The organism is Microcoleus sp. MON1_C1 (genome assembly GCF_036701945.1).
GTDB lineage: Bacteria > Cyanobacteriota > Cyanobacteriia > Cyanobacteriales > Microcoleaceae > Microcoleus.
The window spans coordinates 1-44,560 of the sequence record NZ_JAUBRO010000054.1; the positions used below are offsets into that span (position 1 = coordinate 1).

Annotated in this window: 31 protein-coding genes and 1 pseudogene; 24 read left to right on the forward strand and 8 right to left on the reverse strand. The window is 46.3% G+C overall.

Going from position 1 to position 44,560, the window contains the following annotated elements:
- The first annotated feature begins 45 nt into the window (after window positions 1–45).
- From QUA62_RS24070 to QUA62_RS24090, 5 genes are all read left to right on the forward strand, one after another.
- On the forward strand, window positions 46–5,997 hold the full coding sequence (locus QUA62_RS24070; RefSeq protein ID WP_333407302.1) for a S8 family serine peptidase: 5,952 nt from the start codon (window positions 46–48) through the stop codon (window positions 5,995–5,997).
- 90 nt (window positions 5,998–6,087) lie between these two features.
- Window positions 6,088–7,998 carry an SBBP repeat-containing protein gene (locus tag QUA62_RS24075; RefSeq protein ID WP_333407272.1) on the forward strand — a complete coding sequence of 637 codons (1,911 nt, stop codon included), beginning with the start codon at window positions 6,088–6,090 and terminating at the stop codon, window positions 7,996–7,998.
- Between the two features lie 195 nt (window positions 7,999–8,193).
- Window positions 8,194–8,907, forward strand: coding sequence for a VCBS repeat-containing protein (locus QUA62_RS24080; protein WP_333407273.1), 714 nt, complete (start codon window positions 8,194–8,196; stop codon window positions 8,905–8,907).
- A 45-nt stretch (window positions 8,908–8,952) separates the two neighbouring features.
- Complete coding sequence (locus QUA62_RS24085) at window positions 8,953–10,218, forward strand: leucine-rich repeat domain-containing protein (protein ID WP_333407274.1); 1,266 nt, start codon at window positions 8,953–8,955, stop codon at window positions 10,216–10,218.
- A gap of 125 nt (window positions 10,219–10,343) precedes the next feature.
- Window positions 10,344–11,408 carry a leucine-rich repeat domain-containing protein gene (locus tag QUA62_RS24090; protein WP_333407275.1) on the forward strand — a complete coding sequence of 355 codons (1,065 nt, stop codon included), beginning with the start codon at window positions 10,344–10,346 and terminating at the stop codon, window positions 11,406–11,408.
- A 133-nt stretch (window positions 11,409–11,541) separates the two neighbouring features.
- Here QUA62_RS24090 and QUA62_RS24095 read toward each other — a convergent pair whose 3' ends face one another.
- Entirely contained in the window at window positions 11,542–13,251 is a 1,710-nt protein-coding gene (locus tag QUA62_RS24095; protein ID WP_333407276.1) for a calcium-binding protein, read from the reverse strand.
- A gap of 239 nt (window positions 13,252–13,490) precedes the next feature.
- On the opposite strand from QUA62_RS24095, the gene QUA62_RS24100 reads away from it, so the two are divergent.
- The 3 genes from QUA62_RS24100 to QUA62_RS24110 all read left to right on the forward strand — a co-directional run bounded on the left by QUA62_RS24100 (window position 13,491) and on the right by QUA62_RS24110 (window position 17,310).
- A complete protein-coding gene (locus QUA62_RS24100) occupies window positions 13,491–14,486 on the forward strand; it encodes a leucine-rich repeat domain-containing protein (protein WP_333407277.1) in 996 nt (331 codons plus the stop codon).
- A gap of 187 nt (window positions 14,487–14,673) precedes the next feature.
- On the forward strand, window positions 14,674–15,726 hold the full coding sequence (locus QUA62_RS24105) for a leucine-rich repeat domain-containing protein (RefSeq protein WP_333407278.1): 1,053 nt from the start codon (window positions 14,674–14,676) through the stop codon (window positions 15,724–15,726).
- A gap of 813 nt (window positions 15,727–16,539) precedes the next feature.
- Window positions 16,540–17,310, forward strand: a complete 771-nt coding sequence (locus tag QUA62_RS24110) for a tRNA-dependent cyclodipeptide synthase (RefSeq protein ID WP_333407279.1) — start codon at window positions 16,540–16,542, stop codon at window positions 17,308–17,310.
- A 477-nt stretch (window positions 17,311–17,787) separates the two neighbouring features.
- Here QUA62_RS24110 and QUA62_RS24115 read toward each other — a convergent pair whose 3' ends face one another.
- Window positions 17,788–18,351 (reverse strand): hypothetical protein, encoded by a 564-nt coding sequence (locus QUA62_RS24115; RefSeq protein ID WP_333407280.1) that lies wholly within the window; start codon window positions 18,349–18,351, stop codon window positions 17,788–17,790.
- A gap of 952 nt (window positions 18,352–19,303) precedes the next feature.
- Here QUA62_RS24115 and QUA62_RS24120 point away from each other — a divergent pair.
- The 3 genes from QUA62_RS24120 to QUA62_RS24130 all read left to right on the forward strand — a co-directional run bounded on the left by QUA62_RS24120 (window position 19,304) and on the right by QUA62_RS24130 (window position 21,322).
- Window positions 19,304–19,645 carry a hypothetical protein gene (locus QUA62_RS24120; protein WP_333407281.1) on the forward strand — a complete coding sequence of 114 codons (342 nt, stop codon included), beginning with the start codon at window positions 19,304–19,306 and terminating at the stop codon, window positions 19,643–19,645.
- A gap of 345 nt (window positions 19,646–19,990) precedes the next feature.
- Complete coding sequence (locus QUA62_RS24125; protein WP_333407282.1) at window positions 19,991–20,389, forward strand: hypothetical protein; 399 nt, start codon at window positions 19,991–19,993, stop codon at window positions 20,387–20,389.
- A 132-nt stretch (window positions 20,390–20,521) separates the two neighbouring features.
- On the forward strand, window positions 20,522–21,322 hold the full coding sequence (locus tag QUA62_RS24130; RefSeq protein WP_333407283.1) for a hypothetical protein: 801 nt from the start codon (window positions 20,522–20,524) through the stop codon (window positions 21,320–21,322).
- A 236-nt stretch (window positions 21,323–21,558) separates the two neighbouring features.
- Here the strand turns inward: QUA62_RS24130 and QUA62_RS24135 are convergent, their stop codons facing one another.
- Together QUA62_RS24135 and QUA62_RS24140 are read right to left on the reverse strand one after the other, a co-directional pair.
- Window positions 21,559–22,491 carry a group II intron reverse transcriptase gene (locus QUA62_RS24135; protein ID WP_445301711.1) on the reverse strand — a complete coding sequence of 311 codons (933 nt, stop codon included), beginning with the start codon at window positions 22,489–22,491 and terminating at the stop codon, window positions 21,559–21,561.
- A gap of 109 nt (window positions 22,492–22,600) precedes the next feature.
- The gene (locus QUA62_RS24140; RefSeq protein ID WP_333407285.1) at window positions 22,601–23,137 is read right to left on the reverse strand and encodes a reverse transcriptase N-terminal domain-containing protein; all 537 of its coding nucleotides are present in this window, start codon (window positions 23,135–23,137) and stop codon (window positions 22,601–22,603) included.
- A gap of 602 nt (window positions 23,138–23,739) precedes the next feature.
- Between QUA62_RS24140 and QUA62_RS24145 the strand changes: the two genes are divergently transcribed.
- Window positions 23,740–26,679 (forward strand): CHAT domain-containing tetratricopeptide repeat protein, encoded by a 2,940-nt coding sequence (locus tag QUA62_RS24145; RefSeq protein ID WP_333407303.1) that lies wholly within the window; start codon window positions 23,740–23,742, stop codon window positions 26,677–26,679.
- Window positions 26,680–26,982: 303 nt separating this feature from the next.
- On the forward strand, window positions 26,983–28,071 hold the full coding sequence (locus tag QUA62_RS24150) for a tetratricopeptide repeat protein (RefSeq protein ID WP_333407286.1): 1,089 nt from the start codon (window positions 26,983–26,985) through the stop codon (window positions 28,069–28,071).
- A gap of 102 nt (window positions 28,072–28,173) precedes the next feature.
- Here QUA62_RS24150 and QUA62_RS24155 read toward each other — a convergent pair whose 3' ends face one another.
- Both QUA62_RS24155 and QUA62_RS24160 read right to left on the reverse strand, forming a co-directional pair.
- Window positions 28,174–29,067 carry a tyrosine-type recombinase/integrase gene (locus QUA62_RS24155; protein WP_333407287.1) on the reverse strand — a complete coding sequence of 298 codons (894 nt, stop codon included), beginning with the start codon at window positions 29,065–29,067 and terminating at the stop codon, window positions 28,174–28,176.
- Window positions 29,068–29,284: 217 nt separating this feature from the next.
- On the reverse strand, window positions 29,285–29,650 hold the full coding sequence (locus QUA62_RS24160) for a hypothetical protein (protein ID WP_333407288.1): 366 nt from the start codon (window positions 29,648–29,650) through the stop codon (window positions 29,285–29,287).
- A gap of 90 nt (window positions 29,651–29,740) precedes the next feature.
- Between QUA62_RS24160 and QUA62_RS24165 the strand changes: the two genes are divergently transcribed.
- The 4 genes from QUA62_RS24165 (at window position 29,741) to QUA62_RS24180 (ending at window position 32,477) form a co-directional block, all read left to right on the forward strand.
- Window positions 29,741–30,316, forward strand: coding sequence for a hypothetical protein (locus QUA62_RS24165; RefSeq protein ID WP_333407289.1), 576 nt, complete (start codon window positions 29,741–29,743; stop codon window positions 30,314–30,316).
- A gap of 737 nt (window positions 30,317–31,053) precedes the next feature.
- Window positions 31,054–31,788: a hypothetical protein gene (locus tag QUA62_RS24170; RefSeq protein WP_333407290.1), complete on the forward strand. Its 735-nt coding sequence runs from the start codon at window positions 31,054–31,056 to the stop codon at window positions 31,786–31,788.
- Entirely contained in the window at window positions 31,778–31,987 is a 210-nt protein-coding gene (locus QUA62_RS24175; RefSeq protein WP_333407291.1) for a hypothetical protein, read from the forward strand. The genes QUA62_RS24170 and QUA62_RS24175 overlap by 11 nt, the downstream gene beginning before the upstream one ends.
- Window positions 31,988–32,072: 85 nt before the next feature.
- A complete protein-coding gene (locus tag QUA62_RS24180; protein WP_333078797.1) occupies window positions 32,073–32,477 on the forward strand; it encodes a hypothetical protein in 405 nt (134 codons plus the stop codon).
- 34 nt (window positions 32,478–32,511) lie between these two features.
- On the opposite strand, the gene QUA62_RS24185 is transcribed toward QUA62_RS24180, so the two are convergent.
- The gene (locus tag QUA62_RS24185; RefSeq protein WP_333407292.1) at window positions 32,512–33,330 is read right to left on the reverse strand and encodes a ParM/StbA family protein; all 819 of its coding nucleotides are present in this window, start codon (window positions 33,328–33,330) and stop codon (window positions 32,512–32,514) included.
- 365 nt (window positions 33,331–33,695) lie between these two features.
- On the opposite strand from QUA62_RS24185, the gene QUA62_RS24190 reads away from it, so the two are divergent.
- Window positions 33,696–33,926 (forward strand): hypothetical protein, encoded by a 231-nt coding sequence (locus QUA62_RS24190; RefSeq protein WP_333407293.1) that lies wholly within the window; start codon window positions 33,696–33,698, stop codon window positions 33,924–33,926.
- Between the two features lie 278 nt (window positions 33,927–34,204).
- On the forward strand, window positions 34,205–37,114 hold the full coding sequence (locus QUA62_RS24195) for an AAA family ATPase (RefSeq protein ID WP_333407294.1): 2,910 nt from the start codon (window positions 34,205–34,207) through the stop codon (window positions 37,112–37,114).
- Between the two features lie 436 nt (window positions 37,115–37,550).
- Here the strand turns inward: QUA62_RS24195 and QUA62_RS24200 are convergent, their stop codons facing one another.
- The gene (locus QUA62_RS24200; RefSeq protein ID WP_333407295.1) at window positions 37,551–39,302 is read right to left on the reverse strand and encodes a site-specific integrase; all 1,752 of its coding nucleotides are present in this window, start codon (window positions 39,300–39,302) and stop codon (window positions 37,551–37,553) included.
- Between the two features lie 996 nt (window positions 39,303–40,298).
- Here QUA62_RS24200 and QUA62_RS24205 point away from each other — a divergent pair.
- The 5 genes and pseudogenes from QUA62_RS24205 (at window position 40,299) to QUA62_RS24230 (ending at window position 44,520) form a co-directional block, all read left to right on the forward strand.
- Window positions 40,299–40,799 carry a hypothetical protein gene (locus QUA62_RS24205; RefSeq protein ID WP_333407296.1) on the forward strand — a complete coding sequence of 167 codons (501 nt, stop codon included), beginning with the start codon at window positions 40,299–40,301 and terminating at the stop codon, window positions 40,797–40,799.
- 301 nt (window positions 40,800–41,100) lie between these two features.
- Window positions 41,101–41,997, forward strand: coding sequence for a helix-turn-helix transcriptional regulator (locus tag QUA62_RS24210; protein WP_333407297.1), 897 nt, complete (start codon window positions 41,101–41,103; stop codon window positions 41,995–41,997).
- Between the two features lie 419 nt (window positions 41,998–42,416).
- Window positions 42,417–42,984, forward strand: a pseudogene (locus tag QUA62_RS29510) (DUF7948 domain-containing protein).
- Between the two features lie 144 nt (window positions 42,985–43,128).
- Window positions 43,129–43,626, forward strand: a complete 498-nt coding sequence (locus tag QUA62_RS24225; protein WP_333407300.1) for a hypothetical protein — start codon at window positions 43,129–43,131, stop codon at window positions 43,624–43,626.
- A gap of 69 nt (window positions 43,627–43,695) precedes the next feature.
- Window positions 43,696–44,520, forward strand: a complete 825-nt coding sequence (locus QUA62_RS24230) for a VCBS repeat-containing protein (protein ID WP_333407301.1) — start codon at window positions 43,696–43,698, stop codon at window positions 44,518–44,520.
- The last annotated feature ends 40 nt before the right edge of the window (window positions 44,521–44,560 follow it).

Genomic DNA, 44,560 nt, shown 5'->3' on the forward strand with positions numbered 1-44,560 from the left:
TTTGCTCAACAATAGCTCAAAGCTACTATTCTGCTTTTTTTAAGCATTTATACTTATTGCAAAAGTGACACGCTCCCTAACAAGTCAGACTTAGCTGTAGCAAACAGTGGATCAAACAACGTATCGATCCTTTTGGGGACAGGCACTGGCAACTTTGGAGATCCTACTAACTTTAATGCGGGGACAAGTCCGTATTCTGTTACAGTCGGAGACTTTAACAGCGATAACAAGTCAGACTTAGCTGTAGCAAACAGCGGATCTAACAATGTATCAATCCTGTTGGGAAATGGTACGGGCAGTTTTGATGCGGCTGCCAACTTTGGGGCGGGGACAACTCCGAATTCCGTTGCTGCGGGGGACTTTAACGCTGACGGCAAGACAGACTTAGCTACGGCAAACAACCAATCTAATAACGTCTCGGTTCTACTGAATCTGGTGGCAAATTTCGGTGCAGCTAACTATAGTGCGATCGAAGGAAGCACCGATACGGTAGTTAATGTACCCGTAACTCTCAATGCTACTCCTGCTGTCGATGTTACAATCCCGATCGCACTTAACCCCAGCAGTACAGCAACCCAAAATTCAGACTACACTTTTTCACCCGCCACTCTCACATTCAGTGCAGGTACCAACACCCTGACTCAGAATGTTGCTGTCACTGTCAAAGCTGACAATATCCCAGAAAATGCCGAAACAGCGGTGTTAAACTTTGGTACGATTACTGATGGGATTGCAGGTACAACAAAAGAAACAACACTAACTATTCCGGCCAATGACGCTATAGATTACGCCATCGCTGCCGGTACTGCCAGCCTCGCCGAAGGCAACAGTGGCACTACTCCCGTTACTTTTACCGTGACTCGCAGCGGCGGGATTGATGCTGCCAGCAGTGTAAATTATGCAATTGGAGGAACTGCTACAAACAGCAGCGATTACAACAATATCGGCGGAACTTCTGGGGGAACTAGCATTACTGGTACGGTTAATTTTGCGGCGGGCGAGACATCGAAAACTATTACTTTAGATGTGTTGGGCGATGCCATAATTGAACCGGATGAAACTATTACTGTTACTCTCTCAAATCCGGTTGCGCCCGGCCCGACTCCGACTATTACCGCTGCTACCGCTACAACTATGATCGGTAATGATGACACTGCCGGAGTCACCGTCAATGCTGCCAGCGGATTAGTGACGACAGAAGCAGGCGACAGCGCTACATTTACCGTTAAACTTAACAGTCAACCCAGTGCTAATGTTAGCATTGATTTGAGCAGTTCCAATCCCGAAGAAGGAACAGTTTCTAGCAATAGTTTAACTTTCACGCCTGCCAACTGGAATGAACTGCAAACAGTAAAGTTGACTGGTGTTGACGACAGCATTACTGATGGTAGTAAAACTTACAATATTGTCACTGCTGCCACTGTCAGTAACGACACTAATTACAGCAATCTTAATCCCGATGATGTCAGCGCCAGCAACAGCGATAATGAAACTCCTGGCATTACGATTAATCCTACCAGTACGACTGCAACGGAAGGCGGTGCAAATGGAAGTTACAGCGTTCAGTTAAATACTCAACCGATCGCACCTGTTACGATTAACTTGGCTACAGGCAGTCAAATTCAGCCGATCGCTGCACTTACTTTTACCGCGAATAATTGGAATGTAGCTCAAACTGTTGCGGTTGCTGCTGTTGATGACAATGCAGTTGAAGGAAATCATGCGGGTGCGATCGACCATACTGCTACCAGTAGCGATGTTAATTATAACAGCATCACAATAGAGCCGGTTAGCGTCGCCATTACTGATAACGACTCCCCAGGCGTTTCTATTAACCCCACTACTGCGAGTGCAACGGAAGGCGGTGCAACTGGAAGTTACAGCGTTCAGTTAAATACTCAACCGATCGCACCTGTTACGATTAACTTGGCTACAGGCAGTCAAATTCAGCCGATCGCTGCACTTACTTTTACCGCGAATAATTGGAATGTTGCTCAAACTGTTGCAGTTGCTGCGGTGGACGACAATGCAGTTGAAGGAAATCATGCAAGTGCGATCGACCATACTGCTACCAGTACCGATGTTAACTATAACAGCATCACAATAGAGCCGGTTAGCGTCGCCATTACTGATAACGACAATACGCCAACACCGATAACTCCCACCCCAACACCGATAACTCCCACCCCAACCCCAACACCGATAACTCCCACCCCAACACCGATAACTCCCACCCCAACACCGATAACTCCCACCCCAACACCGATAACTCCCACCCCAACACCAATACCTCCCAGCCCAACACCAATACCTCCCACCCCAACACCGCTACCTCCCACCCCAACACCGATACCTCCCACCCCAACACCGCTACCTCCCACCCCAACACCGATACCTCCCACCCCAACACCGATACCTCCCACCCCAACCCCAACCCCAACACCGATACCTCCCACCCCAACACCGGTACCTCCAACAGTCACACCTGCTGGAATTACTGTTAATCCTGCAAGTGGATTAATCACACCAGAAGCAGGCAAAACAGCAACATTTGATGTCACACTCAACAGCCAACCTAATGCTGATGTCAAAATAGATTTAGAAAGTTCCAATACAGCAGAAGGAACAGTTTCACCTGTATCGCTGACATTCAATTCTGGTAACTGGAATTCACCGCAGACTGTAACGGTGACAGGTGTTAACGACAGTGTTGTTGACGGGGATAAAACTTACACTATTGTTACTGCCCCTGCTGTCAGTACGGATAACACATACTCTGGGTTAAATGCACCGGATCTTGCAGTTAGCAATGCCGATAATGATACTAGCAATAGCACCTTTGACGTTGACCCTGTAACTGGTCAGGAATACAAATCCGGTGAACTTTTAGTTAAGTTAAGAAGATCTAACACCAACGAAGCTACAATCGAAAGCGATTTATTTGCAGCTAATGGTGCGATCGAAGTCGAAAACCTTGTACCTCCAAATCCTCCCTCTAACGCCATTAATTCTGCATTCCAAAGTGCTACATTTTTTCCCAGTAGTGCGTTCCCATTGGGAAATTTTGCGTTTCCAAACTTACAGTTTAACTCAACACAAGAGCAATTACCACAATGGCGAGTGGTGAAAATAGCTGCCAATACAGATCTGCAACAGGTTAAAGCAAACTTAGCTCAAGATCCCAGAGTGGAAGCGGTTGAACTTAATTACACTCTATCGCTCGACCAGTTTTCCAATATATTTAACTTCAGCCAGTTACTCAACGATATATCGATTGATGAAACGCCAAGCGATCCGCGACTTAATCAACTTTGGGGTTTGAATAATACCGGACAAAGTAGCGGAACTTTCGATGCTGATATTGATGCACCAGAAGCCTGGGATCTGCAAAAAGGTAGCACAAATGTGGTAGTAGCAGTAATTGATACGGGTGTGGACTACAACCACCAAGACCTTGCTGCTAATATCTGGAGGAATACGGGGGAAATAGCGGGTGATGGCATTGACAACGACGGCAACGGTTACAAAGATGACGTGCGCGGCTACAATTTTGTAAATGATAATAACGATCCAACGGACATAGATAGTCACGGAACTCATGTTGCGGGGACTATTGGGGCAGTTGGCAATAACAACATTGGCGTTGTGGGCGTGAGTCAAAATGTTAGCATCATGCCTTTAATGGTTTTTCAAAAAAACGCTGAGGGCAAATTGGGCGTTCCAATAGGCACCCTAGCAAAAGCTATTAACTATGCGATCAAAAAGGGTGCAAAGGTGATTAACGCTAGTTTAGGAGGTAGTTCTTTCGACCAACTTACAAAAGATGCGATCGACGATGCTAATAAAAAGGGCGTTTTGTACGTGGCGTCAGCAGGTAATGATGGTAAGAACAATGATAATGAGGCACGCTACCCTTCCGGCTACGATCTCCCTAATATCATTGCGGTAGCAAACACAACTCGCAATGACGGGTTAGCTTCAAACTCCCACTATGGAAAAACTTCAGTAGACTTAGGGGCTCCAGGAAGCGATATTCTTAGTACGATTCCAGGGAATCAGTACGCTTTCTACAGTGGAACTTCAATGGCGGCTCCCCACGTAGCGGGAGCGGCAGCCCTACTTTTAGCTCAAAACCCCAACTTGAGTGTTACGCAGCTAAAAGATATCTTAATGAACACTACAGACCCGCTTACTGCTCTGAATGGAAAAACGGTTAGTGGAGGGCGTTTAAATATTCGCAGAGCTCTCAATCATCCACCAGTGCTAAACAGGGGTCAGACTACAACCCCCTGGCACTATAAATATCTAAATGTCAGCGATTCATCGACATTCAACTACACTTTTCCTTGGAACACTTTTAGCGACCCAGATCCGGGGGACACCCTTACCTATTCAGCCACCCTCAACAATAATCAACCTTTACCTTATTGGTTGAGATTCAACCCCAATACCCGCACCTTTAATGGCACAATTCCTGGGCGGCAAGATTTGGAAATTAAATTAACAGCGACGGACACAGCAGGTGCAAGTGCGAGCGATGTGATTAAGCTGACACTTAGCGAGAAAGGTGTCGTGGTTGACGGATACATTGCCGGTGCGACTTTGTTCTTCGATGCTAACAAGAACGGGGTACTGGATGGCAACGAACCCTCAACTACTACGGACTCCAACGGTGAATATCAGCTCGATATCCCCTTCGAGACTTTCGACACCAATACAAACGGAGAACTCGACCCAGAAGAAGGGCATTTAGTTGCCACTGGAGGCACTGATACCGCTACTGGATTGCCTTTAGAAACACCCGTTACCGCACCTGCTGATGCTACTGTTGTCACGCTGTTAACCAGTTTGGTAGCAGATTTAATGGATGGGGGAATTGAACTCGATCGCGCGCAATCTCTGGTTAAATCTTCTCTTGCCATTCCCACTGAAGTTGACCTGATTAACTTAGACCCCATCAAGGCTACCAACAACAACCAACCGGGCGGAGTACAAGTCTTATCAGAAATGGTGAAAGTCCAAAACTTCATCACCCAAGCTGCCGCTTTGATTGATGGTGCTTCTAGTGCCGCTACGAAGGATCTTGTCAAAGCTGTTGTCAGTGCAATTACGACTCCAATTCAATCCGGCACAGTTTTAAACCTCAGCAATGCAGCCACTTTAGAACCGATAATTCAGCAAGCTGCCGCGAAAATCCAGCAAATTGATCCCAGTTTTGACAGTCAAAAATTCACCCAAATTATCTCGCAAGCTGCGACAGTAATGGCAACAGCAAATCAACGCATTGATACTGCTGTCTCCAGCACAACAACCTCAATTCCTGAAGCAGTCGCCCGCGTCCAAACAGTAACTTTGGGCGCAACTACTCAAGACTTCAAAGCTATTGGTGCGGGAACTAAGACAATTTCTCAGGTAGTTGCTGAAAATACTGGTGCTGCTTTAGATGCCAAAATTCAAGCTGTGACATTATCTGCTGGGATTGCAACTCCTGTTATCAGCGGCGACGCAGATTTGGGCAGCAATTCCCCAGATCGAATTCTCGGTACAAGCGGCGACGATATCCTCACGGGCGACAGCGGGAATAATGTTTTGATGGGCATGAGGGGCAACGATTCGGTTGACGGAACCGGAGGTAATGACACTCTTTTCGGAGGCAAAAATAGCGATAATTTGCTAGGAAGTAGCGGTGATGATGTCTTGTTTGGTAATCGCGGTGATGATTTGTTGGATGGCGGTTTGGGAAATGATAGTTTGACGGGAGGGAATGGGGTCGATCGATTCCTGCTTGCTACCAATTCCGGGGCTGATACTATTACTGACTTTGAAGTCGGCAAAGACTTGTTAATCTTGGGTAAAGGGCTGACTTTCTCGCAATTGTCAATTACTCAAGAAAACACTTCAATATTAATCCGTTTCTCAGCAACCGGAGAAATTTTAGCTGCTCTCAATGGGGTGACGGCAAGTGCGATCGGTGCCACCAACTTTGGCTCAATCTAATGTCTGGTAATAGGTAGGATATCTAACCCGGATTGGTATTACCCATTACCCGGCTGTTGCACGGGTAAAATCCCTGAAACTACACCAACGATGACACAATCGACGCCTAACTTTGAATGGCTCAAACAATTCGGCACACCCGGTGAGGATGACCTCCAAGGCACAGGGATTGACAGTGCAGGCAATCTCTATCTGATAGGAAATGCCTACGGCTTTTTTGGTGGCACAAATCCAAGTAGCAATACCTGGATAACCAAATATGATACCGGTGGCAATCAGTTGTTGTCGGTCAAGCAGTTAACGAATCAATCTTCGAGCAAAGTGACAGTAGATAGTGCGGGCAATGTCTACCTCGCAGGAACCAATGCTACGCCTTCACCGCAGGGGTTTTTTGAGGAATACGACGCTTGGGTAGCTAAGTATGACAGCACCGGCAACCAGTTGTGGTTCGAGCAGTTCGACTTCAGTGAATATGATGAGTATCCATCCGGCATAGCAGTGGATAATGCTGGCAATGTCTACCTGACAGGAATAACAGGATCTAACGATTCATCTTTTGGTCGAGCTGGAGGTCCCCAAATACCCTGGGTAGCTAAGTATGACGGCAGTGGCAACCGATTGTGGTCGAAGGGTATCAATACCGATCCTGGCCCTAGCACTGGCGAGGCCTTCCCCTATGGCATGAAGGTTGACAGCAGTGGCAATCTCTACCTGGTGGGGAAAGATGTTAAGAATTTCGGTGGCAACTTTGTAATTGGAGCAAGTGTTAGTAACACCTGGGCAACTAAGTACGACAGCAATGGCAATCAATTGTGGCTCCAGCAATTGGGGACTATTCCTTCTCCACCTGACTACAATGTATCAACATTGCCCTCAGACTTGGCAGTGGATAGCGCTGGCAATCTCTACTTGACGGGAACAGCCAACGGCGCTTTGGGAGACAGCAATAACAAAAGTAAAGATATTTGGGTAACTAAGTATGACAGCCATGGCAATCGGTTGTGGCTGAAACAATTCGGGACTGCTGAATCTGACGAGTCCTTTGACTTAAAACTCGATCTGGCTGGCAATATCTACCTGACAGGAACAACCAAGGGTGCTTTGGGAGGCTCAAATGCCGGTAGTGAAGATATTTGGGCGGCTAAGTACGACAGCAATGGCGATCGGTTGTGGCTCCAGCAATTCGGGACTCGTGAAGATGATTCTCCCTCAAACTTAGTAGTGGATAGCGCTGGCAATCTCTACCTGACGGGAGAAACCAAAGGCGCTTTGGGAAGTCCTAATGCAGGCGATCGAGATATTTGGGCAACTAAGTACGACAGTAATGGCAATCGGTTGTGGCTCCAGCAATTCGGGGCTGCGGAATCTGATTATCCCTTAAACTTAGAACTTGATCGCGCTGGCAATGTCTATTTGACCGGAGAAACTAAGGGTGCTTTGGGAGGTCCCAATGCCGGCGGTAATGATATTTGGCTTGCTAAACTCGGCACGATCGCAGAGGCAGTTACGCCAACACCAATTATCGGTACTGATGGTGACGATTTCCTTGCAGGCGATCGCCGCAACAATACTATCAGCGGTAAACAGGGAAATGATAGCCTCAGCGGTTTTGATGGTAACGATCAGATGTACGGCAATTTAGGAAATGATTGTCTCGAAGGTAGCAAAGGGAATGACAGTCTCTATGGTGGCAAGGGTAATGATACTTTGCTTGGAGGTAATGGTGATGATTTGTTGGATGGCGGTTTGGGAAATAATAGTTTGACAGGAGGGAAGGGAGTCGATCGATTCCTGCTTGCTGCCAATTCTGGGATTGATACTATTACCGATTTTGAAGATGGCAAAGATTTGCTAAGACTCGACAGCGGTCTTACTTTCTCGCAACTTTCTTTGGTCACTAGCAGCAGTGCAATTTTAATTCGCTTGACTGCAACTGGCGAAATTTTAGCTACTCTCAATGGGGTGAGTGCTAACCAAATTAGCATCGCCGATTTCAGTTAAAAAGTCCTGACCGCACGGGTAGCCAGAAACCGGATTTTTTAGGGCAATACTTCTCACTCACCCGCAGGTTCAGTAAAAAACCCGGTTTCTTTGGTAAGTACATCCAGGACTGTTCAAGATCGAGCGACCTTTTGCATCAGTTTAACAGCTCCAAACATCAAAAATTAGTGCGGTCAATTAATAGGTAAATGAATCATGTCTACTTTCAGTACCGCAACCAACTTTCTTGTCAGCAGAATTCCCAATTCAGTTGTTGTAGGAGACTTTAACAAAGATGGCAAACCGGATATCGCCACATCCAACGGCGTATCTGCAGGCATCTCCATCCTGTTGGGGGATGGCACTGGCAGCTTTGGGACTGCCACCGACTTTTATGTCGGATTGTCCCCCTCCTCCCTTGTCTTGGGAGACTTTGACAGCGACGGCAACCAGGATATAGCTGTACCCTATGGCCAATCGGTAAAGGTGCCTAACTCTTTCCAGGTAGCGATCCTGTTGGGAAATGGCACAGGTAGGTTTGGTCCCGCCACCAGCTTTTACAAAGGGTCAAATGGTTTTTCTGCTGTTGCTGTGGGTGACTTTAACGGGGACGGAAAGACAGATATAGCTGCGACAAACGACTACTTTAGCGACGTTTCGATCCTGTTAGGGACGGGTACAGGCAGCTTTGGGGCTGCTACTAAGTTTAATACGGGGACAAAAAAAAATCCGCAGTCTGTCGTCGCGGGAGACTTTAATGCTGATGGCAAGCTAGACCTAGCTACGGCAAACATCGAGTCTAACAATATTTCAATTCTATTGGGGACAGGTACAGGCAGCTTTGGAGTCCCTACTAACTTTAGTGCGGCTACAAAGCCACAGTTTGTTACAGTTGGAGACTTTAACAGCCATAACAAATCGCACTTATAGATACCTAAACCTGCCATTGTTTATTCAGGAAATTAGGGATGCAAGATGATGAAATTTATAGGTGTACAGAAACACATGAATTTACCAAGGCTGATAATAGTTGCTTTAAATGCGATCTTACTCCTACTGGGAAATGCGCTTTACTCCGAAATTGCGACAGCGCAACAGGAAAACAATAGGCGAACATTTGCCGATTGGTGCTACCAAAAAGCTGATTTGAGTCCTGAAACTAAACATACTGTTAATCTGCTGTTAAAGGAAGCAGGGACTACTGAGTGCAAGGAGGCAGATCGGAAACTTTCGAGTCTTACGAAACTCTCCCTCAGCCACAATCAGATCAGCGACATCAAACCGCTAGCATCCTTGATTAACCTGAAGGAACTCAACCTCAATGTCAATACAATCAGTGACATCAAACCGCTAGTATCCTTGATTAACCTGAAGGAGATCCACCTCATCGAAAATGCGATCAGCGACCTCAAACCGCTAGCATCCTTGACTAACCTGACTCGGCTAGAAATCAGCGACAATGAGATCGGCGATATCAAACCACTAGCATCCTTGACTAAACTGACTCGGCTCGACCTCAGCGGCAATGGGATGGGCGATATCAAACCGCTAGCATCTTTGACTAACCTGACACAGCTCACCCTCAGCCGTAATGGGATGGGCGACATCAAACCGCTAGCATCTTTGACTAACCTGACACAGCTCACCCTCAGCCGCAATCAGATCAGCGACATTAAACCGCTAGCATCCTTGACTAACCTGACTGTGCTTTTTCTCAGCGAAAATCCGATCAGCGACATCAAACCGCTAGCATCCTTGACTAACGTGACTGTGCTTTTTCTCAGCGAAAATGGGATCAGCGACATCAAACCGCTAGCATCCTTGACTAACCTGACTTGGCTCGTCCTCAGCGAAAATGCGATCAGCGACATCAAACCGCTAGCATCCTTGACTAAACTGAATCAGCTCGACCTCAGCGAAAATATGATCGGCGATATTAAACCGCTAGCATCTTTGACTAACCTGACTGTGCTTTTTCTCAGCGAAAATGGGATCAGCGACATCAAACCGCTAGCATCCTTGACTAGCCTGACTGCGCTCCACCTCGGCGGTAATGGGATCGGCGATATCAAACCGCTAGCATCTTTGACTAACCTGACTGTGCTGGGTCTTAGCAACAATGGGATCGACGATATCAAACCGCTAGCATCCTTGACTAACCTGACTGTGCTTTTTCTCAGCGGAAATCCGATCACACCCAAAAGTTGCCCAATCAAGCCAGAGTTTATCTGTAATTGGTAAGAAGGAAAACGAGAAAGAGTAGAAAAACTTTGGGGGTCTTAAAATGTCTTACTTTTGTATTACAAACTGTCTAACACTCATACCCCAACAGTCTAGCTTTTGTCTCAGGAAATTAGGGATGCAAGATGATGAAATTTATAGGTGTACAGAAACACATGAATTTACCAAGGCTGATAATAGTTGCTTTAAATGCGATCTTACTCCTACTTGGAAATGCGCTTTACTCCGAAATTGCGACAGCGCAACAGGAAAACAGTAGACGAACATTTGCTGATTGGTGTCGCCAAGCTGATTTGACTCCTGAAGCTAAACATACTGTTGAGGTGCTGTTGGAGAAAGCTGAGACTACTGAGTGCGATGCGGCGGGTCGGAAACTTTCGAGTCTCACGGAACTCGACCTCAACTTCAATAAAATCAGCGACATCAAACCGCTAGCATCTTTGACTAACCTGACACGGCTCTTCCTCATCCACAATAAAATCAGCGACATCAAACCGTTAGCATCCTTGACTAACCTGACTTTTCTCTGGCTCATCAGCAATCAAATCAGCGACATCAAACCATTGCAATCCTTGACCAACCTGACTCATCTCTCGCTGGACAGCAATCAAATCAGCGACATCAAACCATTGCAATCCTTGACCAACCTGACTCATCTCTCGCTGAACAGCAATCAAATCAGCGACATCAAACCTTTGGAATCTTTGACTAACCTGACTCATCTCTCCCTTGACTACCATCTAGTGCTTCCCTTACAACCAGATAACTCGCCTGAGTTCGTCCCCGAAAACAATCCAAGCAGCGACATCCAACCCTTGGAATCCTTGACTAACCCAACTGAACCCGTCCTCGACAACGCCCAAATCAGCGACATCAAACCCTTACAATCTTTGACTAACCTGACTGAGCTCTCCCTCAGCGGCCGTGAAATCAGCGACATTAAACCGCTAGCATCTTTGACTAAACTGACGCTGCTCGACCTCGATAACAATCAAATCAGCGATATCAAACCGCTAGCATCTTTGACTAAACTGACTGATTTGGCACTCAGAAACAATTCTATCAGCGACATCAAACCATTGCAATCTTTGACTAATCTGACTAATCTCTACCTCAGTGGAAATCCGATCACTCCCAAAACTTGCCCGATCGAGCCAGAGTTTATCTGTAATTGGAACGAGCAAGAGTAGCAAAACTTTGGGGGGCTTAAAATGTCTTACGTTTGTATTACGAACTGTCTAACACTCATTCCCTGAGATTCTAGCTTTTGAGACAGAAGCTAGATTGTTGCACAGGGTAAGACTAAACGGGGAAACTCAAGCTCTAGACCGAGATGAAATCTTCAGAACCGATGAGATTGAGAGCAACACCTGTCAAAGAAGCTAAAACTTCACCGCCGCTGGCTAATCTAATTAATGTGCCGTCAGTTGCTGGCAAAATTGATAGCTGTCGGAAGTTCAAGCCATTGATTAATTGCAGGGTATCTTGACCGTTGGCGAAATCAGAGATTGTATCAACTCCCAATCCCGCACCTAAAACAAATACGTCGTTGCCCGCCCCGCCAACGAGAATATCGCTTCCCAAACCGCCGTTGAGGGTGTCAAAACCTTTGCCACCAGACAGGTTGTCGTTGCCACCCCCACCAGTGAAGATATCGTTGCCCCGCAAACCGTTGATGATATCGTTGCCGTTGGTGCCAGTCAGGATGTCGTTGCCGTTGGTGCCGTTGATGTTGTTATCAGGAGGATTATTGCCTGGAGTGTTGCCGATGTCAGAAACAAAGACATCGCGGGTATTGTTAGTATCCCCCGCCACGAGGTTAGAGGCATCTGATTCAAACGCTACTTTCCGCCCATCTGCTGAGATGGAGGCGTGGAAGGAGTCATTGGTTCCCTGATTGCCTGCTGCATCTATTGACACACGAGTGGTGATATTGGTGAGCGTGTCCCGCACGAAGATGTCGTTGGCATTGTTCGTATCCCCCTGCACAAGGTTGGACGCAGAAGAAAGAAACGCCACAAACCGCCCATCGGATGAAATGGAGGGATCATAGGAGTAGCTGTTCGCCTGATTGCCTGCTGAGTCAACAGAGACGCGGGTAGTTGTATTGGTGAGCGTGTCCCGCACAAAGATGTCGTTTCTATTATTCGTATCCCCCGGCACGAGGTTGGACGCATTAGAATGAAACGCCACAAACCGCCCACTGGCTGAGATGGAGGGGGAGGAAGAGCTGTCGAGAGCTTGATTGCCTTCTGAGTCAACAGAGACATGGGTAGTTGTATTGGTGAGCGTGTCCCGCACGAAGATGTCGTTTCTATTATTTGTATCCCCCGGCACAAGGTTAGTGGAATACGAATCAAACGCTACAAACCTCCCGTCGGCTGACATCGAAGGGCTTGAGGACCCGCTAGCTGAGAGGCGGCCTTGGGGGACGGAGGCATTGTTCGCCTGATTGCCTGCTGAGTCAACAGAGACGCGGACGGTGGTACTGGTGAGCGTGTCTCGCACGAAAATATCAGGGTTATCGTTAGTATCCCCCGGCACGAGGTTGGAAACATTTGACTCAAACGCCACAAACCTCCCGTCGGCTGAGATGGAGGGGGAAATGGAACGCTCGTACCGCCCATTGTCCGCCTGATTGTCTGCTGAGTCAACAGAGACGCGGGTGGTGGTACTGGTGAGCGTGTCCCGCATGAAGATCCCAGAGCTAATGTTCCTATCCCCCAACACGAGGTTGGAAATATGTGACTCAAACGCCACAAACCTCCCGTCGGTTGAGATGGAGGGGTTCAAGAAGCCTATATTCGCCTGATTGCCTGCTGAGCCAACAGAGATGCGGGTAGTTGTATTGGCTAGTGTGTCGCGCACAAAAATGTCGTTTCTATTGTTCGTATCCCCCGGCACGAGGTTGGACGCATTAGAATGAAACGCCACAAACCGCCCATTGGCTGAGATGGAAGGAGAGGCGTAGGAGATACCTCGTTGGTTGCCTTGATTGCCTGCTGAGTCAACAGAAACGCGAATAATATTCATAAGCCCTGATATTGTGAATAGTTTGGATGTTCTTATTTCGTAGTCTGAAACCCTGGTATTTTCTAGCCCAGGGCTTGAGACGCTACAGCTTCATCAGGATATTACCCTATTCTGACGTAGCCTTCGGGTGTGGCGTGTTAGGTATTTATAAAACTATATTATAAATACCTAAACCTACCATTGTTTACTCAGGAAATTAGAGAGGTAAGATGATGAAATTTATAGGCCTACAGAAACACATGAACTTACTAAAGTTGATAATAGTTGCTTTGAGTGCGATCTTACTCTTACTTGGAAATGCGCTTTACTCCGAAATTTCGACGGCACAACAGGAAAACAATAGGCGGACATTTGCCGATTGGTGCCACCAAAAAGCTGATTTGAGTTCTGAAACTAAACATACTGTTGAGATGCTGTTGAAGGAAGCAGGGACTACTGAGTGCGATGCAGCTAATCAAAAACTTTCGAGTTTCACCGAACTCATTCTCAATCACAATCAAATCAGCGATATCAAACCGCTAGCATCTTTGACTAACCTGACCCAGCTCTCCCTCGGCAACAATCAAATTAGCGACCTCAAACCCTTACAATCTTTGACTAAAATTCATACTGTTGATCTCAACAACAATCAAATCAGCGACATCAAACCCTTACAATCTTTGACTAAAGTTCAGAATCTTAATCTCAAAAGCAATCAAATTAGTGACATCAAACCCTTACAATCTTTAACCTACCTGTATCGGTTCGACCTCAGAAACAATCAAGTCAGAGACCTCAAACCCTTACAATCTTTGACTAGCCTGAATTGGCTCGACCTCACAAACAATCAAATCAGCGACCTCAAACCGCTAGAATCCTTGATTAACCTGTCTTCGCTCTTCCTCGAAAACAACCAAATTAGTGACATCAAACCGCTCAAATCTTTGATTGGATTGATAGCACTCAGCCTCGATGACAATTTTATCGAGGACATCAAACCGCTACAGTCTTTAACTAACCTGTATCTACTCGACCTCAGAAACAATCAAATCAGCGACATCAAACCCCTAGAGTCCTTGAGTAAACTGACTGGAGTTTATCTCAGCGGAAATTTAATCAATCCCAAAACTTGCCCGCTCAAGCCAGACTCTATCTGTATGTGGGAAGGAGGAGATGAAGAAGTCAACAAGCCTTTGCGGAGTAAAATCATATTTCCCACCAAGGAGCTGCTAGCTCAGAATATGCCTTTATCCTGACCTAGCACTAGCGGTTTCAAGTCCTAGGCGGGAAAGTTAGAGAGATAAGATCGTGATACTCATAGTTGCGAATGAACACATGAATTTACAAAATTGGTATCGTAAACAGGGTTTGGTAGGGATAGTTGGGTTGATACTAATTACTTTTAGTATGATCGTCCTAGCATCATGTGGGAGTAAACCTTTTATGTTAGTGGTGCCGGGTCAATCGAAAAACATTGGGAATGAATCTTCCCCAGGAGTTGTGCAAAAACAACGGGGCGCCAGTGGACGAACATTTGCTGATTGGTGTCGCGAAAACGCTTCCTTGAGTCCTGAAGTTAAATATACTGTTGAGGTGCTGTTAAAGGAGGCAAGGACTACTGAGTGCGATGTGGCTAATCAGACACTTTCAAGTCTTACTCACCTCTCGCTCTACTCCAAAAAAATCAGCGACATCAAACCGCTACAATCATTGAGTAACCTGACTGATCTTCAGCTCAACGGCAATCAAATTAGCGACATCAAACCGCTACAATCTTTAACTAAACTGACTCATCTCGACTTTTCCGGCAATAAAATTAGCGATATCAAATCGCTACAATCCTTGACTAATTTGACTAGACTCTCGCTCCACTACAATAAAATCAGCGACATCAAACCGCTACAATCCTTGACTAACCTGGGTCACCTCTTCCTCAGCGGCAATAAAATCAGCGACATCAAACCGCTACAATCCTTGAATAACCTGTATGAGCTCCAGCTTAGCGACACTTCTATCAGCTCTATCAGCGACATCAAACTGCTAGAATCCTTGACTAACCTGCGTGAACTCCACCTCAGCGACAATAAAATCAGCGACATCAAACCGCTAACATTCTTGACTAACCTGACTACGCTCATCCTCAGCGACAATAAAATCAGCGACATCAAACCGCTAGAATCCTTGACTAACCTGACGGGACTCCATCTCAACAACAATCAAATCAGCGACATCAAACCGCTAGAATCCTTGACTAACCTGACGGGACTCGATCTCGACAACAATAAAATCAGCGACATCAAACCGCTACAATCCTTGGTTAACCTGCGTGTGCTCTACCTTAACAATAATTTAATCAGGGACATCAAACCGCTACAATCCTTGAGTAAAGTAACTGAACTCTACCTCAGCGGAAATTTGATCACCTCCAAAATTTGTCCACTCAAGCCAGACTCTATCTGTATGTGGGATGAAGAAGATCGAGAAAGACGTAAATAAACGTTTAGTGGGTAAAATCATATTTCCTACCAAAGAGCTGCTAGGTAAGGATATTGAGTTCTAACCTAACCGCACTCCTTCCCTGGTCTAGGCGGGGAAATAAGCCTATCCCCGCCTATAACAAGGTTTTGGAGTGAGTGGGAAAAATTGGGGTTATCCCCGCCTAAACCCCTAGCGGGATTTTTTCGACGGGCTGTTAAGTCTTTGCCGAAGTGAAAAAGATTTAGAAGACCGTCGGAAAAATAGTCGTCTGCCCGTCCCGCTGAGGACACTTAAAGTAGTGTGTCACGCGCTTGACGCTGTTTAATGACCTTAGCGGTTTCACGCTCTGACTCAGGATATACCGATATCCTGATGTGTAAGGGTTACAAGGTTTTTCCCGATCGATTCGGTCGGAGTAGTCGGATTGTTGCCCTGGTAATGCGGTGGCAGGCAGTGTCGAGTGCTGTCTAGTAGTGGCAGGCAAGGTCGGAGCGGTGGCGGTCTAGCTTTTTTCCGCCACAGGTGCGACATCAAACCCACAGCTTTTTAGAAACTGGGATGAGGTGGGAGGGGTTGGCACACAGAGAGCAGTGAGAGCGTGGGGCGGTATTGTTACAGGTCTTTATGTAAAGTGTTGATGTTTAAGTATTTTCACTGTAGACAGAAAATAAAAAAAAAAGGTTTAATATGCAATAGGGCTTACTTGTAATACCTCTCTTTTGGAAAAATGATAAATGTCTAAACATAAAGATGATTATCAAGATAAAACAGAGGTAGTTGGGTATGTAGCTGGTGGTACTATGTTTGTGTTACTTGTAGCGGGAAAACTCTATGACTTGTAGTCCATTGTTTGATTTAGAAGAATTAAATATCTCTCAAAAATCAGATTTGATTCTTGAACCTCGATACAGGGCTAACATTGATTCTGTTACTCCGCTTTCAGCTAGGAAAACTTTTGAGAAACTTGATTCTTGCTTTTTGGGAATAAGTCTTAATAATAGTAATTTTGAACCCGCAAAATTTAAAGCAATAGTTGAATGGATTTCACGAAAATTTTCACACTGTATATTGTTGATTGGAGACAGTATGCATCGCATTACGTTGGAAATAACGAGGTCGCTTGAGCCAGAAATTGCAGTTGCTGAAGCCTTGAAGATGGGAAGTTCTTTCATTCAAGAGAACGAGCATATTTTCAGTACCGTTGAAAGGCAGACCACATTTGTTTTTGAGACTTGCAGCCAAATTAAAACCTCGAAAGATTATGTATATTTTTACTCAGGTCTTCAAGCATATTTTGAGAATGACACTAAATTTAGATCATCAATTGAAGCATTCGGACGTAAGTATCATACTAATCCATTAAGGAATTTAAACAATGACTTATTAGAGCAACATATACGTCTATCTTGTGAATATTTCTTAGAAGAGTTTGCAATTATTGCCTGCCTGCAAAAGCGTGGGTTCCCAGTTCGTGGGTTCCCAGTTATGCTGTACCCAGGATCAATCGGCCCACTTTTGGAAATTGCCAATGGGGAACATCCAGATATTTGTGAAGAACTCAAGCAATTAGTAATAGTAGCCCTCAAGTTTAAAAAGCGCTGAACCTGCAATCACCGCTTCGACCAAGATTAACTGCAACTATAAAGTAAAGAAAACGAATGTTTTCTTTACTGCCACACTGGTAAGACTTTCCTGATGTATAAGGGTTACAGGTCTTAGACGGGGAAATTTGTGTATCCCCGCCTATAACAAGGTTTTGGAGTGAGTAGGAAAATTACCCTTTCCCTACCTAAACCTCTAGCGGGATTTTTTCGACGGGCTGTTAAGTTTTTGTCAAGTAAAAAAAATTTAGAAGACCGTCGGAAAAATAGCCACCTGCCCGTCCGGCTGAGGACACCCAAAGCCATGTGTCACGCGCTTGAAACTATTTAATGACCTTAGCAGTTCCAGGCTCTGGCTCAGGATATGCCGTTATCCTGATTTACAGGCTAAAACACTTATAAATCAACCTAGGCGGGGATAATCCATTTTTCCCGATCTAGAAAATCAATTAGGATTGCTATAGTCAAAATAGGTGGTTCACCATCTTCTGAAGTCAGTTCCTCGTTGAGGGAATCGTCTGGCAAAGTCTTGGCGGGATATCGGGATTAACCGATCCGAGCCAGTAATGACTCTGACAAATTCTGTATTGTTGATGTAGTGCCTGCGGCTAACACCATCACGATAGGAGATTACCAGAGCAGCAGGTTCACCTTGAGGAGCATAGGCTTGAACTCTGCCATCGCAATTGATGTCTGCAACTACTGGAGCCGCAGCTTTTGTTGCCGAGTATACTGTTGAACTCACTTGCTCAACGCTCAGCCCCCTCCACAAGTTAGAGAAATCACATCCCAGAGCAAATGACTCCTTCCTTTCAGGAAACACAGCAAGTGCAGGTTGTCCAGCAGTCTGTACAATCGCTTCAGGCACACCGGAAGTAGGTCTTGCACCTATTCCAGGTCTGGGTCTAGGTGGTGGAACACAAAGACCGATCCTCTCGCACCAAGTTGCTGCATTAACTGGAAACTGAACTCCCCAAAAGCTGACACCGATAGACAAGAATACCAATCCTGCTGTTGCCACGTTCTTCAACGTTACTTTCATTAAATTCTCCTTTGTAGGTGAGTAAATTTTTTACTAAGCTACACCCTGAAGTTTGAAACGATTCTTAGCATACATTTTACTCTTCTTCAACCTCCCTCTCTAACTGATACATCCTCAAACTCGGGTGTTCCCCGATCAGTCGCCAATAGTATCGTTCTACATTGGGAGTAGGTCGCGCTCCCAGCCGGTACAAGAATATGGGTTCGTGTTGCAACAATGCTTTGAAAATGTTGCGCTCCCTGTTTTTTCCGTTGTCCCAGATAACGTGAGCTTTACCAAAGTATCCTGATGTGGTTTCAAAACTTAGAAGCTTTAGGCGGGAAAATATCGTATCCCCGCGTAAACCCCTGCGGGATTTTTACGACTGGCCGCCATTGTCTTTTCTGTAGTCACAGGCGAAAATCGGCCATCGGAAAAATAGCCGCTTGCCCGTCCGGCAGAGGACACCAATAGCCATTTGTCACACGCTTGGTATATTGTCTTACAACTTGTCTAGTACGTCTTACGCCTTGCGGTAAAGTCTTACATTTACTTAAGACTGTCTTACATTTATTAATGGTGTCTTACATCTTAACTGCTGTTTTACTGCTTTTTTGGTTAGTGTTCCAGCAGTCAAAATTTAGTGTTCCGCTGGAAGCCTCGGAACACTGCGGAAGCTTCCCTGACAGGACAGAAAAAACTTCGGAAGCCCTGGTGGAATGCGTGTGGAACAGTAAAACCTGACAAATCGGACAAACTCCTGACAGCTTGCAATATAAGCGTTTTAGCTGTCAGACGGACAATCTGACAGGTGGCTGTTCGATCGTTGTCAGACGGACAACTTGACACTTGTCAGCAAGGGTGCGATCGTAATGGGTAAGGAAGATTGATGCGCTACTGGCTGACGTTGACGCGCCAACCAAGTAACGACTTCCCCAAATCGTTGAGTTGAAACGTTTGGAGCTTAATAATTATGTCAGTTTTGGAATGCTTGTCTAGTGCAAGTGTGGAAACTTCTGCATTTCCCCGGTGCGAACTGCTAGCTAAATCTTTGCCTCTGCCAGAGTTTGCGATCGGTGATTTGGTAGCTGATGACTGGGAAGCTGAAGACGCGAGGGGAGTTGAGTATTCTGCTACTGATTTTGGGGAAGTTTTAGGTCTGCGATGGATTTCAGAAGCCGAGTCGTGGTTGCCCCAAAACACTTGGGTATATTTTGTGCGGTGGACGCACAGCACTTCTGATGTTTTCTCTTATCCCACCTATGATGGGGAACCGAACATGGGGTGCGACTTGAGATTGATTAAACGCGCTTAAACGTCCTCTTGTGGCTGTCTTACGGTTAGCAATATTCGTAAGACAGCCAGATAAAGCCTTGTCTTATAGGCAGCACTGTACGTAAGACAACCAGATAAAACTGAACAGAACGTGCTAAACGAATGCTATAATTGGAGGAGAAACGCTACAAAAGCCCAAATACTTTTTTAAGTTAATGAGAACGTGGGCCGGGGGGAGTAGGCAGGCTGCGCCCTGCCCCCCCGGCCACGCCGACCGGGTTGAGTGATACCCGGTAATTTATAAAAAAAGAAAGAATGTGTGGTAAACTGTCAACCCCTAACAGAGAGATTGAGCAACTAGCTTAGAACGCTATATGCTAAAACTATGGATTTAACGCCTCACATCAAAACTGCCGAGTATAAATTCTCTATGTTTACCAAAGGGTTGACTGGGGGATCAACTTGGCTGTTTGGGGGGAGAACGATTCCAAAAGCACAGTGGAAAAAGTACATGAGCTTCTGGCGCTGTGTCGTAGGGGAAGCGGCGCAAAGCATTAAAAAAGCAATCAAAGAGATGCTGCCGGCTTGGCTCGGAACCCACTTTTTCGAGCTGTTAGTCGATGCTTTCCTTTGGGTCATAGCCACGCTTACGACTTTTGAGACTGAGCTTTGCAAGATAGAGACGAGCCGCGACCCGCCACCTAAAATCTTCGTTCCTATCCCCAAGTTTATTGAATGGAATGGTTGCGCCCGCAGCGATTCACTTCTGCTCGCTTATTTTTAGCGAGCGGTTCTACCTTGTGTTTTTTTAAACTACACATACCAAAAAACCGCTGCTATCAAATTGGACTCTGAAACAGCGGCTTTTTGGATTCAATCCACATTCAAACTCGCTTAGGGGCGAGCTAAATGACTTATGACCTATTCTACTGCGATCGACAGACAATTTTCTAGCGGCACAAATCTTACCCTCTGCCCAGAGCCTAAAGAGCTTTTCGTCATAATCAAAGATGCCGTTGTAGACCACATTATTGAGCACGGTCTGAGCAGAACTCAATCGAAGCTTTTCTTTTACTTCTTCAAGCTCGACCGTTTTGGCGATCGCCCTGCAAAAATTAGTGCTGCCTCGGTTTCACTTGCCATTGGAATTGGTAAGACTGCTTACTACAACGCTATTGCTTACTTTCAAAAGATGGGCTGGTTTGACTTCACAGATGTAGAGACTGAAGTTAGCAATAATTCTACGCGAACAAGAAAGTCCGCAAAAACGAACTCCGATTCCGCAAAAACGGAATCCGATTCCGCAAAAACGAACTCCGATTCCGCAAAAACGGAATCTAAAAAGCTGAAAGTCTTATCCGCAAAGGATTCCAAAACTCCTCAGACTGTTCAGACTTATTCAGACTTGAATCAGAAAAATCAAACTCTCTCAGAAGCAAAAAGAGAGAGAAATGAATTTCTTTGGAAAAATACTTTTGATGGAGCAGATCGGAGACAACTTAGCTACTTTGCGTACCAAGTGGCAATTCCCAAATTACCAATTAAACCAACCCTGCCGGATGCATGGATAGTCTGTAACTGTGAAGAACTCTTTAACCAGATGATGTACGATACTGAATTTCAAAAGAAATGGGAGCAATTTTCCGGCAATTCTCCGGCGGTAGAAATTCAGCAGGATACTTCTGAGGCTGAACCGCGTGACACAGCGGAATGGTAGACAACTAGCGGTTACAGATAACGGTTGCGTAACGCTTTGGATAACTTGTAGCAGTTCCGGTCGTGGCTCAGGATAGCTCCATATCCTAATGAAGCTGTAGCAGTTCCCCGGCGTGGCTCAGGATATGGATTTATTCTGATGTAACTCCAATGGGTTCAATCTCTGGGCAGGAAAATAGCGCACCTCGGTCTAGCTCGGCTCCCGATCGCCCTAACTGGTTGAGTCGAGGGGGGATATTATTCCCCGCCCCTCTCAGTTAGATCTGGGCGTGCGACTTTCACCGCACCCAGCTCCCGATGTTCTTGGCTTGCGCCTTTGCTCATGTGGAGATAATCGTGGCAGCTTTCGTGAACCGCTAAAAGGTTGTTTATTTTCCAATTACTGTGGCAACCATCTACATGATGCAGATGTACCTTTTCATCGCTTAGCATTTTTAAGCCACATTTTCCACATTTATGGTTTTGCCGTTTTAAGGCTTTAGAGGTTTCGCCGTTATAGAGCTTACTGTTACGCTCACTCCAGTAGGCTATATCTCCGTCGTAAGGTGATTTCTCCCCTTTGACATTGACAAATTTGTTTTCGGAGAAAGAAACCGATGGGAATGCTTTGTCAAGCAGTTTCTTGCTGGTGTAGCGAGATTGTTTCGATTCCTTATTGAATACCTTGAAAGCTCTTGTTTCGATGTGGTATAGCGAGTCGCGCGACCCGTCCATCTTGCAGAAGCGGTGGTAATTTCTCCATCCTCTAACCACAGGGGCTAATTTCTCAGCCTTGTCCGTAGCTCCATAATTCGAGCTGTTGACAATGTGTTTTACCTTCTGACGGAACGCTTTAAAATTATCCGCTGATGGAACGCATCTAAATTTCCCGTTGTTCTGCACTTTGAAATGCCAACCGAGGAAGTCAAACCCATTTGTCGTAGCTGTTAGCTTAGTTTTCTTTTCACTAACCTTCATCCCTCGTTTTGCTAGAAATTCGCTGACTTTATCAAGTATTGCCTTCGCATCATCTTTAGGTTTCAGAATTATTACCATGTCATCCGCATAGCGAACTGATTGGTGTATCTCCTCAATTCCATTGAGCGCGATATTGGCTAGTAATGGGCTTACCACACCCCTTGTGGGGTTCCTTGTTCTGGAAATTCTGGGTTGACTCCTGCTTTTAGACAACGGAATATTCCGGTCTTAATGCCCTTTGGGGCGATGAGTCGTTCCATTATGCTGGTGTGGCTTATCCTGTCGAAGCATTTTTCGATATCGAGTTCGATAACCAGTTTTTCTATTCCATTACTCTGGGAGCGTAGATTATGAAACAGTTTTTTTCTGCGCGTCGTGCGCCGACCTTCCCGTTCTGAACCCATAACTCTGAGCATGAAAAGTTGCTTCGTGTGCTGGCTCGCTTCGCGTATTTTGCGAGGCATTGCCACGCTCTATCAGCGATAGTAGGTATCTTAAGGAGGCGGGTACTCCCATCCTTTTTAGGGATTGGTATTGAACGTAACTTCTGATGTTTCCAGTTGTTACTTTTGGTTCTAAGTTCTTCACTCAGAGCGAATCTTTCCTCAAATGTGAGTGAGGCTTGGACATCGATTCCCGCAGTCTTTTTGCCAGCATTAAGTTGAGTTACTTGACGTATCGCCAACATTCTTGCAGCCCGAGATTTCAGAATTAGCTTTTGAAGGGACTTTGCTTTCGGCTTGTCTCCAACCTGAATCGCTTTATACACGCGCTTTTGTAGGCGGAATAAATCACGGCGGAATTTCTTCCACGGTAACGTTTTCCAAGATTCACTAACATTGCTGCTGTGTCTAATCATGCTCTGCTCTAGTTGGTGTACTCTGAACACCTCAGACCAATTACGGTCTATCCTACCCGAACGGAGGGGGTTCCGCTGCTCGTCTAGCCTACGAAAGGGTTCGACTTTCCCTTGACCCTCAATTCGTTTTTCTTCGTTCCCTCGGTTAGATTGATTGTTCCTTTAGGTGGGGCCAATTTAACTACTGGATTCCCTGGACTCTTGCCGATATTGGAAAAAGATTCGGCGGGAATGAACTCCAGTGGAGTCGGGAGTTTTTGTCTGTGTCCCGCTCAAGACTAAGTTACTTTTCTAGGCTCTGTTTTCACCATCGGAACTCCCCATTAACGCCAGTGTCACCTCACATTAGATGTCTGATTGCGTCCTGTTCCCAGCTTCACTCTCCGAGAATCGAGCTTGGTCGGTGTGGGCAGATAGGGAGTCATACCTGAGTCTGGCAGAAGGGACTTGCACCCTTATCAGACCGAGAGTTCAGCCTCGTGGCTGGAAACGTTATGTGTCGGGTTTTCACCGTGATTCACGCTTCAACGAATCGCACTCTTCCTGCCTTTACACTAAGGGGGCTAGTGATTAAAATTGACAACAATACAAAAGGGGTGGCTATGTTCGATCGCACTCAATGGGTTTTGGCCGGTATGTCGATCGCGCTTTCGGTTCAGCTAAGCCAGCCAGTGGCAGCAGCCGTGCCCGTTGGTAAAGCCCTACAAACAGCACAAACTAACAGTAGCGAGGCTGCTGCAAAAGCATTCAAAGAAGGACTACAACTCTACCAGCAAGGAACGGCGGAAGCAAAAAGAGGTGCGATCGTCAAGTGGGAAGAAGCATTAAAACAGTATCGAGAAGCGGGCAATCGCGGCGGGGAAGCTGTCACCCTCAATAACATCGGCTTAGTCTACTCAGAATTGGGAGAAAAACAGAAAGCGCTAGAGTATTACACCCAGTCGCTTCCTCTAAGTCGGGCAACAGGCGATCGCCGTGGGGAAGCTGTCACCCTCAGCGGCATCGGCTTAGTCTACTCAGAATTGGGAGAAAAACAGAAAGCGCTAGAGTATTACACCCAGTCGCTTCCCCTGAGACGGGCAGTAGGCAATCGCGGCGGGGAAGCTGTCACCCTCAACAACATCGGCTTAGTCTACTCAGATTTGGGAGAACAACAGAAAGCGCTAGAGTATTACACCCAGTCGCTTCCCCTGAGTCGGGCAACAGGCGATCGCTCTGGGGAAGCTGGCACCCTCAACAACATCGGCAGTGTCTACTCAGAATTGGGAGAAAAACAGAAAGCGCTAGAGTATTACACCCAGTCGCTTCCCCTGTTTCGGGCAATAGGCGATCGCCGTGGGGAAGCTGTCACCCTCAGCAGCATCGGCAGTGTCTACTCAGAATTGGGAGAAAAACAGAAAGCGCTAGAGTATTACACCCAGTCGCTTCCCCTGAGACGGACAGTAGGCGATCGCGGTGGGGAAGCTGTCACCCTCAACAACATCGGCAGTGTCTACTCAGAATTGGGAGAAAAACAGAAAGCGCTAGAATATTACAGCCAGTCGCTTCCCCTGAGACGGGCAGTAGGCGATCGCGGCGGGGAAGCGAACACCCTCAGCAACATCGGCAATGTCTACGCAGAATTGGGAGAAAAACAGAAAGCGCTAGAGTATTACACCCAGTCGCTTCCCCTGAGACGGGCAGTAGGCGATCGCGGTGGGGAAGCGAACACCCTCACTAACATCGGCAGTGTCTACTCACAATTGGGAGAAAAACAGAAAGCGCTAGAGTATTACAGCCAGTCGTTTCCCCTGTTTCGGGCAACAGGTGAGCGCTCTGGGGAAGCTGTCACCCTCAAGAATATCGCTTATGTCAAACGCGACCAAAACAATCTTACCGAAGCCCTCAACGACATTGAATCTTCTCTCAAAATCATCGAAAACCTCCGCACTAAAATAGCCAGCCCAGAACTCCGCAGCTCATACTTTGCCACAGTTCAAGACTCCTACGAATTCTACATCGATTTGTTAATGCAACTGCACAAAACTAATCCTAAATCCGGTTACGATCGCAAAGCCTTAGAAGCCAGCGAACGTTCGAGGGCCCGCAGTCTCCTCGAACTCCTCTTTGAAAGTAACGCCAACATTCGCGAAGGCATTTCCCCCGATTTACTGCAACAAGAAAAGAGCGTGCAACAGCAACTCGATGCTATAGAAAAGCAGCGCATCGAAACAATCAGCACCCCCAACCCCAATCAAACTAAAATCGCTGAAATCGACAAACAGCGGCTCGCACTTTTGGAACAATATCAGCAAATTCAAGCCCAAATTCGTACCGCCAGCCCCCGCTACGCTGCCCTCACCCAACCCCAACCTTTAACGCTACCAGAAATTCAGAAACAGATTCTCGATGAAAACACCATTTTATTGCAGTATTCCCTTGGCTCATACCGCAGTTATTTGTGGGTTGTGACATCAACAGGACTAACCAGCTATGAATTACCAAAACAGGTTGACATTGAAACAGTAGCTAAGGACTTCCTAGAGACAATAACTAGCCCAATCCACAGAGAAATTCCCCAACAAGTTGCCCAAGCCAGTGCAAATCTGAGTCAAGTGATTTTACAACCCGCAGCAGCCCAATTAGGCAATAAACGCTTATTAATTGTTCCCGACGGCGTGCTGCACTATACGCCTTTTCAAGCTTTAACTCTTGACCAAACCCGGGGACAAAATACTAATGTTCCCTTAATTATCGAACATGAAATTATCACTCTGCCTTCTGCCTCCTCTCTCGCCATTCTCAGGCAAAATTACGGAGATAGAAAACCGCCGGTCCGAAACTTAGCAATTTTAGCCGATCCAGTTTTCAGTCCAGACGATGAAAGAATTAAAGGAAAAATCACCCAAGCAACCACCGAAAAATTAGAAGCAAATAACCTCGGTTTAAATCGCTCGCTTCGCGCTTCTAATCGGGAATGGCCACCCGAACGCCTCGCATTTACCCGCCAAGAAGCCCAAACAATATCCACCTTATTCCCCTCAGCTTCTAGCCGTCAAATATTTGATTTTGATGCCAGTCGCACTACCGCTACCGACGGCAGTTTAGCCAATTATCAAATCGTTCACTTCGCCACCCACGGCCTTGCCAACACCGAAAACCCCGAACTGTCAGGAATTGTGATGTCGATGGTAGATGACAAGGGCAATCTTGTCAATGGTTTTTTGCGCCTCACGGATATTTTCAACTTGAAACTGGCGGCAAATTTAGTGGTTTTAAGTGCTTGTCAATCCGGCATGGGACAGAATGTCAAAGGCGAAGGAATGGTGGGATTAACCAGGGGTTTTATGTATGCGGGTGCACAGCGGGTGGCAGTGAGTTTGTGGAATGTGGATGATGAAGGAACTGCTGTGTTAATGCAAAAGTTTTATCAGAAAATGGTGCAACAAAAGTTAGCGCCAGCGGCAGCTTTGAGGGCGGCACAGATTGAAATGATGCAGCAGGAAAAATGGAAATCGCCCTATTATTGGGCTGCTTTTACCTTGCAAGGGGAGTGGAAATGATATAGGGAACATCATTGGCTATGGTGCCATTGTGGGAGCCGTGGCAACCGTGGAAGCGCTCCGACCCGTCCGAGCCGTGGCAATAGTTCGATCGCTCAAAATATCTCGCTCAGTAATTTGGTACAGATGCTAGAGAGCCGGGGAACGGTATGAGAACTGTTTCGCGATCGATGAGTGTCCGCCGAAAAAGCTGCGTTTTTCGGATTTAATTCGGGATTATGCAGTTACATCAGAAAACTTTAATTTTCTGACAGACAACCCCAACCCTTGTCGCTACATTGAATACTTGCTGGTTGCGCCAAGGTGCAATCGACCTTACTTCTTCCTGCCTTTACAGTAAGTCGGCTAGTAACTAAGATTGAAAAAAATACAAAAGGGGTGGCTATGCTCGATCGCGCTCAATGGTTTTTCGTCGGTATGTTGATCGCACTTTCGGTTCAGTTAAGCCAGCCAGTGGCAGCAGCCGTGCCTGCTGGTAAAACCGTACAAACAGCACAAAGTAACAGTAGCGGCGCTGCTGACAAACTATATAAAGAAGGAGTACAACTCTACACTCAGGGAACGGTGGAAGCAAAAAGAAGTGCGCTCGTCAAGTTAGAAGAAGCCTTAAAGCTATATCGGCAAGCAGGCGATAAGAGAAGGGAACCACTTAGCCTCCTTGGTATTGGTAAGGTTTACAATGATTTGGGAGAAAACCAGAAAGCGCTAGAGTATTACAGCCAGTCGCTTCCCCTATTTCGAGCAGTAGGCGATCGTGGCGGGGAAGCTACCACCCTTTACAACATTGGCGGTGCTTACTTAGAATTGGGAGAAAACCAGAAAGCGCTAGAGTATTACAGCCAGTCGCTTCCCCTATTTCGAGCAATAGGCAATCGCAGTGGGGAAGCTCTTACCCTCAACAACGCCGGCTTGGTGTACTCAAAATTGGGAGAAAAACAGAAAGCGCTAGAGTATTACAGCCAGTCGCTTCCCCTATTTCGAGCAGTAGGCGATCGCGGCGAGGAAGCTACCACCCTCAACAACATTGGCTTGGTCTACTCAGAATTGGGAGAAAACCAAAAAGCGCTAGAGTATTACAGCCAGTCGCTTCCCCTGACACGCGCAGTAGGCGATCGCGGTGGGGAAGCTGTCACCCTTTACAATATAGCTTCTGTCAAACGCCACCAAAACAATCTTACCGAAGCCCTCAACGACATTGAATCCTCTCTCAAAATCATCGAAAATCTCCGCAACAAAATTACCAACCCAGAACTCCACACCTCACACTTGTCCCAACTACAAAATTATTACAAGTTCTACATCGATCTGTTAATGCAACTGCACCAAGCTAATCCTAACTCCGGTTATGATGTCAAAGCATCCGAAGCCAGGAAACGTGCTAGCAACCCATAGCACTGATAAGAAACAGCAACCCCACAGCAAAATCAGCATTTAAGAATCGAGCAAATACTACACAGAATCTAGTAACTGATATTCATCGCACCGATCGCCCGTCTAAGTTGCCAGATACAGACCGCTAGAATCATTAGGCTTAGCGTGTAAGTATTTCGAGGTTGTGGCAACCGACGCATGACCCAAAGTTTGACTGAGCAAGTGGATGGGTGCTCCCCGATTCAGCGCATGGCTCGCGTGGCAATGTCGCAGCCAGTGGGCGCTAGTCTTCTCAGAGATGCCCGCGCGTTTTGCCGCTTCCTTAACCAAGTGCGTCGCCGAAACCCTGTGCAACCGGCCACCATTGGTTGTTTTTCGACTCCTGAAAATGGGTTCAGAATTCCCAGCGTCCGATCGACTGTTCAGAATTTCCCGGTACAGAGACGCAGGCAACAAAACGACGCGGGTTTTGCCGCCCTTGCCATAAATCAGAAGTTGACCGCTTTCACCATTGGGGGTCAAGTCCTCCCAGTTCAAGCCGCACAACTCCGAAACCCGGAGGCCGGCGTAATAGAAAGTTTTTAGAATTAGTTTGTTGCGATCGCACGGTTCCAGAGCAATCATCATCATCACTTCGAGTTCAGAGAGGATTTTCTGTGAGAGTGTATCCTTCGGCTTCGGCGTAGTCAGGGCAGCAGCAGCGTTAACCGGGATAAGCCCGGTGCGGTGAGCAAAAGAGAGTAAAGATTTCACAACGCTTATATAGGTGCGACGGGAGGAAGGAGACAAATCCTTTCCTTCCAACGTATCAGCAAAACTTTGAAAATCTTGGAGAGTCAGCCACTGAAGGGGTTTATCAATGGTAGTTAGCAACAAATTGGCGACACGACGGTAGAGAGCCGCCGTGTCTTTAGACTTGCCGTGAACCCACAAATCAATAAGTTGGTCGGTGGCAGTACCGGGAGCAATGACTTGGGGGGCGGGTGGATTTGAAACTGCAAGGGTCATTTTGGGCATGACTGAATATTACATTAGCGCTGTTATGTCATATTCCTCGATTTTAAATGGCCCCATCCAAGGGCCTCGATGGGGCTCCGGTGTCTAGCCGCTCTCAGTTTCAATATCCCAAGTTGAGCCAGCACCGCCGACTGATTTTCAGGTTCAAGTACGATCGCCGATATTGTTTCGCCGGCTTTCGGATTTAACTTTCGGGCCGCTGACAACTTTGTACCCGTCACCATCTCGCGTTACCACCGGGGGAATGCAGAAGGCGCCGATCGCCAGACGCTCGCTCACCTGCAATTTCGAGTTCGCCCGGATCGAAGTTACAGGTAGGCACATCAAAGGTTATGCGCTTGACCACGACGATCGACAGCATTAGTTTCTTGGTGGCGATCGTCTTGACTGCGGGGGTAACTGCGGGTGCGGGTTCATTCCAGCTCGTCTCCCATTCCCGGTACACTTGTTCGCGTTCGATCGCAATCTCTTCAATCCGCTGCATCACGGCGATAACTTCTGCGTAAAGCGCGATCGAGATTTCGTGTAGCTCGTCTAGTCTTGCTTGGAATTGGTGGCGGGTTGCGGTCTGTGCTAAATTCATTGGTTAAGTCCTCTGGGGCTAGCCACCGCTCAAGGCGGCAGCGGTTTTTCTGGGGTTGGCAAACCTGAATCAGGATAAAAGGAAAACTGGGTGCAAGCACGATTAAAAAATAATATGAAAAGCTTTAAAGTTAAGTATTTCAGGCAAATTCTGAAGCAACTGTCTTTATGTATGGGGATTTTAGTTATCACCCAATTGTCTCTATTGGCAAATCCCCGTCAAGTCATCCCCATTCGTCTCACATTCCGCGTTTATCATCTCGATACGAGAGAATTCGCCTACATATCGCGCCAGAATTGTCCCACCGAGTTTTATGTGACTGAAACATCACACCGTAACGAAGGTGGCGCTACGAGCGAGGGATCAGCTTCCCTAGGTTGGTTAGCCGGCCCATTTAAGATTGAGAACAGCGATGAATTTAGCGTAACTTGGGTGGCAAAACTGCAAGCCAAATATCATAATTGCCAAGCAACTGCCAGAATTACCAAAATTGGTGACAGACCTTTTAACGGTCATTCATATCTACGAATGCGCTTTATCCATGAGAACGCCTATCTCATTTTGGATATGACAGGTCTGACTGCTGGTAGAGATTTAATGCCTGCAATTGTCAAACAAGATGTAAAAGATGGTAATCCAACCTGGAGCTGGGCAAGTCCACATTAGGGGTAAAATCCCATATTTTTGTCTAGCATTCCTGATGTTTTTGCGCTAGTAGATTTGTCTAGCTTATGTACTAGATAAACCGATGTTGCTGAATCACAGTATGAAAATAGATAAGTTGGGAATTCCGAAGATGTTCTGACGCGCTTGCTTCATTTTTGCAGATGGAGTCGTTCATACTATAAATCAGCAACGCCCAATTTCGAGCGATGGAGCGATCGATCTTCGTTCCAGGCAGGCACATGAGATACTATGCGTTGGACAGCGATTCGCTAGGGCATTAGTTTTGTGGTAAGCCTGGTGCCTTGTCTTACGTAGTTGTATTACAAATTGCTAGCCTGTAATACATTATTCAAGAGCTAGTAAGACTAAATTGTAAGACATAACTAAGACAATTTTCCAGCAAGTGTAGGACGGTGTGAAGTTAGAAGTCATACACCCTTAACATGAGTAATTCGCTAGCTAGCAGCGCCGTTTCTATAAGGGTAGTATCGAAGTTATTCATTTTTCTAGGTTCGCTATAATGTGGCGTCTGGGCTTGTTTTACTTAAATATCTTACAAATAGCGCTATGTAAGACACAGCTTAAAGCAGTAAGACACACCTTAAGGTAGTAAGACACACTTATCAGACACCAGTAAGACGAATAAAAATAAGCGAAGACTATTTTGTGCTTATACGTGTTACCAAGAATCAAGTAGTGTCTTACGATTGAGACACTATAAGACATTGGTAAAATGTATGACAGAAAAGAAGTCCGTTACCTTCCGCTGTGACACGGATTTACTGGAAGCAATCGACAACCTAGGCAGAGAACGCTATCCCGCAAAAACTCCGCACGGGTACGATCGCTCTAAAATTTTGATGGAAGTTTTGTGGCTAAATATCGAGGCGCTGTCCGATGGCTCTGTTGTCTTACCCACACTCTCTAACGTAGGACGACAAGCCTCTGACGTAAGACTAAACTTGTCTAACAGCCTGTTAGACCCGCGTATTACAGAAATGCTTACCCAAAAAACTGAACCAATTCTGGCAGAGCTAGCTGACATTAAAGTATCGCAGGCAGAGGCAATCGAGCGAGCGAAAGCAGAATTGAGGACTGAACTACTGGGGGAGTTAGCCTCCTGTCTAACAGATCGCACCGATGACGAACGGCTCAGGCAGCAATTAGAGTTGATGCCGACAGAGAATCACCAGGACTACGACCAACTTTTAGAATCTAGTTCTGCAACGATCGATAATCAGCGCAAGGTGGTGGAATTATTGCAATCCCGCCTTAGAGAAGAACGTGCAGAGCGGGAGAAGCTTGAAGCTAAACTCGCAGAACCCAAACAAAGTCCAGCAACAGTGATCGAGCTTCCGGAGCCAGCGGACTTGCTCAATCAATTGAAATCTAAACGCAAAAAATCCACCGCATCGCTCTCCGATATTGAGAAAATTTTAGAAATTATTGAGGGAGACGGCAATGAAGGATGAACCGATTGAATGCCCGAACTGTGGCAGCACCGAGCTGACCGTGGTTTCCGTAAGCCACCGTGAAACGTTGGAGGAATTTACCAATTATCGGTGTTCCGCCTGCAATCACACTTTTGAGAACATCACCGACCTCGAAGGAGAGGAGCGGGAAGAGATGCGAAACTATGCTGAAATGCAGCGGGAAGAGCGGGGAGAATAGAAGAGTCCTGAGCTACATCCCAGGAAATTAGGAAGCTACCGCCCCGGTTCACTTCGGGGCTTTACTAGATCTAAAAAACAGAAAAATGAACGAACAGCGACAACCACAGCCCCGCCCCTATGACGCTGTACTCGGAGGCACAAGCTATGAGTCACAGTACCCCTATCTCAATCCAAGTGATTTTGATGCGAAGAGGTTGGGGAGGTTAGTCAGTGAGAAGCGGGGAAGACGTGCTTACAAGGATGTAAAAAGAGAGATTGGAGTATCTCTTGTCGCCATTTACAGGGCGGAAACAGCCCACATCGAGAATCGACCTTTACTAGCTTATATCCACTTTGAGGATTTTTTGGCTATTTGCAAGTGGCTAGAGGTGTCGCCTGCAGAGTTGGTTATCAGTCCCACTCTGCAAAAGATTCTTGCCGCTCGTGGCGGGCCGAGTCCACGCCCCTACGACGCTGTACTCGGCAGAAGCGATAGGGGAAATTTGTAAAGTTTGTATAAAACTGACAATGCGGATAATTCCGTTATATGCAGGGGTCGATCGCTGTCCAACTATCTCGAACTGCTACGAACTCGCCAGAGAAATCAATCTCAGTTGAACCGTACCGGAAGTCACCAAAGGCGATCGCATCCATCAACATTCCCGCGTCGGCTGTGTTGTCCACTTTGGGAAGGATGGCGGCCGCTAACCTTTGAGCCAGGTGCGATGTCCCAGGGAGAACGATATCCGCATCCCGCAACAATGCACCGCCAGGGGCAAAGAGACGGGCGATTGCCGTTCCTCCCCCAATGTCGAGTATTCCGTTCGGATTACCGGGGTAGCGCCACATCTGACGAGCGAGAGCCAAATCGTAAGCCCCACGGCACTCGTCAACCGCAGAAACTGAGCGAACTGTTGACAAGCATTCATGACCGTTGACAGAGAATTCGATCGTGGTTTCCAACTCTTTGAGTTTGGCGATCGTCGCTTGATTGCGAGAATCTGGCGTCGGGATGACGAGCCGTTCGATACGTTGTGGGCTGTCGCTGGCAAGCGCCGGGAGAATCAGCAAGTGTGCCAACTCTGCTTTACCGCCCTCGAACGCTGGCAACCCGCCCATTAGTTGCGCGAGTCTGCCTACCAAATAACGGCGGCCAGAAAATTCGATTTCGTAACTGTGGGCATCAGTTCCCCCCTCTTCCCAGTCGGCAAGTTCTTTAACGTAAGACGGGATTGACCGCACTGTCTGACAGTCGATCCATTTTGTAAAACGATTGCCTGGGTCGATTGCCAGTTGTGTCCGCACTACGGCGCGGTGCGGCTGAATTTCGCCATAAGTGGCGGGTCTATATGTAGTTGTCATGGTTCAGTTTTTCCCTTGTGTGGCATAGGCTTGAGGCGCTTTTAGAGCCAGTTTTGGACAACCGCGATGGGCTGGTACGGCAAACCGTTTTACGTCCTGTATTGGCTCTGTTGCGTTCATGAATGTCTGATAGCAGGATTTCATGCAATCAGGATAGATTCATGCACAGCAGAATTCAGGAGGACGTGAAATAATGATTTCAAGTAGATATGAGTATGATTTGATGGCGACAAAGCGCAATGACCCAGATTACGAACAGGTAAGCGGATACGTCCATAAGGACATAGCTTTGAAATTCCGCATTTTTTGCATGACTGAACGACTTACCCAGAGTGATGCTCTAGAGCAAGCTTTAAGTTTTTGGATTGAGAGTAAAAATTCTACTGAGGCTAATCAGCCGATCGCTCTACCCGATCGCCCCACAGACACGCAGCCAGCGGAACCAACCGCAGCGGCAAAACCAACAACGGCGACTAGACGGGGAAGGGGCAAGAGCAAGGGGAGATGAGTCGATCGCCCGTCAGGAATGTGGCGACGGGGGCGATCGGCTGACTGTGGACAACCGCGGCTACCAAGAATCGCCTACCACAATCTAGGATTAATCGATTTGAATTCGGGTAGCAACTGGGAATTTTGAAAAATTTCAATCAATATTCTGATCAATTTGCTATTGTTCAAGTAGTAGAAAAAGCAAAAAAAAAAAACTCCTAAAGCCATGAGCGTCAGAAGTTTGTCGTTTCTTGTTCTTGAGCTACTACTCAATTAAGTAAAAAGTACATCCTAATTTTGTTTTCCCAGTTCTTTAGGCGGAAAAAGAAAACAAATTAGGAATTGCCACACCACAGGTGCGGTCACTTTTCCATACTTTTCCATTATGCACCAACTTGATCAAAAAAAATTCGACATCCGCGACCACCTGGATCGACTGTCACCGGGCAAGGGCAAAGACAAATATGTTTGCCCTGTGTGTGACGGACGTAACCTACAGATTGAGTCCGAAACTGGGAAGTACCACTGCTTTACCTCTGACTGCGAGAACAAAGCTATCCGAGAGGCTATCAAGCCGTGGGCTGAAGTTCTGGCAGAGCGCGGGGGCAATAGCGATCAACACAGCAGCCAGCGTCCGATCGCCACGAAAACCAACAAAAAACAGCCAAAACCCACCCCAATTCCGGCGGGTTCAAAACTTCTCAGACTACCAGCGCCGCAACGTGGGCCCGAACCTCAGAAACCCACATACATTCCAGAGGGTGTACCTGGTAGCGCCGTACTAATCACCTATAGTTACAGCGAGACGCAGCAAGTCCACAGATTCGAGTGGCTCGACCCAAACGAACCAAAAGGACGCGATAAAACCTGCCGCCAGTCTCACATTAACGACGAAGGCAAAGTCAAATGGAACAAGGGTGATAAGCCTTGGCCTGCTTACCGGATTGACGAAGTAGTCAGGACTTTGAAGGGCGTACCAGACGATGAACCCGTTGTAGTCCTGATGCTTGAAGGCGAACCCAATGTAGAACTTGCACGACTTAACGCTATTGCAGCCTTAACCTTACAGGGATGCAAATGGAACGATGCCGAAATAGCCAAAGCTGTTGAAGCGCTGCGGGCAACGAGCAAAAACATCGTACTCGCGAAGCTACGGGATAACGACTCTACAGGAATCAAAAAAGGCAATCAAATTCAGTCAGTGTGTGATCGCATTCAATTCCCCTGCATCGTGATTGACCCAGTTGCCATCTATCCTGATATACCAGATAAAGGGGATATCAAGGAAATTTTGGAAAATATGGACATTGAAGAGTTCATTCGCCGATTAGAAGCGGAAATCCACAGACAAGTTGCTGAGTCAGCGCGGGCGATCGAGTCTGAGGATATTGAGGAGGAACCGATCGACAAACCGACGCCTCAAGAAAAGCTTTCCATGAGGGATGCGGCAGAAATGGTAAAAGCAATCTTGAACTCGGAAGAAGACGAAATCTCAATCAACATCAAACTTGAGGAAGTCCGGCAACAGACGAGTTTGAGTAATTTTACTTGGGAAGAAAAAATCGTTAAGCCCCTAAAACGAGATAGGGATGCAAACCGATTCAAGTTCGAGCTTCTTGCTTTACTTCAAATGGAGGACATGGTAGAGCGCTGCCGACAAATTGCGCTAATGGCCCCTAGGTACAGCATGAGTGCGGGGACAATCAAGGAAGCTATGTCGGCGATGAAGAGCCGCACGCAAACTGCTGAGGTTCAGGTACTTAGCTTTGATGATTTGCTTGCTTCAGAAAGCGAAGCCCTTGAATGGACTGTGCAAGAGCTTCTGCCAGTTGGTGAGACTGTACTGTTTGTTGCTTTGCCGAAGGTAGGTAAAAGCAAGGCAGCCGTGGATTTAGCTTTCTGTGTGGCTACCGGAGAAAGTCAGTTTTTAGGGAGAGAAGTCCGGCAGGGCAAGGTGCTGCTAATTTCTCCCGACGCTTCCAAACAATCCCTAAAGCACGAGATGCTAAAACGTGGCTTCCGATCGCAAGACGGCAAAAATATCCGCATCATACCGCGCTGGAATATTGATCAGATGTCGGTGCTAGAAAAGGAATTAGAAGATTTTCGGCCTGATTTGGTAGTGATTGATTCCCTTAAGAAAATCACCGCAGGCAAGGAAATCAGCGAAAACTCTGCCGAATTTGCAGACAATATCATTGCCTTAAATGATATGCTCGGCCGCTATCGCGCAAGCGGTGTACTAATTCATCACGCCAGTAAATCTAACGAAGCTGTCGGAGTGGCTAAGGCGCGGGGAAGTACAGCAATTGTCGGCGCTTGTTGGGGGGTCTGGGACTTAGAAAGAATCCCCAAGCCCGACCCGAACAATAAGAAGAAAATGATTGCCGACCCCAAATGCCCTAAGCGCATTTTCACCGCTACCTCCCGCGACTCTGAAGGATTGAGCCTAAACATCGAATTCAACCCCGAAAATAATTCGTTTGATTTGATTTCCGAAGTAGGGATTGATGAAGTCGAGGCACAACAGCAGCAGAGCTACGGAGAAAGAATCCTCGGAGTGCTGAGGAAGAATCCGTGCCCTGTTTCCGGCCCGGAATTGATGGAGCTAATGGGGGCTGGGAAGGAGCAAAGAGGCAGCATTTACAGCGCACTAGGAAGGATGCAAGGCAAGCGGCTAATAAGCAGCAAACCAGCCCCCGGCGATAAGCGATATAACCTCTACTCTCTGCCGGATTTCGGCCGAACTGGCACACTTGACACAGTGTCGCCTCAACATGAAATTTCACTACCCCCTCCCCCCCCTACACTCACAGCCTCCAATGCTGACTATGTATCTGAAAACTATACCCAGTATGGGCTTGATAATAGTCAGCAGAATAGTCAGCAGATAGTCAGCAGAAATTTAGAATGTGCCAGTTATAAAATTGCTGAAACCCCCTCTGACAAAAGCATTAACCCGATAGTCAGCAACTCTCCACTGTCACATGGGGGGGGGGAGGTAAAATGCGTTGATGTTGTCGAAAGTGGCACAACAGCAAACCCCGAAGTGGCACAAGTCAAACCGATCACGCCACCAGAACCGCCAGAACCGATCACGCCACTAATCAAAAAAGTAACAGCAGCGCAAACTTGGGCAGAGGTAGCAGCGTTGTGGGGTGAGGATTTAGAACTCAAAGCTCAAATCAAGGCCCAGCTCTCAAAGGAGGAACTAAAACGAATTGGCAAGCTTTATGAACAAGCTTACCTCTCCCCGCCAGAGCTACCAGAACCAGCCGTAAAGGATGTGCCGTAATGTTGTACAGTGACTTTTTATTTGACGTGGAGACATATTAGTGCGGTTAAAGAGGCAAAACTAAATCTGGCTTGCTTTTTTGGCTCAATCTAGCGAAAGCAATGCTGATAGTCAAATGCTAGAACGCGCTCGCAAACTTTCTCTGTAATCCTGTAAGAGGGAAGGTTTTACTCAGCGACACAAAATTGTCTCGATGTCATTTAATTAGGCACTGTACAAAAATAGATGAATAGGCTAAGGAATCTGTAACAGTTTTCAGCTCTAAATAGGGAAATTGCAGTATTCGGACTTAGCTGCAAGGGTTACAAGTCGTAGGCTGGGAAAGCGCTGATTTATGAAGTACAGCTTAACAACCCGGAATCGGGGCAGGCACGGGGGTTCTGCCCCTAAAACCGATTTGTTTGTACTTCACGAACCTGCAAAAGTGCAGTAATAATCAAGTTTCAGCATCATTCTCAAATGAAACCACCACCAACGGTTCCACAATTGGTTCGGGCAGAATTCCGGCCGAGAGCGACTGCAACGCTTGCAAAGCCGGAGCCACCTTCTGAGAAGGAGTACGCCGATCGTAGATTTGAGCCTGAGTCTTCTGAGAGTGAGCCATCAACTCCGCCAAAGCCGCCAGCACAATATCCTGCGCTCCCGACAACTTAAGATGAGTAACAATCGAATCCCTCACCATATGCAGTGTAAACACTTGGCCTGTCAACCGATAGCTCCGGCTACGGAAGTAATTACTCAAAGCGCTAGTCGAGAGAGGATGGCCATTGGCTTTCGTAAAAAAATACCCATGCTTGGGATTGAAAATAGGCCGCCATTTTTCCAGCCATTCCGTAAAAAAGGGATATAAGCTCTCTGGCAGTTCTATTACCCGCTTTTGACCATTCTTGCAAAAACTATCACCCGTCTTGAAGTCCCCGGCATTATGCTCAACAAACCACTTGTCATCGCGCTTGAATAGAGTGCGGCCCAACTCTAGTTCCGTCAGCGTGCGACCGCGGTCTGGAAAAACACTGAGCAGCATAAAAATTACAGCCATTTGGTAACTTTGGGCGATCGCCTTCAGTGGCCGCTTCTTGCCACAAGCACTCCGTTCCCCACATTCCTCTACCAGCCGTCTTCCACAGGCTAAAAAGACTGGCCAATCGAGCCATTTCTTCGATTCATCAGAACAGCGCGGGCTTTGATGTACCCTGACCATAATCTCGCTTTCCAACAGCCTCAATTCCTCAATAATGGGAATATCTTTGTACCCGACCTGCTTGCCACCAACAAGGTGGCGACTGCGCTGTTTCGATGCTTTATGATAAAGAAATTTCGCCACAGCTACCAGACATTCCACAGCTTTAAGTTCAGTATTAGGAGACACTCCTCGGGCTTCCCTCAACCATTCTAAGTGAGAGTCAACTAACTCTACAACTGCCTTTATCTCTGCTTCATCTGGCTTGCCTTCAGGAGTTAGTCCACTGTAAGCCACCAGTTTTTTGAGATTTAACTCGTCAAGCGGGATGCCCTGATAACGGTGGAGCCAACCTAACTGCCTCTTCGCGGCTGTAACGTGAGCCATTGCACTAACAGGGCGCAGAGCCTGATCTTGGCGATTGCGATTCCCAACCAGAGCAGTTTGGAATTTCAAGAACAGATCGAACTCCTGCTGTAAATCAGGCGAAATCTCTTCAGGTTTCAAGGTGTATTGAAAATTAGGGCAACCCCGATTGATTAGGCGCTTGGTCACACGAGGTTTGTCCTTACTGAAGCTTCTTGTATTCCGCATTTTCGGACAGCGTTTCTCTCTGTCTTTCTCGCTAACAATAACGGCCCAATTCCACCAAGATTGTTGCTGACTCCATAAGATAAGTTTTGTCAAATGCATTCGATAAGTTCGACCGATAGAGAGCTTACACTTCAGGGCACTAAAAACCTGATCTTGATAACTCAGAGCATTCTTTAATTCATGGGTAGGAATTTGTTTCATCAATTGCCAAGCTGCGTTCAACTCAACTAAGGTTAACTTTTTGCCCTTCGGGAAAGGCAAGTTATACTTAGGTAAAGTATATCGGAAGAAAGCCGTTCGCAGGAGAGCTAAGCCCTGGTTTTTAGCCTTAAGATTTTTTGCCTTAAAATCTTGCTCGTAGAGGCTGTAAACCTCAGCCCAACTTTGCGGTACGGTATTGATGAGTTTGCTCATTTTAAGTCCTTTGGGGGGTATTTATCACACTTTAACATCAATTGAATGGCACTCATTTTGCTGTTTATTTATTAGGATGTAAGCAAACAAATGCGGTGAAACTCTTGCTACTACGCCTTTACAGCCTCAAGCTCTAGCTCAAACGTGATAAATAACTGTCAGAATACTTATCACGCTATTTAGACTTGAGTTTCTGTTAGCTTGCATCTCGAAAAAAACAAAAAAGCCGGGATGGTAATCCGCCCCGGCCAAGGGTGTTTTATTCAATTATTGCTTTGACTCTTGTAACCTTTTTTGCCTATTTCAAAGTCTCCTTGTTGATTGGATTTTGCAACCAACCAGCTCTCACTTCGCTCTGCTCTGGAAACGAGCCAAAAAAAAGGAGCTCCTAGTTAGGGCTCCTGTATAGGTCGTTTTATTATGATTAATCGGAAAGCCGATTCTTGGTTGTGAGGCGTTAAGAAAAAAAGCGCCTGCAAAACAAGATGCTACCAGAATTTTAGAGAGATATATGAGTGCTGGTTTCAGATAGCAGTGGTGACTTTTTGGAAAACACTAAAGTGTTATATTCCTGAAAGTTGTGACTGCTGTAAAACAGGATAGCATTAATGAATCGGAATTGACAAGAGTTAGTGGTGATGACCGTCGGTTTGAGATTTGAGAGCGAGCGCCTGCAAGTCGTCAATAGGAATGCAAGCGGAACCAAACCCATACCCAACCTGTGCCAGTTTTTTAGTCCCCAACGACTTATCTTCTGGTCAAAATTGCCCAAGTTTTGAGAAGTTTCTGGCTGTTATGGCTGAAAAACTACAAAGCTTGCAAGGATTAAACGCTGAGCAATTACAGGCGTTACTCAGTTGGTAATCTATAAACGTCTCGCAAGGCGTTTCTACCCCCCATAAAAAAGGTTTTTTTTAGTCCAGTCAATTGTCCAGTGAGCGACTGGACTAATCCGAGTTACAATTTGTCCAGTCGCTCACTGGACAAACTGGACATATGGAAACTTACCCGATCGCAAGCCTGCAAGACCGCTACAACCTAAGCAGCAAGCAATCTGTGTACGATCGCATAAAAGCTTTATTGATCGAACCGGTAGCCCGAGGCAAAATATCCAGTGAACAACTGGACAAACTGGACAAGTTAAATCAGCATCTAAAATCTGGTGGCACCTTAGCGGATTTTGAGAGCAGCCACACCGAAATTTTCCAAATAGAAGCGATCGAGCCTGCGACCACAACAGCTACAAATCAAGACAGAGAAAACTTTCTTGAACTCATCGAGGCGATCGCCCGACACATTGGAGCAACTCGCGACCCTCTGCAACATTACGCAGCGTTGGAACAGGCGATCGCCTCCGGCTGGATTCTCTCGACAGCCGAAGTGAGAGCGCTCATCGGAGTTAAGCCCAGCGGCGAGCGATTCAAGCGGGGCGCTTTTGCATTCATCCGAACCGACAAAGTTGGGAATCAGGCCGGATGGAAGGTTGAAAAAATATGAGATTTTAAGGATCTCGCTTTGAATAATGGTTGTTCAGCACCGGCGAAGTTTGATCGCTCATCAGAGTCAAACCACACAACGTTCAAATCAATCGCGGAAGCTTTGCCTTTGTATACAGAGTGGTCGATGTAATTAGGTATGAGCATGAAACTCCACCGCCCTAGGTTCAAATTTCATTAATTTTTATTACCCAATCTTGACAAACAGACTAAAAATATGTATTGTAAGTCCTAAATATCTTTTGTATAACTGGAAGAACTTCAGACCAATAGAATAATAGCAACTGTCCCAGGTGCAAGCTATGTCCCCAGAGAAAGGATTAATTCTTGATTTTGCCCAGACAGACGCAATGAAATCGATTCTGCCGAATACCTCAATCCTTTCGAGTCACGGCGCAAATTGGGAGGGAATTCATGTCGAATATCATCGTCAGCCGCCAAACGAATCTCCCGAACACTATCTGCAACAGCACAGCATTGGCATAATATTCTCTTCAGCTATCGGGGGAGTAGCAGTGAACGGGAAACGCTACGGTAGCGAACCGTGCCAAAGTGGAGAGATGTTCATCGCTGCTGCGGGTACTGATTTTCAGTCATATGCAGCCGAAGAACAGGAATTTATGGCGATCGCGATCAACCCTACTGACTTCGACAATACAGTTTACGAATCGACCAATTCAAACCTTAGTGAAATTATACCACACTGGAAAATCAGAGATCTGTTGATTTTGGGCATTGCCTGGGCCCTCAAAACCGAACTCGAATCAGGTGGATTAAACGGTACTCTCTATGTCGATGCACTGAAAAACGCGCTTTCACTTCATATACTGCAACGCTATTGTGCACAAAAAACCAAGATGCGCGATTTTGAAGGTGGCTTTGACCCTCACAAATTACAAATAGTTATTAATTACATTAATGAGTACATACACAGAGATTTGCACTTAAGTGAACTTGCTAATTTAGTGCAGATGAGTCCTTATTATTTCTGTCGTTTGTTTAAACAATCAATTGGAGTTACGCCCCATCAGTACGTAATTCAGTGCCGGATAAAAAAAGCCAAACAGTTATTGAAAAGGCAAGATTTATCAATAATCTATATCTCGCAGCAAGTTGGGTTTCACGACCAAAGTCACTTTAGCAAGACTTTCAGCAAAATCGTCGGTTTGACTCCTAAGAAATATCGCGATCAACTTTAATAAAGGTAACACCCGCAGTCTGGCAGGGGTTAAAAACCCCTGGCGGACTATCGGACTCTCGGACTTACCCAAAGTTTTTGGCATTCTTGAGTTTTTGCATTCACCCGCAAGTCTGCCGGGGAATTAATTCCCCGTCTCATAGCGAAAGTCGGTTGAAACCGACTGGCAAATTTAATTAAATTATCATCAATACCAGTCCTCTTTGAGAGGACTTTCGCTATGAGACAGGGGTTTTTAATCCCTGGCGGACTGTCGCACTTACTGATCGAACCCGTCAGCGTTGTTACAATTATTCATAAAATTAGGTAAGTTTCGCAAGAAAATTGTATTTTTCGCAAATTTTCCGCAAGAATTTACTATACAGCAGAGCTCGTAATTTTGTAGAGTTGCTCGCATAACATAAACCAGGGGTACCAGCTATGAGCTCTCAAAATCAACAAGCATCTTACGGTCAAATTTCCTTAAGTTTTATTGCAAATACTGGACAAACAGACCCGAATGTGAAGTTCCAGGTGAAAGGTGCCGATCACAGTATCTTTTTTACTCCCAACGAAATCGCCTTCGTCGCTTTCCAGCCACCTAATGAACCGGGAAACCAAGCCACAACTTTTGCAATTGTCCGCAGCAGCTTAGCCAACAGCAACCCGAATCCTACCATTTCCGGGAGTTACTAACTTTCTTTTAGGCGAATATTCTAGTCAATGGCAGACTAATGTGCCTACTTTTAACGGTGTTGTTTATCACAACGTCTATCAAGGAATTGACCGCGTTTTCAAAGGAACAGAAGGACAACTTAAGAGCGAGTTTTTAGTTGCATTTTTTGCCGAGCCGAGTCAAATTAAGATGAACTATAGCGGTGTTAACGACATCCGCTTGCGTGACGACGGAGCACTGATATTAGAGACACCGCTAGGCCAATTAATTGATAACGCACCGATAGTTTATCAAGATATCAACGGACAGTGGGTGAATGTTCCCGCAGCTTAAAATTTATTAGGAAACGGTCAAGTTAATTTTAGTTTGGGAGATTTTGACCCTACTCAACCCCTAGTTATTGAAACAACCCGGTTTTTGACCACCCGTGCCTAAGTCCCGAGCGAGTAGTAGTGTATCCACCATGAGGTTTTTGATATGAATGAAGATGCACAACCCATGTTTTTTCCTGTTTCTGGGCTTAAGTTGTTAGTGATGTCCCTAGTAACTTTCGGACTCTATCAAACTTTTTGGTTTTATAAAAACTGGCAGCTATTCAAAGCCGCAACAGGAAGAGACATTAGCCCCTTTTGGAGAGCTTTTTTCAGCGGTATTTTTTTCTACCCCTTACTCAAAGAAATTAAGATTTGGGCTAAATCGTACTGTGTTGCTCCCAATTTTAGTCCATTTATGCTGACTATTGTTTGGATTGGACTTTTGCAGTGTGTTCGACTGCCAAAACCATACTTGCTAGTGAGTTTTTTCTCTATAATAGTTTTGCTTCCAGTTCAAGAGATTGTGAATAAATTGAACTGTGTAGCAGCACCAAGCCACAATCCTAACAGTCGATTTTCGGTAGGAAATATAGTAACAATCGCTGTGGGAGGCAGCCTGTTTGTACTTAGTCTCATCGGGATACTGATGCCAGCAACTTAGGGGCGATTTGCATCAGTTTCACAGCTTCAAACATCAAAAATTACTTGTCAATTAAGAGGTAAATTAATCATGTCTAAATTCAGTACCGCAACCAACTTTCCTGCCGGCACAAACCCCAATTCCGTTGTTGTCGGAGACTTTAACAAAGACGGCAAGCTAGATATCGCCACATCCAACGGCAACTCTAGCAACGTCTCCATTCTGTTGGGCGCAGGCACTGGCAGCTTTGGCACTGCTGCTAACTTTAACGCTGGGGGTAGCCCCGCATCTCTGGCATTAGGAGACTTTAACAGCGACGGCAACCTGGATCTAGCTGCACCCCAGAGTAGCGTATCATCGGGGGAGACGGCGTATGTCTCTAATGACGTATCGATTCTGTTGGGGACAGGCACTGGCAGCTTTGGGACTCCTACTAAATTATCTAGTGGTGCGAACACAAAGCCAGTGTCTGTCGTTACGGGAGATTTTGATGCTGACGGCAAGCTAGACCTAGTTATAGCAAATAGTCAATCTAACAACGTATGGATTCGGTTTGGGAACGGTACAGGCAGCTTTACTCAGGCTCCTGCTAACTTCGATCCGGGGCCGTTTATACCACCAGTTGGAGGTGGTTTTGGGGGTACTTATACTAACACTTTTAAAAGTGATTTTAATGTGGGGACAAATCCGCAGTCTGTCGTCGCGGGAGACTTTAATGCTGACGGTAAGCTAGACGTAGCTACGGCAAACAGTGGATCAAACAACGTATCGATCCTGTTGGGGACAGGCACTGGCAGTTTTGGGGCTGCTACTAATTTTAATGTGGGGACAAGTCCCTCTTCTGTTACAGTCGGAGACTTTAACAGTGATAACAAGTCGGGAGCGTGTCACTTTTGCGATGAGTATTTATACTAAAGTATTTCTTCGCTTACCAATTAAGTCATTTAAGTAAGCA

Excerpts from the sequence above, each read along its gene's own strand:
- QUA62_RS24075 (WP_333407272.1), top strand. The coding sequence starts at position 6,088 with ATGACACAATCGACGCCTAACTTTGAATGGCTCAAACAATTCGGCACA.
- QUA62_RS24080 (WP_333407273.1), top strand. The coding sequence starts at position 8,194 with ATGTCTACTTTCAGTACCGCAACCAACTTTCTTGTCAGCAGAATTCCC.
- QUA62_RS24085 (WP_333407274.1), top strand. The coding sequence starts at position 8,953 with ATGATGAAATTTATAGGTGTACAGAAACACATGAATTTACCAAGGCTG.
- QUA62_RS24090 (WP_333407275.1), top strand. The coding sequence starts at position 10,344 with ATGATGAAATTTATAGGTGTACAGAAACACATGAATTTACCAAGGCTG.
- QUA62_RS24095 (WP_333407276.1), bottom strand. The coding sequence starts at position 13,251 with ATGAATATTATTCGCGTTTCTGTTGACTCAGCAGGCAATCAAGGCAAC.
- QUA62_RS24100 (WP_333407277.1), top strand. The coding sequence starts at position 13,491 with ATGAACTTACTAAAGTTGATAATAGTTGCTTTGAGTGCGATCTTACTC.
- QUA62_RS24105 (WP_333407278.1), top strand. The coding sequence starts at position 14,674 with ATGTTAGTGGTGCCGGGTCAATCGAAAAACATTGGGAATGAATCTTCC.
- QUA62_RS24110 (WP_333407279.1), top strand. The coding sequence starts at position 16,540 with ATGACTTGTAGTCCATTGTTTGATTTAGAAGAATTAAATATCTCTCAA.
- QUA62_RS24115 (WP_333407280.1), bottom strand. The coding sequence starts at position 18,351 with ATGAAAGTAACGTTGAAGAACGTGGCAACAGCAGGATTGGTATTCTTG.
- QUA62_RS24120 (WP_333407281.1), top strand. The coding sequence starts at position 19,304 with ATGTCAGTTTTGGAATGCTTGTCTAGTGCAAGTGTGGAAACTTCTGCA.
- QUA62_RS24125 (WP_333407282.1), top strand. The coding sequence starts at position 19,991 with ATGGATTTAACGCCTCACATCAAAACTGCCGAGTATAAATTCTCTATG.
- QUA62_RS24130 (WP_333407283.1), top strand. The coding sequence starts at position 20,522 with ATGACCTATTCTACTGCGATCGACAGACAATTTTCTAGCGGCACAAAT.
- QUA62_RS24140 (WP_333407285.1), bottom strand. The coding sequence starts at position 23,137 with ATGATTAGACACAGCAGCAATGTTAGTGAATCTTGGAAAACGTTACCG.
- QUA62_RS24145 (WP_333407303.1), top strand. The coding sequence starts at position 23,740 with ATGTTCGATCGCACTCAATGGGTTTTGGCCGGTATGTCGATCGCGCTT.
- QUA62_RS24155 (WP_333407287.1), bottom strand. The coding sequence starts at position 29,067 with ATGCCCAAAATGACCCTTGCAGTTTCAAATCCACCCGCCCCCCAAGTC.
- QUA62_RS24160 (WP_333407288.1), bottom strand. The coding sequence starts at position 29,650 with ATGAATTTAGCACAGACCGCAACCCGCCACCAATTCCAAGCAAGACTA.
- QUA62_RS24170 (WP_333407290.1), top strand. The coding sequence starts at position 31,054 with ATGACAGAAAAGAAGTCCGTTACCTTCCGCTGTGACACGGATTTACTG.
- QUA62_RS24175 (WP_333407291.1), top strand. The coding sequence starts at position 31,778 with ATGAAGGATGAACCGATTGAATGCCCGAACTGTGGCAGCACCGAGCTG.
- QUA62_RS24180 (WP_333078797.1), top strand. The coding sequence starts at position 32,073 with ATGAACGAACAGCGACAACCACAGCCCCGCCCCTATGACGCTGTACTC.
- QUA62_RS24185 (WP_333407292.1), bottom strand. The coding sequence starts at position 33,330 with ATGACAACTACATATAGACCCGCCACTTATGGCGAAATTCAGCCGCAC.
- QUA62_RS24195 (WP_333407294.1), top strand. The coding sequence starts at position 34,205 with ATGCACCAACTTGATCAAAAAAAATTCGACATCCGCGACCACCTGGAT.
- QUA62_RS24200 (WP_333407295.1), bottom strand. The coding sequence starts at position 39,302 with ATGAGCAAACTCATCAATACCGTACCGCAAAGTTGGGCTGAGGTTTAC.
- QUA62_RS24205 (WP_333407296.1), top strand. The coding sequence starts at position 40,299 with ATGGAAACTTACCCGATCGCAAGCCTGCAAGACCGCTACAACCTAAGC.
- QUA62_RS24210 (WP_333407297.1), top strand. The coding sequence starts at position 41,101 with ATGTCCCCAGAGAAAGGATTAATTCTTGATTTTGCCCAGACAGACGCA.
- QUA62_RS24225 (WP_333407300.1), top strand. The coding sequence starts at position 43,129 with ATGAATGAAGATGCACAACCCATGTTTTTTCCTGTTTCTGGGCTTAAG.
- QUA62_RS24230 (WP_333407301.1), top strand. The coding sequence starts at position 43,696 with ATGTCTAAATTCAGTACCGCAACCAACTTTCCTGCCGGCACAAACCCC.